At 35.0% G+C, this 57,671-nt stretch carries 54 protein-coding genes (2 of these 54 only partly in view); 53 read left to right on the top strand and 1 reads right to left on the bottom strand.

The genetic code is table 11. The annotated features are described in order from the left end of the window. From ACQKP0_RS06455 to pyrE, 47 genes are all read left to right on the top strand, one after another. Positions 1-967, top strand: partial view of an acetyl-CoA carboxylase biotin carboxylase subunit gene (locus ACQKP0_RS06455; protein ID WP_427404992.1) — the 3' portion only. It extends 374 nt beyond the left edge of the window; only the last 967 of its 1,341 coding nucleotides appear in the window; the start codon falls outside the window, past its left edge; its stop codon occupies positions 965-967. 33 nt (positions 968-1,000) lie between these two features. Beyond that, positions 1,001-1,213, top strand: a complete 213-nt coding sequence (locus ACQKP0_RS06450) for an acetyl-CoA carboxylase biotin carboxyl carrier protein subunit (protein ID WP_427404991.1) — start codon at positions 1,001-1,003, stop codon at positions 1,211-1,213. Positions 1,214-1,234: 21 nt separating this feature from the next. Then, on the top strand, positions 1,235-2,773 hold the full coding sequence (locus tag ACQKP0_RS06445; RefSeq protein ID WP_427404990.1) for an acyl-CoA carboxylase subunit beta: 1,539 nt from the start codon (positions 1,235-1,237) through the stop codon (positions 2,771-2,773). 88 nt (positions 2,774-2,861) lie between these two features. Further along, positions 2,862-3,755 (top strand): 2-dehydropantoate 2-reductase, encoded by an 894-nt coding sequence (locus ACQKP0_RS06440; RefSeq protein ID WP_427404989.1) that lies wholly within the window; start codon positions 2,862-2,864, stop codon positions 3,753-3,755. Then, a complete protein-coding gene (locus ACQKP0_RS06435) occupies positions 3,756-4,151 on the top strand; it encodes a DUF3397 domain-containing protein (protein WP_427404988.1) in 396 nt (131 codons plus the stop codon). A gap of 143 nt (positions 4,152-4,294) precedes the next feature. Continuing rightward, positions 4,295-5,911, top strand: a complete 1,617-nt coding sequence (gene bshC, locus ACQKP0_RS06430; protein ID WP_427404987.1) for a bacillithiol biosynthesis cysteine-adding enzyme BshC — start codon at positions 4,295-4,297, stop codon at positions 5,909-5,911. A gap of 431 nt (positions 5,912-6,342) precedes the next feature. Beyond that, positions 6,343-6,774 (top strand): division/cell wall cluster transcriptional repressor MraZ, encoded by a 432-nt coding sequence (gene mraZ / locus ACQKP0_RS06425; protein ID WP_427404986.1) that lies wholly within the window; start codon positions 6,343-6,345, stop codon positions 6,772-6,774. Between the two features lie 58 nt (positions 6,775-6,832). Further along, positions 6,833-7,771 carry a 16S rRNA (cytosine(1402)-N(4))-methyltransferase RsmH gene (gene rsmH, locus ACQKP0_RS06420; protein ID WP_427404985.1) on the top strand — a complete coding sequence of 313 codons (939 nt, stop codon included), beginning with the start codon at positions 6,833-6,835 and terminating at the stop codon, positions 7,769-7,771. A gap of 17 nt (positions 7,772-7,788) precedes the next feature. Then, complete coding sequence (ftsL, locus tag ACQKP0_RS06415; RefSeq protein ID WP_427404984.1) at positions 7,789-8,151, top strand: cell division protein FtsL; 363 nt, start codon at positions 7,789-7,791, stop codon at positions 8,149-8,151. Next, positions 8,148-10,370 carry a penicillin-binding protein gene (locus ACQKP0_RS06410; RefSeq protein ID WP_427404983.1) on the top strand — a complete coding sequence of 741 codons (2,223 nt, stop codon included), beginning with the start codon at positions 8,148-8,150 and terminating at the stop codon, positions 10,368-10,370. The genes ftsL and ACQKP0_RS06410 overlap by 4 nt, the downstream gene beginning before the upstream one ends. A 157-nt stretch (positions 10,371-10,527) precedes the next feature. Further along, positions 10,528-12,447: a stage V sporulation protein D gene (locus ACQKP0_RS06405; RefSeq protein ID WP_427404982.1), complete on the top strand. Its 1,920-nt coding sequence runs from the start codon at positions 10,528-10,530 to the stop codon at positions 12,445-12,447. Positions 12,448-12,848: 401 nt separating this feature from the next. Further along, the gene (locus ACQKP0_RS06400) at positions 12,849-14,306 is read left to right on the top strand and encodes a UDP-N-acetylmuramoyl-L-alanyl-D-glutamate--2,6-diaminopimelate ligase (protein WP_427404981.1); all 1,458 of its coding nucleotides are present in this window, start codon (positions 12,849-12,851) and stop codon (positions 14,304-14,306) included. A 3-nt stretch (positions 14,307-14,309) separates the two neighbouring features. Then, positions 14,310-14,759 (top strand): hypothetical protein, encoded by a 450-nt coding sequence (locus ACQKP0_RS06395; RefSeq protein WP_427404980.1) that lies wholly within the window; start codon positions 14,310-14,312, stop codon positions 14,757-14,759. A 2-nt stretch (positions 14,760-14,761) separates the two neighbouring features. Next, positions 14,762-15,736: a phospho-N-acetylmuramoyl-pentapeptide-transferase gene (gene mraY / locus ACQKP0_RS06390; protein ID WP_427404979.1), complete on the top strand. Its 975-nt coding sequence runs from the start codon at positions 14,762-14,764 to the stop codon at positions 15,734-15,736. Next, positions 15,737-17,092 carry a UDP-N-acetylmuramoyl-L-alanine--D-glutamate ligase gene (murD, locus tag ACQKP0_RS06385; protein WP_427404978.1) on the top strand — a complete coding sequence of 452 codons (1,356 nt, stop codon included), beginning with the start codon at positions 15,737-15,739 and terminating at the stop codon, positions 17,090-17,092. Between the two features lie 74 nt (positions 17,093-17,166). Then, positions 17,167-18,267: a stage V sporulation protein E gene (spoVE, locus tag ACQKP0_RS06380; protein ID WP_427404977.1), complete on the top strand. Its 1,101-nt coding sequence runs from the start codon at positions 17,167-17,169 to the stop codon at positions 18,265-18,267. 508 nt (positions 18,268-18,775) lie between these two features. Then, positions 18,776-19,867 carry an undecaprenyldiphospho-muramoylpentapeptide beta-N-acetylglucosaminyltransferase gene (gene murG, locus ACQKP0_RS06375; protein ID WP_427404976.1) on the top strand — a complete coding sequence of 364 codons (1,092 nt, stop codon included), beginning with the start codon at positions 18,776-18,778 and terminating at the stop codon, positions 19,865-19,867. Between the two features lie 203 nt (positions 19,868-20,070). Continuing rightward, the gene (locus ACQKP0_RS06370) at positions 20,071-20,856 is read left to right on the top strand and encodes a cell division protein FtsQ/DivIB (protein ID WP_427404975.1); all 786 of its coding nucleotides are present in this window, start codon (positions 20,071-20,073) and stop codon (positions 20,854-20,856) included. Further along, positions 20,831-21,547, top strand: a complete 717-nt coding sequence (locus tag ACQKP0_RS06365) for a DUF881 domain-containing protein (RefSeq protein ID WP_427404974.1) — start codon at positions 20,831-20,833, stop codon at positions 21,545-21,547. Before ACQKP0_RS06370 ends, ACQKP0_RS06365 begins: the two co-directional genes overlap by 26 nt. A 15-nt stretch (positions 21,548-21,562) precedes the next feature. Next, positions 21,563-22,273 carry a DUF881 domain-containing protein gene (locus tag ACQKP0_RS06360; RefSeq protein WP_427404973.1) on the top strand — a complete coding sequence of 237 codons (711 nt, stop codon included), beginning with the start codon at positions 21,563-21,565 and terminating at the stop codon, positions 22,271-22,273. An 88-nt stretch (positions 22,274-22,361) separates the two neighbouring features. Continuing rightward, positions 22,362-22,724: a small basic family protein gene (locus ACQKP0_RS06355; RefSeq protein ID WP_427404972.1), complete on the top strand. Its 363-nt coding sequence runs from the start codon at positions 22,362-22,364 to the stop codon at positions 22,722-22,724. A 153-nt stretch (positions 22,725-22,877) separates the two neighbouring features. Continuing rightward, positions 22,878-24,161: a cell division protein FtsA gene (gene ftsA / locus ACQKP0_RS06350; RefSeq protein ID WP_427404971.1), complete on the top strand. Its 1,284-nt coding sequence runs from the start codon at positions 22,878-22,880 to the stop codon at positions 24,159-24,161. Between the two features lie 147 nt (positions 24,162-24,308). After that, complete coding sequence (ftsZ, locus tag ACQKP0_RS06345) at positions 24,309-25,451, top strand: cell division protein FtsZ (RefSeq protein ID WP_427404970.1); 1,143 nt, start codon at positions 24,309-24,311, stop codon at positions 25,449-25,451. A 433-nt stretch (positions 25,452-25,884) separates the two neighbouring features. Continuing rightward, positions 25,885-26,811, top strand: a complete 927-nt coding sequence (gene spoIIGA / locus ACQKP0_RS06340; protein ID WP_427404969.1) for a sigma-E processing peptidase SpoIIGA — start codon at positions 25,885-25,887, stop codon at positions 26,809-26,811. Between the two features lie 125 nt (positions 26,812-26,936). After that, entirely contained in the window at positions 26,937-27,656 is a 720-nt protein-coding gene (gene sigE / locus ACQKP0_RS06335) for an RNA polymerase sporulation sigma factor SigE (protein ID WP_427404968.1), read from the top strand. A gap of 151 nt (positions 27,657-27,807) precedes the next feature. After that, complete coding sequence (gene sigG / locus ACQKP0_RS06330; protein WP_427404967.1) at positions 27,808-28,584, top strand: RNA polymerase sporulation sigma factor SigG; 777 nt, start codon at positions 27,808-27,810, stop codon at positions 28,582-28,584. A gap of 247 nt (positions 28,585-28,831) precedes the next feature. Beyond that, complete coding sequence (locus ACQKP0_RS06325; RefSeq protein WP_427404966.1) at positions 28,832-29,107, top strand: YlmC/YmxH family sporulation protein; 276 nt, start codon at positions 28,832-28,834, stop codon at positions 29,105-29,107. A gap of 305 nt (positions 29,108-29,412) precedes the next feature. After that, positions 29,413-30,234, top strand: a complete 822-nt coding sequence (gene pgeF, locus ACQKP0_RS06320) for a peptidoglycan editing factor PgeF (protein ID WP_427404965.1) — start codon at positions 29,413-29,415, stop codon at positions 30,232-30,234. Positions 30,235-30,236: 2 nt separating this feature from the next. Beyond that, on the top strand, positions 30,237-30,905 hold the full coding sequence (locus ACQKP0_RS06315) for a YggS family pyridoxal phosphate-dependent enzyme (RefSeq protein WP_427404964.1): 669 nt from the start codon (positions 30,237-30,239) through the stop codon (positions 30,903-30,905). A 32-nt stretch (positions 30,906-30,937) separates the two neighbouring features. Next, positions 30,938-31,375 carry a cell division protein SepF gene (locus tag ACQKP0_RS06310; protein WP_427404963.1) on the top strand — a complete coding sequence of 146 codons (438 nt, stop codon included), beginning with the start codon at positions 30,938-30,940 and terminating at the stop codon, positions 31,373-31,375. A gap of 5 nt (positions 31,376-31,380) precedes the next feature. After that, positions 31,381-31,641: a YggT family protein gene (locus ACQKP0_RS06305; RefSeq protein ID WP_427404962.1), complete on the top strand. Its 261-nt coding sequence runs from the start codon at positions 31,381-31,383 to the stop codon at positions 31,639-31,641. A gap of 196 nt (positions 31,642-31,837) precedes the next feature. After that, entirely contained in the window at positions 31,838-32,614 is a 777-nt protein-coding gene (locus ACQKP0_RS06300; protein ID WP_427404961.1) for an RNA-binding protein, read from the top strand. Between the two features lie 105 nt (positions 32,615-32,719). Further along, a complete protein-coding gene (locus ACQKP0_RS06295) occupies positions 32,720-33,226 on the top strand; it encodes a DivIVA domain-containing protein (RefSeq protein ID WP_427404960.1) in 507 nt (168 codons plus the stop codon). A gap of 448 nt (positions 33,227-33,674) precedes the next feature. Further along, positions 33,675-36,443: an isoleucine--tRNA ligase gene (gene ileS / locus ACQKP0_RS06290; RefSeq protein WP_427404959.1), complete on the top strand. Its 2,769-nt coding sequence runs from the start codon at positions 33,675-33,677 to the stop codon at positions 36,441-36,443. 134 nt (positions 36,444-36,577) lie between these two features. After that, positions 36,578-36,865, top strand: coding sequence for a TraR/DksA family transcriptional regulator (locus ACQKP0_RS06285; RefSeq protein WP_427404958.1), 288 nt, complete (start codon positions 36,578-36,580; stop codon positions 36,863-36,865). A gap of 120 nt (positions 36,866-36,985) precedes the next feature. Beyond that, positions 36,986-37,471 carry a signal peptidase II gene (lspA, locus tag ACQKP0_RS06280; protein WP_427404957.1) on the top strand — a complete coding sequence of 162 codons (486 nt, stop codon included), beginning with the start codon at positions 36,986-36,988 and terminating at the stop codon, positions 37,469-37,471. Next, a complete protein-coding gene (locus tag ACQKP0_RS06275; RefSeq protein ID WP_427404956.1) occupies positions 37,443-38,354 on the top strand; it encodes an RluA family pseudouridine synthase in 912 nt (303 codons plus the stop codon). The genes lspA and ACQKP0_RS06275 overlap by 29 nt, the downstream gene beginning before the upstream one ends. Positions 38,355-38,518: 164 nt before the next feature. Next, positions 38,519-39,061 (top strand): bifunctional pyr operon transcriptional regulator/uracil phosphoribosyltransferase PyrR, encoded by a 543-nt coding sequence (pyrR, locus tag ACQKP0_RS06270; RefSeq protein ID WP_427404955.1) that lies wholly within the window; start codon positions 38,519-38,521, stop codon positions 39,059-39,061. A 155-nt stretch (positions 39,062-39,216) separates the two neighbouring features. Next, entirely contained in the window at positions 39,217-40,539 is a 1,323-nt protein-coding gene (locus ACQKP0_RS06265) for a uracil-xanthine permease family protein (protein ID WP_427404954.1), read from the top strand. Between the two features lie 131 nt (positions 40,540-40,670). After that, positions 40,671-41,585, top strand: a complete 915-nt coding sequence (locus ACQKP0_RS06260; RefSeq protein WP_427404953.1) for an aspartate carbamoyltransferase catalytic subunit — start codon at positions 40,671-40,673, stop codon at positions 41,583-41,585. Continuing rightward, entirely contained in the window at positions 41,569-42,855 is a 1,287-nt protein-coding gene (locus tag ACQKP0_RS06255) for a dihydroorotase (protein WP_427404952.1), read from the top strand. Before ACQKP0_RS06260 ends, ACQKP0_RS06255 begins: the two co-directional genes overlap by 17 nt. Beyond that, positions 42,852-43,943, top strand: coding sequence for a carbamoyl phosphate synthase small subunit (locus ACQKP0_RS06250; protein ID WP_427404951.1), 1,092 nt, complete (start codon positions 42,852-42,854; stop codon positions 43,941-43,943). Before ACQKP0_RS06255 ends, ACQKP0_RS06250 begins: the two co-directional genes overlap by 4 nt. Beyond that, the gene (gene carB / locus ACQKP0_RS06245; protein ID WP_427404950.1) at positions 43,936-47,148 is read left to right on the top strand and encodes a carbamoyl-phosphate synthase large subunit; all 3,213 of its coding nucleotides are present in this window, start codon (positions 43,936-43,938) and stop codon (positions 47,146-47,148) included. The genes ACQKP0_RS06250 and carB overlap by 8 nt, the downstream gene beginning before the upstream one ends. Further along, a complete protein-coding gene (locus tag ACQKP0_RS06240) occupies positions 47,145-47,921 on the top strand; it encodes a dihydroorotate dehydrogenase electron transfer subunit (RefSeq protein ID WP_427404949.1) in 777 nt (258 codons plus the stop codon). The genes carB and ACQKP0_RS06240 overlap by 4 nt, the downstream gene beginning before the upstream one ends. After that, complete coding sequence (locus ACQKP0_RS06235; RefSeq protein WP_427404948.1) at positions 47,918-48,835, top strand: dihydroorotate dehydrogenase; 918 nt, start codon at positions 47,918-47,920, stop codon at positions 48,833-48,835. The genes ACQKP0_RS06240 and ACQKP0_RS06235 overlap by 4 nt, the downstream gene beginning before the upstream one ends. Then, positions 48,832-49,542, top strand: coding sequence for an orotidine-5'-phosphate decarboxylase (gene pyrF / locus ACQKP0_RS06230; RefSeq protein ID WP_427404947.1), 711 nt, complete (start codon positions 48,832-48,834; stop codon positions 49,540-49,542). The genes ACQKP0_RS06235 and pyrF overlap by 4 nt, the downstream gene beginning before the upstream one ends. Further along, positions 49,543-50,172, top strand: a complete 630-nt coding sequence (gene pyrE, locus ACQKP0_RS06225) for an orotate phosphoribosyltransferase (RefSeq protein WP_427404946.1) — start codon at positions 49,543-49,545, stop codon at positions 50,170-50,172. It begins immediately after the preceding gene. A 43-nt stretch (positions 50,173-50,215) separates the two neighbouring features. On the opposite strand, the gene ACQKP0_RS06220 is transcribed toward pyrE, so the two are convergent. After that, positions 50,216-51,922 (bottom strand): Rqc2 family fibronectin-binding protein, encoded by a 1,707-nt coding sequence (locus ACQKP0_RS06220; RefSeq protein WP_427404945.1) that lies wholly within the window; start codon positions 51,920-51,922, stop codon positions 50,216-50,218. Positions 51,923-52,170: 248 nt separating this feature from the next. Between ACQKP0_RS06220 and ACQKP0_RS06215 the strand changes: the two genes are divergently transcribed. The 6 genes from ACQKP0_RS06215 to coaBC form a co-directional block, all read left to right on the top strand. Then, the gene (locus ACQKP0_RS06215) at positions 52,171-54,849 is read left to right on the top strand and encodes a calcium-translocating P-type ATPase, SERCA-type (RefSeq protein ID WP_427404944.1); all 2,679 of its coding nucleotides are present in this window, start codon (positions 52,171-52,173) and stop codon (positions 54,847-54,849) included. A 138-nt stretch (positions 54,850-54,987) separates the two neighbouring features. Further along, positions 54,988-55,863, top strand: a complete 876-nt coding sequence (locus ACQKP0_RS06210) for a YicC/YloC family endoribonuclease (RefSeq protein WP_427404943.1) — start codon at positions 54,988-54,990, stop codon at positions 55,861-55,863. 58 nt (positions 55,864-55,921) lie between these two features. Beyond that, positions 55,922-56,185 carry an extracellular matrix/biofilm regulator RemA gene (gene remA / locus ACQKP0_RS06205; RefSeq protein WP_427404942.1) on the top strand — a complete coding sequence of 88 codons (264 nt, stop codon included), beginning with the start codon at positions 55,922-55,924 and terminating at the stop codon, positions 56,183-56,185. A gap of 9 nt (positions 56,186-56,194) precedes the next feature. Continuing rightward, positions 56,195-56,809, top strand: a complete 615-nt coding sequence (gmk, locus tag ACQKP0_RS06200) for a guanylate kinase (protein ID WP_427404941.1) — start codon at positions 56,195-56,197, stop codon at positions 56,807-56,809. Positions 56,810-56,811: 2 nt separating this feature from the next. Continuing rightward, positions 56,812-57,024, top strand: coding sequence for a DNA-directed RNA polymerase subunit omega (gene rpoZ, locus ACQKP0_RS06195; RefSeq protein WP_427404940.1), 213 nt, complete (start codon positions 56,812-56,814; stop codon positions 57,022-57,024). A gap of 154 nt (positions 57,025-57,178) precedes the next feature. Continuing rightward, positions 57,179-57,671 carry the beginning of a bifunctional phosphopantothenoylcysteine decarboxylase/phosphopantothenate--cysteine ligase CoaBC gene (coaBC, locus tag ACQKP0_RS06190; protein ID WP_427405026.1) on the top strand. 728 nt of this gene lie beyond the right edge of the window, so 493 of the gene's 1,221 nt are visible here — the first part of the coding sequence; the start codon lies at positions 57,179-57,181; the stop codon falls past the right edge of the window.

The raw sequence follows: 57,671 nt of genomic DNA, 5'->3' as shown, positions 1-57,671 counted from the left end.
AAATGTACCTATTGTACCCGGAAGTATCAATGGGTTGAAGAATCTTCAAGAGGCACAGGAACTAGCAAACCAAATCGGGTATCCGATCATGTTAAAAGCTAGTGGCGGCGGTGGTGGAATCGGTATGGTGCGTTGCGAAAATGAGCAAGCGCTCAATCAACACTATGAATCGACTAGAAAACGCTCGAAAGCATATTTTGGATCTGAAGATGTCTTTATTGAAAAGTGTATTGATGATGCCAGGCATATTGAGGTACAAATATTCGGAGATCAGTATGGTGAAGTGGTTCATCTATTTGAAAGAAATTGTTCCGTCCAAAGAAGAAATCAAAAAGTTATTGAAGAAGCACAGTCACCACAATTATCGAAAGAAACTCAAGAGAAAATGTATGCTGCTGCAATTAGTGCTGCACGTGCTATAGGTTATGAAAATGCTGGAACAGTAGAGTTTATAGTCGATCAAAATGAGAATTTCTACTTTCTTGAAATGAACACAAGATTGCAGGTGGAGCACCCTATAACCGAAATGCTGACTAATCTTGATTTGGTTCAATGGCAAATTCTTGTTGCCCGGGGAGAAAAATTACCTTTATCACAAAAAGAGATTACTAAACAAGGGCATGCGATTGAACTTCGAATTTATGCTGAGGATCCAAATACCTTCTATCCTTCACCTGGATTAATTTCCAAACTGTCATGGGGTGATGTTGAAGAAGTTCGTATTGACGAAGGGTATTGTGAAGGTATACAAGTAACACCTTTTTATGATCCTATGATTGCCAAGTGTGTAATATTTGAGAGGAATAGAGATGCTTGTCTTAACAAAGCGAAAGAATTTTTAGAGAAGACAACAATAGAAGGTATTAAGACAAATATTCCGTATTTAATAAAAGTATTAAAAAATAAACAATTTAAAAATGGAGATTATACGACTAATTTAGTTAATAAATTAATGGTTGAAAGCTAGAATGATCAAATTTTTTGAGTGGAGGAATATTAAATGAAAGAAATTACAGCATCAATGGCAGGGACTGTTTTAAATATTTTAGTAAGCAGTGGAGACGAAGTGACAAATGGTCAAACGGTTATTATGCTTGAATCCATGAAAATGGAGATTCCTATGGAAGCTGCAGAAGCAGGTAAAGTAACGGAAATTAAAGTGAATATTGGGGATTTTGTAAATGAGGGTGATGTATTACTGACCATCGAATAAAACAAAAAGGAGGGGAGATCAATGGTTGTATTCAATACTGAGCAAACATTAAAGGTGAGAAAAGAGCGGATAAAAAGAGGGGGACCAGAAAAGTATCATGAAAAGCTGAAATTGCAAAATAAGCTATTTGTAAGAGATCGTCTAGAGCTTTTGTTTGATCATGGTGAGTATGAAGAAGACGGAATATTTGCTAATTGCACAGCGGAGGACTTACCTGCAGATGGGGTTGTTACTGCAATTGGTAAGGTAGGAGGTCAAACGGTTTGTGTGATGGCAAATGACTCTACTGTAAAGGCTGGTTCCTGGGGTGCTCGTACAGTTGAGAAAATTATTCGTATTCAAGAAACAGCAGAAAAATTAAAGGTTCCACTTCTTTATTTGGTAGATTCAGCAGGAGCTAGAATTACCGATCAATTAGAGATGTTTCCTAATCGACGTGGAGCAGGGAGAATCTTTTATAATCAAGTGAAACTTTCAGGAATGATTCCTCAACTATGTTTACTATTTGGCCCTTCTGCTGCAGGTGGCGCATACATACCAGCTTTTTGTGATATAGTCATTATGGTTGATAAAAACGCCTCTATGTATCTTGGCTCACCAAGAATGGCAGAAAAGGTTATTGGGGAAAAAGTATCATTGGAAGAAATGGGCGGTGCTCGAATGCACTGCACGATTAGTGGTTGCGGTGATATGCTCGTAAATTCTGAACAAGAAGGAATTGAAGCAGCAATAAAATATTTATCTTACTTTCCTGCAAATTTTAAAGAAAGACCAAAATCAGTTGAAGGTTTAGAGCCCAAACCGGGACGTACGGTGGAAGAGATCATTCCGAAACATCAAAATGCCCCATTTGATATGTATGAATGTATTGATGCTTTAATCGATAAGGGGAGTTTTTTTGAAATAAAAAAATTATTTGCAACTGAGCTTATAACAGGATTAGCAAGAATTGATGGAAAAGCAGTCGGGATCATTGCAAATCAACCTAAGGCAAAAGGTGGAGTTCTATTTGTTGATTCAGCCGACAAAGCGGCAAAATTTATTCAGCTTTGTGATGCCTTTCATATCCCGTTATTGTTCTTAGCTGATGTGCCGGGATTTATGATTGGTACAAAAGTTGAAAGAGCAGGTATTATACGACATGGGGCTAAACTTATTGCTGCTATGAGTTCTGCAACCGTTCCGAAAATATCAGTAATTGTGCGAAAAGCATATGGTGCGGGGCTGTATGCCATGGCAGGTCCGGCATTTGAACCTGATTGCTGTATAGCATTACCAACTGCTCAAATAGCGGTTATGGGTCCGGAAGCTGCCGTCAATGCTGTGTATTCAAATAAAATCCAAGCAATTGAAGATCCGAAAGAAAGAATTGCTTATGTCCAAGAAAAACAAAAAGAATATCAAGAAACGATTGATATTTACAAGCTTGCTTCAGAATTAATTGTAGATGAAGTGGTTGAACCAAATGAACTAAGGAAAGTATTAATCAATCGATTCAATCTATATGAAACAAAGGAATTAGAATTTAGTCAAAGGAAGCATCCTGTTTATCCAGTATAAAAATTCGAAGGGACAGACATACATTAGTGTCTGTCCTTTCATTTTTTTGATACAATATAAGTATTATTATTAGTGAACGAGGGATTTTATGAAGATTGGAATTATAGGAGCTGGTTCGATTGGTTTACTTTTTGCGGGATATCTGGGAAAACATTTCAATGTAACTATTTTTCCACGTAGAAAAGAGCAAGCCATTAAGATTAATCAAAATGGAATCACCGTACATAATCAACACTCTAGTTTCAATACTGCTACATATGCTTCAAATATGAAAAATGAATGGAATCAGCAAAATTTAATTATTATTGCAGTTAAACAATATCATCTCGAGAATATTTTACCAGACTTAAAAAACATAGATTCACAAATCCCGCTTTTATTTTTACAAAACGGGATGATGCACCTATCAATGATTAATAACTTGGAAAGTAAAGCAATAATTATAGGTTCTATCGAACATGGTGCGTTAAAAATTAATGATACATCTGTTGAACACAATGGAATTGGTAAAACAAATATCGCAGCATTTAAAGGAAGTCTGGATAGTCTTGAGCCGATTCTCAAATTAAATCATGAGAATTTTCTATTTACTGTATGTCCAAATTACGAAGAAATTCTTATCAATAAACTATTAGTAAATGCGATGATTAATCCATTGACAGCTATCCTAAAAATAAAAAATGGAGAACTAGTTCATAATGCTCATTACAATCGAATCTTTTTGGAATTGTTTAAAGAAATAATGGTTCTGTTTCCAGAAATGGATCAAGAGAAATGTTTAAATGATATTCTTCTAATTTGTCAAAATACAGGAAACAATGAATCTTCAATGCTAAAAGATATAAAAAATAAAAAAGAAACAGAGGTAGACGCTATCATTGGCTATTTGTTAAATTGTGCAAAAGAAAAAAAGGTATACTTACCGATTACAAATACAATTTATGAAATGATTAAAGGAATGGAAAAAAGGAGGGGGGTGTAATTGAGTACTTTTTTATCTTCATTTATTGCAATATTTTTAATAATTCCTTTTCTCGGCTATTTCCTTTCATTTATACTCGTTAAACAAGTAACGAAAAATCATCGAAAAGCGGTTTCACTATCAATTGATATAACCACTTTCTTACTAATAATTTCTGTTTATTTTTTTATCAAAGCAATATGGGGTCAATCATTTCTTTGGTTGATTTTCCTAATCATGTTATTAGTTGCATTAACTTTTGTTATCGTTTATCGATACTTACGCGATGAGATTGATTATTCACGATTATTTCGCGGGTATTGGCGCTTGAATTTTTTACTGTTTTTCACAGCATATATTATTTTGCTAATATATGGATTAACTTCACGTGTTGTCGAAGCTTTAATGGGTGGATAGTCTTTGGTCCTTCTTTTTGAACAACATCTAAGAGCAAGTTTTTTTATTTTCCCCTATAATGATGATATACTCTTTGAAGAATGTAACGATGTGTGGGAAATTTTATATGCAAATTTTTGCTACGAGAAAGGAAGAATTACCTTATGGAACTGGAAAATATCATGATTCCAGCAACAAATCGCTTCGCTTCACTGTATATAGAACAAAAACAGCCTGTAAAGGATTTTTTTCATTATGACTTAACATCAACGGTCTTTGAGAAAAGATTAGAAGATTTACATAAAAGGGAATTTGCAAGAGAAGAGCTTGTTAGCTGTATTAAACAATATATGGAGCGTTTCCCAAGTTCTGAGGAAATAAAGCAATCATTAAATAAATTGAAACAAGAGGATTCTACCGTTGTCATTGGTGGTCAACAAGCAGGATTATTAACAGGTCCTTTATATACGATACATAAAATTATTTCCATCATTCATCTTGCTCGTGAACAAGAAGAAAAGCTGAAAAAACCAGTCATTCCTATTTTTTGGGTAGCGGGAGAGGATCATGATTATTTAGAAATTAATCATATTTTTGTAGAAAGTAATCGATCTTTGAAGAAAATTAGTTATGCCGAAGGACCTGTCGAAAAGAAAATGATATCCGATATCGAATTTGATAAGGATCATATGAGGAAATGGGTAAAAAAGGTGTTTGAATATCTTGGAGAAACCTCAGAAACAAACAGGATTATCCATTCTTTAGAGACTGCATTAGAACAATCTAATTCTTTAGTTGATTTTTTTACTTATATCGTTATAGACATGTTTAAGAAATATGGTTTATTAGTAATAGATTCAGCATATGAAAAACTACGTGAATTAGAAAAACCTTTCTTTCAGAAAATCATTGAAAATCAACAACTAATTACTGATTCTGTTCTTTTGCAGCAAAAACAAATCAATCATCATGATTTTTCTAACACGATAGATTTAAGTCAACAGGCAGTGAATTTGTTTTATTATGATGGAAAAGAAAGAATTTTATTGGAATTTAATTCTGATAAAAATGGATTTATAGGGAAAAGTGGGGAAGTTTTCTTTACAAAAGAAGAGTTACTGGCTTTATTAGAAACAAAACCAACTGCTTTTAGTAATAATGTGGTGACCAGACCCATTATGCAGGAATGGCTTTTTCCAACATTAGCATTTATTGCTGGACCAGGTGAAATTGCTTATTGGGGAGAGTTGAAAATTGCTTTTGAAAAGCTTGGATTTTTAATGCCTCCAATCGTTCCAAGGTTAAATATAAGCTTTGTCGATCGATTTATTGATTCAGATTTGAAGGATTTAAACATATCTGCAGAAAAGGTTATTCGCCTAGGCTTAGAGCAGGAAAAACATAAATATTGGGATTCGATAAAAGATAAAAATATAGAAAAATTGATAAATGACACAATAGTATTTTTAGAAAGTCAATATCATCAAATACTAGAAATTGCTGATAATGGTTTATTACCAATTGTTGAAAAAAACTTATCATTCCATCAAAATCAACTGGAATTTTTGCAAAGAAAAACAGATCAAATGACTCAGCAAAAACATGATACTATGCTCGAAAAAATGAATCGAACCGAGCGTTTTTTAAGGCCAAATAATGCACCACAGGAAAGAATTTGGAACATATTCTACTTTGTAAATAAATATGGTGAAGATTTTATTGGTCAGTTAATGGAATTGACTTACTCGTTTGATGGAACACATAAACTAATTCGGATTTAGGCTAGCTTTTAAAGCTAGTCTTTTTTTTGTCTAGCTCCAGCGCCTATCGGCTAGCGGATTTCTCTGTCTCCTCCCTACGATAAGTCAACATCAGGTGAAAATTGAAGTGCCAATTTTACTAGCTAGTGAACTCCTCACCGTGTTTCCTTTATCTCAGTCGAAGACTACGAAATCCATACGCTAGAGCTGCGGCGCTTACGCATTTCGATCTGGGACTTTTTATTGGTTATTATGGTAAATGTTGGGTTGTGATGTATAGGTGAATTGATTTCTTTAAATAGTTAACTAGTTAAATCGCATACCATAGAGGTTTTACTATGAATTTTTAAAATAATAAAGGTATTTTTAGTCTGTGTAGAAAATATTTAAAAAGAGGTGGTGAATGGTGGGGGAATGTGGTACATTATTTATAGAAAGTGGGGGCTTGTACTATGTTCATGGGGGAATACCAACATAACATTGATGCAAAGGGACGCTTAATTATCCCAGCAAAGTTTCGAGAACTTCTCGGTGATACATTTGTCATTACGAGAGGCTTAGATAAATGTTTATTTGGTTACCCGCTTGAAGAATGGAAACAAGTCGAAGAAAAATTAAAAGCCCTCCCATTAACAAAAAAAGATGCACGTGCATTTACCCGTTTTTTCTTTTCAGGTGCCTCCGAAAGTGAATTTGATAAACAAGGAAGGATTAATATTCCTTCTCCACTCGTCAGTTACGCACAATTACAAAAAGAATGTATTGTTTTAGGAGTTTCTAATCGAATTGAGATTTGGAGTAAAGATTTATGGGGAGACTACTTTGAAGAGTCAGAAGAATCATTTGCAGAAATTGCAGAAAACATGATTGGCTTTGATATTTAACTTTTCAAAACCACTAAAAATACTCTATTTCATATTCGTTTAGAAAGGTGATTTCAACATGTTTAAACATACTACTGTGTTATTAAAAGAAACAGTCGACGGATTAAATATTAAACCAGATGGAGTATACGTAGATTGCACACTTGGCGGTGCAGGCCATAGTATGTATTTACTCTCGCAATTATCATCTAAAGGGAAGTTATTCGCATTTGATCAGGATGAAACTGCCATTGCACATGCAAAAGAAAAGCTCAAACAATATGAGAATCAAGTTGTTTATATTAAAAGTAATTTTCGATATATAAAAGAAGAACTAAATCGTATAGGCGTCGAAAAAGTTGATGGGATATTATATGATCTTGGTGTTTCTTCGCCACAGCTGGATACTCCTGAACGTGGATTTAGTTATCATAATGATGCCCCGTTGGATATGCGTATGGATCTACAAGGTGAAATTTCCGCTTTTGAAGTCATTAATGAGTGGTCATATGAAGATTTAGTTCGTATTTTCTTTAAGTATGGTGAAGAAAAATTTTCAAAACAAATTGCAAGGAAAATTGAAGCTGCAAGGGAAAAGGCACCAATAAAAACTACTGGTGAGCTGGTTGAATTGATTAAAGAAGGTATTCCAGCACCTGCTCGACGAAAAGGTGGTCACCCTGCTAAAAGGATTTTCCAAGCGATAAGAATTGCAGTTAACGATGAATTAGGTGTTTTTGAAGATTCTCTTAAAGACGCTATAGAATTACTAAAACCAAGTGGAAGAATAAGTGTAATTACGTTCCACTCACTAGAGGATCGTATTTGTAAGGCAATTTACAAAGAAGTTAGCCAAGGTCCAGAATTACCACCAGGTTTGCCTGTTGTTCCAGAGGAATATACACCTAAACTAAAAATAATTACAAAAAAACCGATTGTACCGAGTGAATCAGAGCTTCAAGAAAATAACCGTGCGCGTTCAGCCAAGCTTAGAATTGCTGAAAAAATTAGATTATAGAAATGGAGGAAGACAACTTGAGTAATTTAGCTAGAAAGCAACAACAACCTTATATACAACCGAAAACGAATATTGAAAAACAAGCTAGAACGGTACATAAACGGAGTCAAATTACACTGGGAGAAAAGCTTTTAGCTGGATTGGCAATCGCATTTGTTTGTTTTATGGCGATTAAAGTTATTTCCACCCAAGCTGCTGTTTATCAAGTAAATAAGGATATTCAAAAATTGGAATCCTCCATACAAGATAAGAAAAAAGTAAATGCTGATTTAGAAATGCAAGTAAGTGATTTAAGCAGATATGATCGGATTAAGAAAATAGCAAAGGAACTAGGGCTAAAAATGAACGATAATAATGTTAAAGGTGTTTATGAAAAATGAAAAGAAACAAATTGAGCATGAACATAGGAGCAGCGATATTATTTCTAATATTCGGTCTGCTCTTTTTTGTCTTAGTTGTCCGTATTTTAACTATTCAGGTCACTGGTGAGGTCCAAGGAAATACGCTAGCGGAATTAGCAGAAAAACAGCATTTACGCAAAGATACAATCGATGCGAAACGAGGAACTATTTATGATAGAAATGAAGAAGTAATTGCGGAAGATACTGCTTCTTATCGATTACAAGCGATATTAAGCAAAAATATGACGGTAGACCCGAAGCATCCCCAACATGTAGTAGATCCACAGAAAACGGCTGAACAGTTAGCGAAATACATTGATATGTCAGAATCGGAAATTTATCAACGGCTAACTATTAACGACAGGCTTGGAAAAAAAGATACGAAGAGATTTTTAGTCGAGTTCGGAAAAGCCGGAACCGATGTATCGTATAAAACAAAGGAAAAAATTGAAAAACTAAAACTTCCAGGTATTCAATTTGTTCGCGAATCTAAACGATTTTATCCGAATGGAACATTCGCCTCGCATTTAGTTGGTTACGCCCAAAAGGAAGATGAAAAACCAAATACGGTTGGAAAAATGGGAATCGAACAAGTTTATGATAAGCAACTTCAAGGTACAAATGGAAAAATCCAATATGAGGGTGATGCATGGAGCTATTTAATTCCTGGTTCACAAAAAAAAGTAACAGAGCCGAAAAATGGGAAAGATATATATTTAACATTAGATAAAAAAATTGGGGTTTTCCTGGAAGACGCTATGGATCAGGTAGATAAAAAATATCACCCTAAAGATATGGTAGCTATTGTAGCTGATCCAAAAACAGGGAAAATTCTTGCAATGTCTCAAAGACCTACCTTTGACGCAATGACAAGACAAGGAATTGAAAAAGAATGGCAAAATTTAGCTGTTGATGCAGCTATTGAACCTGGTTCAACGATGAAGATGTTCACTTTAGCAACTGCTATTCAACAAGGGGTATTTAATCCTAATGACTATTATCAATCTGGCACATTTTATGTGAAAAATGATCCAGTTCCAATTAAAGACTGGTTCTACTATAAAGAATGGGGATCAATTTCTTATTTAAAAGGTGTGCAGCAATCATCAAATGTTGCCTTTGCTAAGTTGCTAGATAAAATTGGTAAAGATACGTTTCGAACCTATTTAGATCGTTTCCATTTTGGTGTTCCAACAAATATTGGATTACCGAATGAATCGGCAGGGAAAATTTTGTATAACTGGCCTAAAGAACAATATACAACGACATTTGGCCAAGGAACAACGGTTACACCCATTCAAATGATTCAAGCAGCTACTGCTATTGCGAATGGTGGAAAAATGATGAAACCATATGTAGTAGATAAAGTTGTTGATCCAAATAATAATAAAGAAGAAATAACACAACCTGAGGTCGTAGGAAAACCGATCAGTGATGCTACTGCAAAAGAGGTACGTGATTTATTAAGAACAGTTGTGACTAAGGGTACTGGAACGGTATATGATATCAAAGGGTATTCTGTAACGGGTAAGACTGGTACAGCACAAATACCAAATGATAATCGACCTGGTTATATGACAGGTTGGGATAATTATCTATTTTCATTTTTAGGGATGGCTCCTAAAGATGATCCCAAATTAATTATGTATGTTGCAGTGAAGCAGCCGCAATTAGCAGAAAATGAGAATGGTGCAAACCCAGTAAAAATGATCTTTAATCCGGTAATGAAAAACAGCCTAAAATACTTAAATATTAAACCTGCAAAAATGGAAGAAACAAAGATTGAAAAAGTACCTAATCTATCGAATAAATCCTTAGATGAAGCTAAAAGCACCATAAAAAATAATGGATATGAAATTGTTACTCTTGGGGCGGGAGATCAAGTCGTTGATCAACTTCCAAAAGCAGGCTCTTCTTTACTTAAAGGAGAAAAAATAATGCTTAAAATGAATGGAGACCCATCTGTTCCAAGTATGATAAACTGGTCCAAGAGAGATGTTCTCAAAGTAGCTGAATTACTAGAATTAAAGCTTAATATGGTCGGAACGGGTTATGTAACAAAGCAAAATATTAGCCCGACTTCCCCGGTTAAGCCTGGCGACCACCTTGTAGTAAACTTCCAATCTACAGAACAAACGATAAAACAGCAAAAGAAGAAAGATAATAATGAAAAGAATGATGGAACTCCTCAAGATTAATGATAAAGCGTTCTAAATACGAGGGTGACCCGCCAGTGTCTAACACTAATGGGTCACCCTCGTTCTATTAATACTGGTACAAGCATATATTCTAGATGTAAGTAAGCTATTTTCCCTCATTATCTGTCGGAACTAGAATATAGAGGAGGAGCATTAAGTGAAACGTGTTTCTAATGTAACGGTAAGAAAACGTTTAGTGATTACCCTATTCGTAGGAATATTAATTTTTGGTGTAATTGATCTGCGGCTGGGATATGTTCAATTAGGTTTAGGAAAGTGGTTAACGAGTGGTGCAAAGGAATTGTGGAGCAGGGAAATTCCATTCGAACCGGAAAGAGGAAAAATTGTTGATCGAAATGGTATTCCGATTGCGACCAATCAAAGTGCACCAACCGTTTTTGTTGTTCCCAGGCAAGTTGAAAACCCTGGAGAAACGGCAGAAAAGCTGGCATCTGTGTTAAATTCATCTAAAGATAAAATTTATAAGCAAATTACGAAAATATCAAGGATTGAAAGAATACCGGAAGGAAGAAAAATTTCTTCTGAAAAAGCAAAGGAAGTGCGGGATCTAAAGCTTAAAGGAGTATATATTGGTGAAGATTCAGATCGTTATTATCCGTTTGGAAGCTATCTATCGCATGTGCTCGGATTTACGGGAATTGATAATCAGGGATTAACTGGTCTTGAATTGATTTATGATAAGGAATTAAAAGGTGAAAAAGGTTCTGTACAATTTTATTCTGATGCAAAAGGAAAAAGAATGCCTGATATGTCCGATGATTATAAACCTCCGAAAGATGGGCTGGATCTAAAACTCACAATTGATACAAAAGTGGAAACGATTATTAAAAGAGAGTTAGATATTGCTGAAACGAAATACAATCCAGATGGACTCATCGCTATTGCGATGAATCCAAAAACAGGAGAAATATTAGGGATGGATAGCCGCCCAACATTTGATCCTGCAAATTTTCAAGATGTTTCTCAAGAGGTGTATAATCGTAATTTGCCTATTTGGAGTACGTATGAACCTGGTTCAACATTTAAGGTTATTACATTAGCTGCAGCATTAGAAGAGGGTAAGGTGGATTTGGATAAAGATTCTTACTATGATAAAGGCAGTATAAAAGTAGCAAATGCAAACCTGAGATGTTGGAAGCGAGGGGGGCATGGACAAGAAACATTTTTAGAAGTGGTAGAAAATTCATGTAACCCTGGATTTGTAGAATTAGGTCAACGCCTTGGCAAAGAGAAATTGTTTAAGTATATCCGTGATTTTGGTTTTGGAGAAAGGACAGGAATCGACTTAGCTGGAGAATCAAAAGGAATTTTATTTAATATGGCAAAGGTCGGTCCAGTAGAGCAGGCGACAACTGCTTTTGGCCAGGGAGTTTCTGTTACTCCGATTCAACAAATAGCCGCTGTTGCAGCCGCAGTGAACGGTGGTACATTATATGAGCCATTTGTGGCAAAGGAACTCGTGGATCCAAGAACAGGGAAAACTGTAATGGAAAAAACGCCAGTTGCAAAAAGAAAGGTCATTTCAGAAAAGACATCGAAAGAGATTAGACGTGCACTAGAAAGTGTTGTTGCAAATGGTACAGGTAAAAATGCATTCGTGGAGGGCTATCGTGTCGGTGGTAAAACAGGTACAGCACAAAAACCAAAGCCAGGTGGTGGCTATTTGGAAAATAATTATGTGCTATCTTTTATTGGTTTTGCCCCGGCAGATGATCCGCAGATTGTCGTATATTTGGCAGTTGATAATCCGAAAAATGTAGTTCAATTTGGTGGTACAATAGCTGCTCCTATAGCAGGCACCATCATTGGTGATAGTCTTAGAGCTATGGGTGTTAAACCTAGAAAGAATCAAATGGAAAAGGAAATCAGACCTTATTTGGATAAACCTACGATTAAAGTACCAGACTTAAAAGGCTTGACGAAGAAAGGATTAATGGAGCAGTTAGATAATTTAAAATTAGATGTTAGTGGAAATGGAGAGACGGTTATTAATCAAGATCCTAAGCCGGGAACAAAAGTGGAGGAAGGGTCAACTATCCGGGTATATATGAATTAAACAGTTTTTATAATCCGTTTCATCGGAATAAAACGAAAATAAGTTTTCTCATTAAAGGTATGGAGCGGCAAATATTTGCCGCTTCTTTGATGAAGGCTGTTTTTAGTAAAGATTGTTAAAAATCTTAAAGCTGATTTTAACCTGCTGCTATATCTTAAAAAGATAACCTTCAAATATCGCTCGGTTTCGGGGCATCTTTTCTAAATATAATTTTTTATCTAACATGATATGTTGGTTTATATTAAGTTTTTCTTTTGAAAAGCAAAAAAGTTTTAGAAAAGAGCTTTGATGAAAAATTATCTAATAGCTTCAAACACTTTTTTTTAGTAAAATAGAAAAGGACTATTTTTTTAAGACAATGAATTAAATTTCAAAAGCTAAAGTATTGGAAGGATTGAAAAATGAAACTACATACGTTATTGAATGTTTTACCACTCGTAAAACTTCCTAATGAAAATCCAGATATTGTTGATATCGTTCAAGATAATCGAAAGGTAACTTCAGGCTCTTTATTTATTTGTATTAAAGGGATGACAGTTGACGGACATAAGTTTGCTAAAGATGCAGAAGAAAAAGGGGCAGCAGCAATCATAGCTGAACATCCAATTGATGTATCACTTCCGGTTGTTATCGTAAAAGATACAAAGCGGGCGATGGCAATCCTTGCAGATTATTTCTATGATCAGCCAACACAGAAACTTCGATTAATTGGTATAACAGGTACGAATGGGAAAACAACAACGAGCCATTTAATTGATCAGATGTTCCGTGATGCAAATGTAAATACTGGAATAATTGGAACAATGTATATGAAAATAAGAGAACAAATCCTAGAAACAAAAAATACAACACCTGATAGCATGACACTGCAAAAAACATTTAAACAAATGGTTGATTTAAATGTAGATTGTGCTATCATGGAGGTTTCCTCACATGCTTTAGACCAAGGAAGAGTTTTGGGATGTGACTATGATATTGCTGTCTTTACGAACCTGACTCAAGATCATCTTGATTATCACCATACTATGGAGGAATATAGACGTGCAAAGAGCTTGTTATTTTCACAGCTAGGAAATACGTATAACCATGAACATCCAAAGTATGCTGTTCTTAATACAGATGATCCTGCATCTGAAAAAATAAAAAATGAAACAGCTGCACATATCATTAGTTATGGTATCGATCATGATGCTGATTTTTTTGCTTATAACATTCAAATGAGTGCTTCAGGAACGACTTTTTCGTTAAAATCTCCTGAAGGGGTACATGAGGTTCATATACAACTAATCGGGAAATTTAGTATATATAATGTATTGGCTGCAATAGCTGCAGGCTATGTCTCTAAATTACCTATTGAAATGATGATCCAATCAATAGAAAATGTAAAAGGTGTTGCAGGGAGATTTGAATTAGTAAACGGGGGACAAAGTTTTCCAATTATTGTAGATTATTGTCATACCCCAGATAGTCTTGAAAATGTTCTAAAAACAATTCAACATTTTGCAGAAAAAAGAGTCTTTGTCATAGTTGGCTGTGGTGGAGATAGAGATAAAACGAAACGTCCAATCATGGCTCAAATTGCTTGTCAGTATGGAACAGATCCAATATTTACTTCCGACAATCCTAGAAGCGAGGATCCGATCGAAATTATCCGAGATATGGAAGTGGGAGTAGAAGGCAAGGATTACCGAGTCATTGCAGATCGAAGGGAAGCTATATTTTATGGTGTAAAGAACGCAAGCAGTGGAGATGTTGTTCTTATAGCTGGTAAAGGTCATGAAACGTATCAACAAATTGGAGACTTGATCTTAGATTTTGATGATCGTGTTGTAGCTTTAGAAGCAGTAAAGGAGCGTTAAAAAATGCTATCGTTTAATGATGTACTTCTTATTTCAACAAAAACGAGAGGCTTCCATCAAGTAAACTATTCATTTGAGACTGTTTCGATATTTTCTGATTTACCACAACCGAAAGGGCTATTTTTTCCGATTCATGATGATAATCTCGGGAAAGCAATTGAAAATGGGGCAATAGCGTCAATATGGGATGAAAAGCAGTCGCTGCCTTCGTATACGCCCAACCATTTTCCTGTATTTTTTGTAAAAGATCCAATTTCAAGGCTTCTCCAATTATGTGAGGAATACATTGGAAAATCAAAACAAAAAGAGTGTGAAACAATGACTAAATTTGCATTTTATTCGCCATTACTTCTGAATAGCTTACCATTTACATATGATATAGCTGTAGAAGAAGAACAAACAAAAGTAATTGAAACAATAAAAAAATATTTAAATCAAAATAGGATGGGATAAAAATGATGGAGCAAGCTATATTCTTTACAATCTTAATGGGATTTTTAATTACTGCATTACTTTCTCCTATTTTTATTCCTTTCTTAAGAAGATTAAAATTTGGGCAAAGTATTCGTGAAGAGGGACCAAAATCCCATCAAAAGAAAACTGGAACGCCAACTATGGGCGGGATTGTCATCCTACTATCTATTGTCGTTACAACAATGGTTATGACTGGTAAAATTTCTGAGCCATCGGTAAAAACCTATTTGCTTTTATTGGTTACTATAGGTTTTGGATTACTTGGATTTTTAGACGATTTTATTAAAGTAGTTTTAAAAAGAAATTTAGGTTTAACATCAAAACAAAAACTGCTTGGACAAATTGTTATTTCAATAATTTTTTATATTATTTTCCGACAATATAATTTTTCGACAGAGATATCCATTCCTGGTATAGATTACTCGATCGACTTAGGCTGGTTCTATTTAGTATTTATCATTTTTTGGTTAGTTGGATTTTCAAATGCAGTTAATTTAACCGATGGTCTGGATGGACTAGTTTCTGGGACATCTGCAATTGCATTTGGAGCATTTGCTGTTTTAGCTTGGAATCAATCGCAGATTGATGTTGCTGTTTTCTCAGTTGCCGTAGTAGGTGCTGTTTTAGGTTTCCTTGTTTTTAATGCGCATCCAGCCAAGGTTTTTATGGGTGATACAGGATCATTAGCGCTTGGTGGTGCTATTGCTACAATCGCTATTTTAACGAAGCTAGAGATATTGCTTATAATTATAGGCGGGGTATTCGTTATTGAAACATTATCTGTTATTTTACAGGTAATATCTTTTAAAACTACAGGTAAGAGAATTTTTCGTATGAGTCCATTACACCACCATTATGAATTAGGCGGTTGGTCAGAATGGAGAGTAGTAGTAACATTTTGGACAGTAGGATTATTATGTGCGATTTTAGCTATTTATATCGAGGTGTGGTTGTAAGTGAAAAAGATTACTGATTATCAGCATAAAAAAATATTAGTATTAGGACTAGCAAAGAGCGGGGTTAGTGCGGCCTCGCTTTTACATACGTTAGGGGCATTTGTTACAGTAAACGATTTTAAACCTTTAACAGAAAATCCAGAAGCGCAAGGCTTATTGGAACAGGGGATCAAAGTAATTTGTGGAAGTCATCCGATTGAGTTACTTGATGAAGGCTTTGAATTAATCGTAAAAAACCCTGGAATACCATATACCAATCCATTAGTAGCTGGTGCGATAGAGCGTGGAATTCCAGTTATTACAGAGGTTGAGCTTGCTTATAAAATCTCTGATGCAGCTATTATTGGAATAACAGGTACAAACGGCAAGACAACAACAACAACTTTAATTTTTGAAATGCTAAAGGCGGATCAGAATTCAAAACCTTTAATTGCAGGAAATATCGGTACTGTTGCTTCGGAAGTAGCACAAATTGCCGAAAAAAATAATCAAATGGTAGTCGAACTATCTTCGTTTCAATTGATGGGAATTCAAACATTTCGACCTCATATTGCTGTGATTACAAATATATATGAGGCTCATTTAGATTATCATGGAACAAAACAAGAATATGCAAAGGCAAAAGCAAATATTACAAGAAATCAAACAGAAAATGATTATTTAATTGTAAATGGCGATCAAGATGAATTACTGGAACTAATCTCTATTTCAAAAGCCAAATTAATCTCTTTTTCAACCAATAAGCATTTAACGAACGGATGTTCTGTGATTAATGGTATGGTTACGTTTTTAGGTGAAGAAATTATTCCTAAAAGCGATATCATCCTTCCGGGTGATCATAATTTAGAAAATATTTTAGCAGCTGTGGCAGCTACAAAGCTAATGGGAATAAGCAATGATTCTATACGAAAAGTGTTAACTAGTTTCAAGGGAGTAAAGCATCGTACTCAATTTGTTGGTGAAATCGCTGGGAGAAAATTTTATAACGATTCAAAAGCTACGAATATCTTAGCTGCGCAAAGTGCTTTAAAGGCATTTTCTGAACCTGTAATTTTACTTGCTGGGGGGCTTGATCGTGGTAATGGATTTGATGAGTTAATTCCATCATTAAAAAATGTAAAGGTATTGATTACTTTTGGTCAAACAGCTGAAAAACTAGAGGAAACTGCTAGAAAAGCGGGAATAAAAACGATTATACGTGTCGATAATGTTGAAAAGGCAGTACCAGTAGCATTTGAAAAATCAAATCCTGGAGATGTCATTCTACTGTCACCTGCTTGTGCAAGTTGGGATCAATATAAAACTTTTGAAGTTCGCGGTGATATTTTTATTGATGCAGTGCATAAGTTAAAATAAGAGCAAAATCTTACATCTTGAGAATGAAACATATATATACAAGCTCTAATATTTCACTCTCGAGGTGTTGGACATTGCCAGTAAAAAAATCGAATCCTGATTTCTTGTTAATCATTGTTACTTTAACTTTATTAACAGTTGGTCTCATTATGGTCTATAGTGCAAGTGCAATATGGGCAAACTATAAATTTGATGATTCTTTCTTTTTTGTAAAGAGACAACTTTTATTTGCCGGAATTGGTGTTGCTGCTATGTTCTTCATTATGAATGTTGATTATTGGTCATGGAGATCATGGGCTAAAATGATATTAATTGTATGTTTTGTCTTACTTATTCTAGTTTTAATTCCTGGAATTGGGATGGAAAGGAATGGATCTCGGAGTTGGATTGGTATTGGGGCCTTTTCAATACAACCATCAGAATTTATTAAATTAGCAATGATTGCTTTTTTAGCAAAATTTTTATCGGAACAGCAAAAATATATCACAACATTAAAAAAGGGATTAGTCCCATCCTTATCCCTTGTATTTTTAGCCTTTGGAATGATCATGCTGCAACCTGATTTAGGGACAGGTACTGTTATGTTAGGAACATGTGTCATTATGATTTTTATTGCAGGAGCGAGAATTCTCCATTTTGTTGTTTTAGGTTTAATCGGAGTAGCTGGATTTGTTGCCTTAATTTTGTCGGCTCCTTACCGTATGGATCGAATTACTTCATTTTTAGATCCTTGGCAAGATCCACAAGGGACTGGTTTTCAAATTATTCAATCGTTATTCGCGATAGGACCAGGAGGCTTGTTTGGACTAGGTTTAGGGGAAAGCCGCCAAAAGTTCTTTTATTTGCCTGAGCCGCAAACTGATTTTATTTTTGCTATATTATCAGAAGAACTAGGTTTTATAGGAGGAACTTTTGTTTTATTATTGTTCGCTTTATTATTATGGCGCGGTATTAGAATTGCTCTTGGTGCACCCGATCTATATGGCAGTTTCTTAGCTGTAGGAATTATCTCGATGGTAGCTATTCAAGTTATGATCAATATTGGTGTTGTAACAGGGCTAATGCCGGTTACTGGAATCACATTACCTTTTTTAAGCTATGGAGGTTCTTCATTAACATTAATGCTCATGGCAATAGGTGTATTACTAAATATTAGTCGATATGCTAGATTATAATTTTAAGTAATCAATTAGTCCCTAATCTCTGTAATATTTAAACCCTTTAAAAGGGTTTTTTTACTTTTAGTACTTTAATACTACATTTTTATTACAATCATATAAATATTTTTTTACTATAAGTAAAAACATGTATAGAATATAGTATTATAAGAAAAGCGCAAGCGCCTTGCCCATCGGCGTACGGATTTCGTAGTCTTCGACTGAGATAAAGGAAACACGGCGAGGGACGAGTCGATGTTGACTTATCGTAGGGAGAAGACGGAGAAATACGCTAGCCGATAGGCGCTGGAACTAGACACAGCAGACACTTTTCATGTCTAATATCCTTAGTAAATTTTAAACTTTCTTACCTTTTAAGAAAAGCGTACGCGACTATTTAGCCCGTCCGCTCTGAGGCTCCATTGGTGGGAGGTTATTTGACCTCAAGGGGATAGGAGCCGGATGGACAAAAAGAAACGTGTTAATAGATACTTTCGTATGAAATGGAATACATAGAGGTGAAATAATGAAAATCGTTGTAAGTGGCGGTGGAACAGGCGGACATATCTATCCAGCGTTAGCCTTAATAAGAACAATTAAAGAAAATCATCCTAATACAGAATTTTTATATATTGGAACTGAAAAAGGATTAGAATCAAAACTTGTTACTATGGAAAATATTCCTTTCCATGCAATTAATATTACAGGGATAAAAAGATCATTATCCTTCGAAAATATTAAAACACTTTTTCGTTTTGTAAAAGGAGTACAAGATTGCAAAAGAATACTAAAATCATTTAAACCTGATGTTGTGATTGGGACAGGCGGATATGTTTGTGGGCCGGTAGTTTATGCTGCAGCTAAGCAAAAGATCCCTACTGTTATCCATGAGCAAAATAGTATACCGGGTTTAACAAATAAATTTTTAAGCAGGTATGTTAATAAAGTCGCCATTTGTTTTGAATCAGCAAAAGAATTTTTTCCTGAAGATAAGGTTGTTTTAACAGGAAACCCTCGTGCTACAGAGGTCATAGGCGATAAAAACCCAACTATTATTCAATCATACGGTCTAAGCGAAAATAAACCGACAGTACTTATATTTGGTGGCAGTAGAGGGGCGAGACCAATAAATGAGGCTGTGGTAAAATCATTAGCACAGTTTGCTGCAAAACCATATCAAATTATTTATGTTACAGGGGATGTTCATTATCAAGAAGTTGAAAAGGAAGTTTCCTTAATTGGTAAACCAGAAAATATTGTAGTAGTACCGTTCATCCATAATATGCCGGATGTTTTAAGGTCAGTTGATTTAGTTGTTGCTAGAGCTGGAGCTACTACACTTGCTGAATTAACAGCTTTAGGAATACCCAGCATATTAATCCCTAGTCCTTATGTAACCAATAACCACCAAGAAAAAAATGCCAGCACCTTAACGGAAAATGGAGCAGCTAGTATGCTCTTGGAAAAAAATTTATCGAGTCCTCAACTACTTAAATCAATCGATGATATTATCTTAAACCAAGAGCAGATTAATAAAATGAAAGAGGCAGCCAGTAATCTTGGTATACCAGATGCTTCTAAAAGGTTATTTAATGTTATGCAAGAATTAGCGAAATAATATAAAAAAGATACAATAATTACTGGTGTTAGAAAAAAATGTATAGAGAAATAGCGATATATTCTCTTTCAGAAAGTATTGTACTAGTATAAAATAATTGGAAAGAAGATGATGATGTCAACTACAACGGCATAAAAAAGAAAAGTGCCGTTCTTCATTTTTGTCCGTATGAGAATTTTATGAAAATGTGAGGGGGGAAACGTGTGCCTGAAGGAAAAATCGTATCTTTAGAAGATCGAATTCCAAAATTAAAAGAACAAAGAAAAAGGAAAACCAATAGACGCCTTATTTTTTTGATATCGTTGTTCTTCCTTTTAATTTTATTTGTTGTATATTTTCAATCCCCTCTAAGTCATGTAAGAAAAATTACAGTTGAAGGTAATCAAACAATTAATAAAAAATTAGTTCTAGATAAATCAGGAATCTCAACGAAGACAAATATTTGGAATATAGATAAGGAAAAAATAGCTTCAAAAATAACTAACATACCTGAAATTAAAAAAGCAAAGGTGAAAGTTCTTTTTCCAAACAATATTGTTATCAATATTAAAGAAAGGGCAACGATTGCTTATATTTCAGAAGGTACAAAACTTTTACCTGTTTTAGAAAATGGCAGTGTTTTAGATAATCAACAAGATAGTATGTTAACAAATGTTCCTATATTAACTAGTTTTAATAAGGGAAAGATATTAACTGAGATGGTTAATCAGTTGCAACAATTGCCTGATGAGATTATTAATTCAATATCAGAAATTCACTATTCCCCTAAAAAAACAGATACATACCACATTACATTGTATATGAATGATGGTTTTGAAGTTTCTGCAACGATAAGAACATTAGCGGAAAAAATCATTCACTATCCGTCGATTATTAGTCAACTTGATCCAAATGTAAAAGGAATAATCGACTTAGAGGTAGGCTCCTTCTTCAAGGCGTTTAAAGCAGGTGGAAAAGAAAAAGATGAAAAGAACAAAAATGAAAGGTAAAAACGTAATCCTTGCTCTAGTTAGTTTGGTTTTAGGTTTCATGCTAGCCTTTTCTTATAATTTAGCTAATAAAGAGAAAAAATCTAGTTCTACGTTATCGGATCCGCAATTTGCTAGAGAAAACGAATTAAGAAATGAAATTTTAAAACAACAAAAAGAAAATAGAAGATTACAAAAGGAATTGTATGATAAACAAAATAAAGTCCGTACAATGGAAAAAGATCTTTCCAAAGAAGAACAAGTTTTTTTCAATTTAGCTGAGGATGCTGAAAAGTATCGAATGTTTTTAGGAAAAGTGAAAGTACAGGGTGAAGGTGTTACCGTTACTCTTGAGGATGGAGCATATGATCCAAAAAAAGAAAATGTAAATAGTTATATTGTACATGATCACCATGTTTTTAAAGTAATTAATGAATTGTATATTGCAGGTGCAGCAGCAATAGCGATTAATGGACAAAGAATTAATCATAATTCCTATATTGTCTGTAATGGCCCAGTCATCACAGTTGATGGGATTCCTTTTCCAGAACCCTTTCAGATTACTGCGATTGGTGACCCGAATGTTTTAGCATCAGCTTTATCAATATCAGGTGGTGTTAAGGATCAGCTAGTCAATGATAATATTGTATTTACTATAGAAAAAAAGGATCAAGTTCAAATTGGGCCAATTCTAGGCGAATCTTCAGAATAGAAAAGGTGAAAAGGAGTGGGCACAAAGATTAAAATAAGCATGACGGCTATTTCAATTATTATAGGATTTATGCTGGCTATACAATTTCAAACAGTAAAAAAGCCAAAGCTTAGAGATACCCGAGACATATGGCAGCTTAGAGAAGATTTATTAAAGGAACAGGATTTGCAATCGAAATTAATTGAAGAGATTCGTTCCAACGAAGATCGGTTTGATAAGTATGAAACGAAGATGAAAGATAGTAAAGAACAAGCGTTGAAAGATACATTAAAAGAATTAAAAAAAGATGCCGGCCAAACTAAAGTAACTGGTTCAGGAATTGTTTTAAAAATAGCTCCTTTTGAAGAAGCTGTATTACTTAATAAACGTGTTCCCGAAGTTTCTCCGATCCTCTTGAACCGTCTAGTGAATGAATTAAATATGTATGGAGCAAAACAAATAGCCATTGATGGTGAAAGAATAATTAATACGACTGTTATTCGTGATATTAATGGTGAAACAAAAATTAATGGTCGTTCTATTAACTCGTATCCATTTGAAATAAAGGTAATTGCTGAAAATATAAAAGCAGCGAATAAATTATATAATCGCATTCAGGTCTCTCCCGTAATAGATGAACTATTTGTCGATAATCTAAAAGCGATCATTTCAAAGCCCAAAGAATCTATTGAAATTCCAGCATATGATTCCAGCATAATTATTCAATATATGGAACCTGTCAAATAATTATTAAATTAATGTATACACTGTAATTCCTAAGGCACCTAATATCTACCGAATTATTTACTTCGTTTTCAAGAAGGGAGAGATAAAAATGTGGCTGCCGATCTTTGGTTTACTTATAGGAGTTATCCTTGGACTATTAACCGATATTCAAGTCCCTGATGAATATGCCAACTATCTTTCCATTGCTGTTTTAGCAGCTCTTGATACACTGTTTGGTGGTATACGTGCTCATCTTCAAAATATTTATGAAACACACGTCTTCGTTTCAGGTTTCTTTTTTAATATAATTCTTGCAGCAAGTTTAGCTTTTCTAGGAGTTCATCTTGGTGTAGACTTATACTTAGCTGCAATATTTGCTTTTGGTGTAAGACTTTTTCAAAATATAGCTGTAATTAGGAGAATATTACTAGTAAAATGGTCCTTGAAAGGTAAAAATACGAAAAAAAATTAAACTTTTTAAAGGGAAATCTTCACTTTTGACGAATTATTTTATAGTATATATATCTTACAGATAATAAGTATTCTCGAATATACTATAATATTAAAAATAATAAAAATTCAACTGAATGTGACAAGTATTTTAGGCAAAGGGAGGTGCCAAAGAATGAACAACAATGATATATATGTAAGTCTTGACATCGGTACATCCACCGTAAAAGTAATTATTGGTGAAATGGTAAATGATTCACTTAATATAATCGGTGTTGGGAATGTGAAGTCTGAAGGGATCCGAAAAGGATCCATTGTTGATATTGATGAAACAGTTAATTCGATTAGAAAAGCAGTCGAGCAAGCTGAGAGAATGATTGGCATGAATATTAATCATGTTATTGTTGGAATAACAGGTAATCATGTCATGTTACAGCAGTGTCATGGCGTTGTTGCTGTATCTAGCGAAAATCGTGAGATATCTGATGAAGATGTGGCAAGAGTAATGGATGCTGCTCAAGTAATCTCCATTCCCCCAGAGCGAGAAATTATTAATGTCATTCCTAGACAATTTATTGTTGACGGATTAGATGAAATAAATGACCCGCGTGGAATGATTGGTGTTCGTTTAGAAATGGAAGGTACCATTGTTACAGGATCTAAAACAATTTTACATAACACATTGCGTTGTGTTGAACGGGCTGGTTTGGATATAACTGAAATTGTCCTTCAACCGTTGGCAGCAGGTGCTGTTGCCTTATCGAAAGATGAGAAGAATCTTGGCACTGTATTGGTAGATATCGGTGGAGGATCTACTACACTTGCTGTTTTTGAAAATGGCTTTATAAAAGAAACAAGTGTCATGCCGATAGGCGGGGAACACATTACGAAAGATTTATCTATTGTGTTAAGAACTTCCACTGAAGATGCTGAGCGCATAAAAATTAAAAATGGACATGCATACAGTATTGATGCTTTGGAAGAAGAGGTATTTAGTGTACCAATAATAGGTAGTGATCAGCATCAACAATTTAACCAATTGGAAATTTCTGATATTATAGAAGCTAGATTAGAAGAGATTTTTGATTTTGTCCTTCAGGAATTAAAGCGTATGGGCATCATGGATCTTCCTGGAGGAATTGTATTAACTGGTGGGACAGTTAATTTACCTGGAGTTATGGAATTAGCTGGTGCAGTCTTTCAAAATCGTGTAAGAATAGCTATCCCAGATTATATTGGGGTAAGAGAACCACAATATACAACTGCTGTGGGATTAATTCAATACGCATACAAGAATGCTAGATTGCAAGGACGAAATGTCAGTGCATCACCCGTTCATCTTGAACATAATGAAAACAAATCAGTTAAAAAGCCGCAACCAAAACAAAAAAACGAAAAACAACAAGACGAGAAAATTTCCACGAGAATGAAAAAATTCTTTGGCTACTTTTTTGAGTAAGGCCCTTTTCTTAAACGTTTTTGATTTAAACTTTTAAAGGAAAGTTAATTACGGAAATGGACTCACAATTTTAACTTTAGGTTTCGAATGTAGCCTTTGAGTAGAAAGATGTCTTGATGGAATATCGACGGATTAGGAGGATTTGTCATGCTGGAATTCGATACAAATTTAGATTCATTAGCAACGATAAAAGTAATTGGCGTAGGCGGTGGCGGTAATAATGCAGTGAACCGTATGATTGAACACGATGTACAAGGTGTTGAATTTATTGCAGTTAATACCGATGCACAGGCTCTTAACCTATCAAAAGCAGAAATAAAAATGCAAATTGGCGCCAAACTAACAAGAGGATTAGGCGCTGGAGCTAATCCAGAAGTAGGGAAAAAAGCAGCAGAAGAAAGTAAAGAACAAATAGAAGAAGCTCTAAGAGGAGCTGATATGGTATTCGTTACTGCAGGTATGGGTGGTGGAACAGGAACAGGTGCAGCCCCTGTCATTGCACGGATTGCCAAAGATTTGGGTGCATTAACTGTTGGTATTGTTACGAGACCATTTACATTTGAAGGGCGTAAACGTGCTACTCAAGCTGCCGGCGGTATTGCCGAAATGAAAGAAGCAGTAGATACTCTTATTGTTATTCCTAATGATCGTTTATTAGAAATTGTTGACAAAAGTACTCCAATGTTGGAGGCTTTCCGTGAAGCAGATAATGTATTACGCCAAGGTGTTCAAGGTATATCGGAACTTATTGCAGTGCCAGGCTTGATTAATCTGGATTTTGCGGATGTAAAAACAATCATGACGAATAAAGGTTCTGCATTAATGGGTATCGGTGTTGCCACAGGTGAAAATCGTGCAACAGAGGCAGCGAAGAAGGCTATTTCATCTCCACTACTTGAAACTTCTATTGATGGTGCACAAGGCGTCTTGATGAATATTAGTGGTGGCGTGAATCTAAGTCTATATGAGGTTCAAGAAGCCGCGGATATTGTAGCATCAGCTTCTGATCAAGAAGTGAATATGATTTTCGGTTCTGTCATTAATGATAATTTGAAAGATGAAATTATTGTTACTGTTATTGCAACTGGCTTTAATGAAGATGTCGCTCAACCTAAGCAAAGCAGACCATCAATTGGAACTGGACAGCAAAAAACAAATAACAATCCTTCTGTTAAACGTGAACCTAGACGGGAGGAAGTTCAAGAGCCAGTTCGTACAACGAATCACCATGCGGAAGACGCTTTAGATATCCCAACTTTTTTAAGAAATAGAAACCGCAGAAATCAATAAATTTAACTTTAACCGGATAAATTACTTATCCGGTTTTTTATTTTAATAGCTTTGTTAATGATCATTATTAATAAAATTGCGTGTAGGGTATGCGTGAAGCGATTTTTATACGGAGTATAACTAGCTTCACGCATACCCTACAGGACTTTTTCAGAAACAATAACATTGTTTAACAATGCCATTTTAATAAACTTTTTATATTTCCTCTACTAGTCCATGATTAAAATGACTAATATTATCTCTTCTCAATTAGACAAAATTCGAAAGAAACATTGAAAACTTCTATAATTTCACATACAAGAAATGACACACTTCCAATAGGTATGTACGATATAGTATAAAAAAGCGGAGGAGCCGGATCTACACATCAAACAAAGCGGAGAAATATTTCCTCGCATAATCCAAAGAAAAACCAGGAGTAGGGGGGATATTGTTGGTTGTCTATATGGACGTTATATGGCTATTAAATTTACTCGTAGATACAATGCTTCTTTGGATGACAGCCATCATTTTAAAACGTCACATTTCTTTATGGAAAGTTTTTATTGGAGGATTAATAGGATCCATGCTCATTATCATGAGTCTTACCCCATTGTCCACATATTCTGGAAACCCATTCGTAAAATTATTTTTTTCAATCGTAATGGTTTATACCGTATTTGGGTATAAGCGAATGAGATATTTTTTCATCAACTTAGCAACCTTCTATTTCGTAACGTTTTTAACCGGGGGTATTTTAATAGGAACTCATTATTTTATTCATTTTGATTTCCAATTAAAGCAATCTGTATTACTGGCGAATATTAGGGGATTTGGTGATCCTATTAGCTGGCTTTTTATTCTTTTCGGTATACCAATAGCATGGTATTTTTCGAAGCGTAGAATTGAAGCTTTTGAGATGGCAAATATTCAATTTGATAAACTAGTTGATGTAAAAGTAGAAATAAGTGGATTAGATTTGAATTTAAAAGGACTTGTTGATAGTGGAAATCAACTTTATGATCCGTTATCTAAACAACCTGTAATGATTGTATCTATAAAGACATACCTTGAACAGTTTCCAAAAGAAATAATTGAAGTAACAGAAAACTCCGATCCTTTTCTTCAAGGAAAAACCCAGTTGCCAACAGAGTGGAGTGACAGAATTCGATTCGTTCCTGCTAAAGTTGTTGGGGAAAATAACCAATTATTATTAGCCTTTAAACCAGATACTTTAATCATCCATAATGCGAATGAAAGCTGGCATGTGAAAAGAGCTCTTATTTCTTTTACCATTCAAAATTTATCAAGTGATGACTTATTTCAATGTATTGTACATCCTAAAATGTTAACAGGAATTTCAATTAAATCAGCATCTTAACTCAAAGTATGAATATTGTAAGTACTTTACTACTGCTAATTCACTGAAATTTTGCGGTATTCACAAAATATATTAGGTATTATATCTATACTCCTAATTACATTCATTTAGAAGGGGGATATGAAATGAAAAATTTTCGTATTAAATTATCCTATTACTGGTACAAAATACTTATAAAATTAAAAATTAAAACAGATGAGATCTATTATATTGGTGGAAGTGAAGCCCTGCCTCCTCCGTTGACAAAAGAAGAAGAAGAAGTTTTATTAGAAAAACTACCTAAGGGAGATATGGCAGCACGCTCGCTTTTAATTGAAAGAAATTTAAGATTAGTTGTTTATATTGCACGCAAGTTTGAAAATACAGGAATCAATATCGAAGATTTAATTAGTATTGGAACGATAGGTCTTATAAAAGCAGTAAATACTTTTAATCCAGAAAAAAAAATCAAGTTAGCTACATATGCTTCGCGATGCATCGAAAATGAAATACTAATGTATTTGCGTAGAAATAATAAAATTCGCTCTGAAGTTTCATTTGATGAACCATTAAATATAGATTGGGATGGTAATGAATTATTATTATCTGATGTGCTAGGTACGGAAGAAGACATTATTACGAAGGATCTTGAAGCAAATGTCGATAAGAAACTTTTATTCAATGCACTTCACCAATTATCTCCACGAGAAAAGCAAATAATGGAACTTCGCTTTGGTTTATTAGGTGAGGAAGAGAAAACTCAGAAGGATGTAGCGGATATGCTTGGAATTTCTCAGTCATATATCTCAAGATTAGAGAAAAGAATCATTAAAAGATTGAAAAAGGAATTTAATAAAATGGTTTAATTAGGCATTAAAAAATTTTTTCTCAGACAAACCTTTTTACATCAATTATTTTTCCAATTCTACCTCTAACTCAAATTTCATCACATGCATAATTTTCCCACCCAAGGAGATACTTATTTTTGAACAGCAGCTCCTGTAAGGAGGGAAAAACTTGAAGAGAAATAAAGTAGAAATTTGCGGGGTCGATACATCTAAGCTTCCAGTGCTTAAAAATGAAGAAATGCGGGAATTATTGAAAAAAATGCATGAAGGTGATTTATTTGCAAGAGAAAAACTTGTGAACGGTAATTTAAGGCTGGTTTTGAGTGTTATCCAGCGCTTTAACAACCGTGGAGAATATGTGGACGACCTCTTTCAGGTCGGGTGTATTGGACTTATGAAATCTATTGATAATTTTGATTTAAATCAAAATGTAAGATTTTCTACTTATGCGGTACCGATGATTATTGGAGAAATACGCAGGTATTTACGTGATAATAATCCAATCCGTGTCTCAAGATCACTTCGAGATATCGCCTATAAAGCTCTCCAAGTCCGAGAGAAACTTATGAGCAAAACTTCTCGGGAGCCAACTGCAGAAGAAATTGCAAAGGTATTGGAAGTTCCACATGAAGAAATTGTATTTGCCTTAGATGCTATCCAAGATCCGGTATCATTATTTGAGCCTATTTATAATGACGGAGGAGATCCTATTTATGTAATGGATCAACTGGGGGATGAAAAAAATCGCGACATCCAATGGGTTGAAGAAATTGCATTGCAAGAAGGGTTACGCAGGTTAAATGATCGGGAAAAATTAATCATTCGGAAGCGATTCTTTCAAGGGAAAACACAAATGGAAGTTGCTGAAGAAATTGGAATCTCACAGGCTCAAGTTTCACGATTAGAAAAAGCAGCAATAAAACAAATGAATAAGAATATCCAGTAAAAGAACTAGGTTGACCGATATGTGTGCGACATCACTTAACTTCAATTTGTATTAAGGTAGATATGAAAAACCTTATTATATTGAAGTGTAGTGTTAGACACTTTGTATATTGGTCAACTTGGTTCTTTTATATATATCAATTAATAATAATAATAAAGCCATTCTTAAAAAGGACTAATCATGCATATATATGTATTATCATAGGTTGGCCTTAGTTTAAATTGATCTAAAAAAGAGAGGGATGGCAATGGTTCGGATATCGGAATTCCAAGTTAAGGATGTTGTAAGCATTTCAGATGGACGAAAACTAGGCAACGTAGGAGATATCGAAATCAACTTAGATACAGGGAAAATTGAAAGCATTATTGTCGGCGGGTCTGGGAAAATATTAGGATTTTTCGGAAAAGAGGAAGAATTTGTTATTCCGTGGAATAACATTGTTAAAATTGGTGCAGATGTAATTTTAGTTCGATTCCGTGATCAAAATTATATGCAACAACAATTACAAGAACCTAAGCAGTAATATTTACAGCTTACCCGTATCTTACGGATAGGCTTATTTTTTATTATCTAATTATTAAAGGCTGTTTTCTTAAAGGTTGTTGCTTTTCCAAAAGCTCCAATGCTTAATTAAATTGGTTTCGTGCTCTTTTCTTCATCTAATACTTTATGCATAAGTGTAAAAACAACCGTAAAAATCCTACTGCCGATTTTTACTTTGTTACAAATAGCAACAAAGTATTAGAAAAGAGCCTTATTAAAATGAACATAACGGAAATATATGATAAACTGTTAGAAAGACTCTAACGTTAAAAATAGGAGAAAACAATGATTGAGCCATTTCAAAAAAAAGAAGAAGAATTTTTTATCATTGAAAAGTGGAATAATATAAATTCAAATATAGTTGCCGGATTCACAACAAAAAACGGTGGTAATAGCATAAATGATTATTATTCATTAAATTGTGGATTTCATGTTGGTGATGAATTGAGTGATGTGCAAAATAACCGTCAACAGCTCGCTGACAAATTAAATTTTTCTATAGATAATTGGGTGGGGGCAGAGCAAACCCACGGCATTCAAATAGAAAAAATCAATGAAATTCACAGAGGGAAAGGTTCCCTTAATTATTCAAGCAGCTTTCTTCATACTGATGGTTTATATACAGACAAAAAGAATATCCTATTGACCCTTTGTTTTGCTGATTGTGTTCCACTTTATTTTTTTGCACCTAAGTTAAACATGATTGGCATTGCCCATGCAGGATGGAAAGGTACGGTGAATGGGATTGCCAAGGAAATGATTGAAAAGTGGAAAGATGAAAAGATACCATTAACAGAAATACATGTTGTTATCGGTCCTTCGATATGTAAAGAATGTTATATTGTAGATAATCATGTAATCAGTAAAGTGAATAAATGGATTGATTCAACTACAAATTTACCTTACAAGGAAATTACAGCTGGACAATATCAATTGGATTTAAGAAAATTAAATTACACCGTACTTGTTAAGTCAGGTATATCTCCTGAAAACATATCTATTACAAAATATTGTACCAGTTGTGATCACAATGAATTTTTTTCACATCGACGTGATTCCGGTAAAACTGGAAGAATGCTTAGTTTTATAGGCTTGAAAGGAGATTGAAAATGAAAGTTGTTGAAAACCTTTCAATCATAAAAGAAAATATTGAAGCAGCATGTAAAAAATCTGATAGAAATCCGAGTGATATCCAGATTATTGCTGTTACAAAATATGTTACTGCTGAACGTGCTGAAGAGGCACTAGAGGCAGGGGTTATTCATTTAGGTGAAAACCGTGATGAGGGTCTAATTGAAAAATGGAATAGCTTAAATAATCGAGCAATATGGCATTTCATTGGATCACTGCAAACGCGCAAAGTAAAAAACATTATCGATAAAGTAACTTACATCCACTCACTTGATCGCCTCTCATTAGCAGAAGAAATAAATAAAAGAGCGGACAAGCCTGTTCTTTGTTTTGTCCAAGTGAATGTATCGGGTGAACAGTCTAAACATGGTATTAATCCGGAAGATGTGTTAAATTTTATACATAATTTAAAAGATTATAAAAATATAAAAGTGATAGGATTAATGACGATGGCTCCTTTGACAGAAGATGAAGAAATCATTCGTCAAAGCTTTCGTGGGTTAAAAGAATTACAAATGACTGTTAAAGCACTGCAACTTGACTATGCACCCTGCCATGAATTATCAATGGGAATGTCAAATGATTATACGATTGCTATTGAAGAGGGAGCGACATTTGTCAGAATTGGTACCTCATTAGTAGGTTAACTAAGCTGGACAAAATATAGGAGGTGTGAATTATGGGTATAAAAACAAAACTAAAATCATTTTTTTTATTAGATGATGAATACGAATATACCGAAGATGAAAAGATGGATAATGAGCCAGAACCTGAAAAATATGAAAAACCAACGAATCATAAACAAAATGTCGTTAGCTTGCAAAGTGTTCAAAAATCATCAAAAGTAATATTAGTCGAACCGAGAGTATATGCTGAAGCACAGGAGATTGCCGATCACCTGAAAAATCGCCGTGCGGTTGTTGTCAATCTACAGCGGATTGAACATGATCAAGCAAAAAGAATTATTGATTTTTTAAGCGGAACTGTTTATGCGATTGGTGGAGATATTCAGCGAATTGGTACAGATATATTTTTATGCACTCCAGATAATGTTGAGGTTTCAGGTAATATTACAGATTTAATTCAGAGAAATGATTTTGATTCGAGGTGGTCTTAAGTAAAATGGGCATAGTGGTGAATATTTTATTAAATGCAATAAATATTTATTCATACATCATTATTATTTATATTTTTATGTCGTGGTTTAATGCACAGCAATCATCAATAGGACAAATGTTTGCTCGTATTTGTGAACCATATTTAGAACAATTTCGTCGTTTTGTTCCTCCAATTGGAATGATTGATATCTCACCAATTGTAGCGATTCTTGTTTTACGATTAGCTAGTTCTGGATTAGTTCAGCTTTTTAAATGGACGATTTAGGTAGTGATTATAACTACCTTTTTCTATTTTAAATATAAGCTTTGTTAAACAATGTTGTTGTTTCAAATAAAACCCTGTATGGCATGCGCTCAGCTAGTTTTACTTCGTAAAGAAATCGCTTCACGCATACCATACAGGTTATTTATCAACAATAACCATTAACAAAGCATAATATTAAAAGTACTATGGGGTTTTTATGGACAATATATATCAACATTTTAGACCAGAAGAAAAGGAATTTATTGATCAAGTGATAAACTGGAGAGAGTTTGTGGAGGACAGCTATGCACCTAAGTTAACGGATTTTTTAGATCCAAGACAAATTCATATTGTCCAATCCATTATCGGTTCTGAACAAAATGTGAAGATGGGTGTGTTTGGTGGACATGCCGATTGTGAAAGGAAAAGAGTTCTTCTGTATCCTGAATATTTTTCTCCTGAAAAAGATGATTATCAAATTGTTCTTTTTGAATTAAAGTATCCAAATAAATTTGTAACGATTACACATCGCCAGGTTCTTGGTACACTTATGTCTTTAGGAATTAAGAGAGAAAAATTTGGTGATATTTTCATTCATCAAGAAAGAATCCAATTAATAATTGCAAAGGAATTACAGGAATATATCAAATTGGAGCTCGGACAAATCGGGAAAACCAGTGTACAGCTTATAGAAATGCCTTTAGATGAAGTTATTCATTCTGGTGAGATGTGGCATGAAATTCAAACAACTGTAAGCTCTTTACGATTAGATGCTGTCTTATCATCTGTTTATCATATTTCAAGACAAAAAGCACAGACACTAATACAGCATGGGCTTGTTAAAGTAAATTGGAGGACTATCGAGCAGACAGCATTTACCTGTGAAGAGGGTGATGTTATTTCTGCTAGAGGCTTCGGTAGAAGTAAAATATTGGTGATTGATGGGAAAACAAAGAAAGAAAAGTGGAGAATCCATGCGGGAGTATTGAAATAATTTGATAAAATTGCAGGAAAATCCCCACAAACTGTCGAAAAAAGTATAAAATAAAATCAGAGTGTTATTGTGGAAATCATTATATTACTTAGTGGAGGTGACAGAATGCCTTTATCGCCATTAGATATACATAATAAAGAATTCAGTAAAGGCTTTCGCGGGTATGTCGAGGATGAGGTGAATGAATTCCTTGATCAAGTCATAAAGGATTACGAATTAATCATTCGTGAAAAGAAGGACTTAGAAGAACAATTAACATCACTTAATGAAAGACTTGGTCATTTTACAAATATTGAGGAAACATTGCAAAAGTCGATTGTTGTGGCACAGGAAGCTGCAGAGGAAGTCCGAGGAAATTCCCAAAAAGAAGCAAAGCTCATTATTAGAGAAGCGGAAAAAAACGCTGATCGAATTGTTAATGAAGCTTTGTCAAAAGCGAGAAAAGTTGCCCTGGAAATTGAAGAACTGAAGAAACAATCGAAAGTATTCCGTACAAGATTTAAAATGCTAATTGAAGCTCAATTAGATTTGCTTCGAAATGACGATTGGGATAAATTAATGGAATTCGATATTGACGCTACAGAATTAAATCTTCAAGAAGAGCTTAAATAATCTTGACGAACTGAAATTATTTCACATATAATCTATTATAAAATAATATGTAATAAACGATGACAGGGACAGTACAATTGTTCAATATCTTATTATATAAAGCGAGCCAAGGATAGTGAAAGCTTGGTATAAGAGAATGGTTGGAAAATCACCCTAGAGTTCTGGATTTGAACTCCAAATGTTGAAATTACTTATTTGTATGTATTTGACATTTGGTTAGTAGAAAAAAGCGTTTCATTCTCGATACGAATGTTAGAGAGAACATCTTCTTCCTGAAGATTGTTTACTAGGGTGGTACCGCGGGAAAACCTTCTCGTCCCTTTTATAGGGATGAGAAGGTTTTTTTGTTTGAAAAGTAACTTCTATGTCAATAAAGTGAAAGACACCATCCTTGTATAAATTGAAAGTAAAATATATTTTGTTTTTTAATTAGGAGGTAAATAAAACAATGGATTATAAAGATACATTATTAATGCCGCAAACAGAATTCCCAATGAGAGGAAATCTCCCAAAAAGAGAGCCTGAAATTCAAGCAAAATGGGAAGAAATGAATATTTATAAAATGGTTCAAGAAAAAACGAAAGACAGACCATTATTCGTACTTCATGATGGACCTCCATATGCTAATGGCGATCTTCATATGGGGCATGCATTAAACAAAACACTAAAGGATTTTATCGTTCGATATAAATCGATGTCAGGCTACTGTGCTCCTTATGTACCTGGGTGGGATACACACGGATTACCGATTGAACAAGCTTTAACAAATAAAGGTGTAAAAAGAAAAGAAATGACAGTTGCAGAATTCCGCAAATTATGTGCGGAATATGCTTATGAGCAAGTTGATAATCAACGCACATCATTCAAACGTCTAGGTGTACGTGGTGATTGGGAAAATCCTTATTTAACATTAAAACCTGAATATGAGGCACAACAAATTAAAGTTTTTGGTGAGATGGCTAAGAAAGGCTATATCTATAAAGGACTTAAGCCTGTTTATTGGTCTCCTTCGAGTGAATCAGCGCTTGCTGAGGCTGAGATTGAATACAAAGACAAACGATCTGCCTCTATTTATGTGGCATTTGAAGTAAAAGATGGTAAAGATGTATTAGAGAATGGTGCAAAAATTATTATTTGGACCACAACACCATGGACAATTCCAGCAAATTTAGGAATTTCTGTCCATCCAGAATTAAAATATGTGGTTGTTGAAGTAGAAAATGAAAAGTATGTCATTGCTGAAGCACTTCTTGAAGAAGTGACAACCGTATTGGAATGGGAATCCCCAAAAGTCGTAAAAACGATCCTTGGAAAAGATTTAGAATATATTTTAGCTAAACATCCATTATATGATCGTGATTCATTGGTCATGTTAGGAGAACATGTAACGACTGATTCAGGTACTGGTTGTGTTCATACAGCACCTGGACATGGGGAAGACGATTTCCTTGTCGGGAAGAAATACGATTTAGATGTATTATCCCCTGTTGATGATAAAGGGGTTATGACTTCGGATGCACCAGGATTTGAAGGTTTGTTTTATGATAATGCAAATAAACCGATTACGGAAAAATTAGAGGAAGTTGGTGCTTTGTTAAAGTTAAACTTTATTACGCACTCATATCCTCATGATTGGCGTACAAAAAAACCTGTCATTTTCCGAGCAACAGCTCAATGGTTTGCATCTATTGATAAATTCCGTCCAGAACTTTTACAAGCTATTCAAGATGTTAATTGGGTGCCAACTTGGGGTGAAACACGACTATTTAATATGGTACGTGACCGAGGTGACTGGTGTATTTCTAGACAACGTGCTTGGGGTGTACCAATTCCAGTATTTTATGGTGAAAATGGTGAGCCGATTATTACTGATGAAACCATTCAGCATGTGTCTGATCTTTTCCGTACTCATGGTTCTAATGTCTGGTTTGAACGTGAAGCAAAAGATCTTTTACCTGAAGGCTTTACACATCCAAGTAGTCCGAACGGTAAGTTTTCAAAAGAAACAGATATAATGGATGTTTGGTTTGATTCTGGTTCATCACATCAAGCTGTTTTATTTGAGCGTGAAGACTTACAGCGTCCTGCAGATCTTTACTTAGAAGGATCAGATCAATATCGCGGCTGGTTTAACTCTTCTTTAACTACAGCTGTTGCTGTTACTGGAAAAGCTCCTTATAAAGGTGTATTAAGCCACGGCTTTGCACTTGATGGTGAAGGTAGAAAGATGAGTAAATCACTAGGAAATGTGATTGTACCGAGTAAAGTAATTAATCAGCTAGGTGCTGATATTGTTCGATTATGGGTTGCATCAGTTGATTATCAAGCGGATGTTCGTGTATCAGATCCTATCTTGAAGCAAGTATCAGAAGTATATCGAAAAATCCGAAATACTTTCCGCTTCTTGTTAGGTAATTTATCTGATTTTAATCCTGCTGCAGATAAAATTGCCTATAATGATCTACGTGAAGTTGATCAATATATGTTAGTAAAATTAAATCAGTTAATTAAACATGTTCGTGATGCATATGAAGGATATGAATTTTCAAGTATCTATCATGCAGTGAATAATTTCTGTACACTTGACTTAAGCTCATTCTATTTAGATTTTGCAAAAGATGTTTTATATATTGAGGCGAAAGATAATTATGAGCGTCGAGCAATGCAATCAGTATTATATGATTGTCTTATTTCACTGACAAAGCTGTTATCACCAATTTTGCCTCATACAGCAGATGAGGTATGGGCTTATATTCCTGAAGTTCAGGAAGTAAGTGTTCAATTAACAGATATGCCGGAATATGTAGACTTATCTAATGCTAAAGAACTTGAGGATAAATGGGGAGAATTTTTAAAGCTCCGGGATGATGTTTTAAAAGCATTAGAAGAAGCTCGAAATGAAAAAATAATTGGAAAATCATTAACAGCGAAAATTACTTTATATGTAAATGATAAAACGAAAAAATTATTAGATTCCATTTCGGAGAACATGAAGCAATTATTTATTGTTTCAGGATTCCAAATTGCTGGATCAATTGAAGATGCACCAGAAAATGCTTTAAAGTTAGAATATGCGGCTATTTTAGTTGAAAAAGCAGAAGGGGAAACATGTGAACGATGCTGGGTAGTTACAACTGAAGTTGGTACTGTGAAAGAGCATCCAACACTTTGTTCTCGATGTGCATCAGTAGTTGAAAAATCATATAAAAATGTATAAAGCTTATTTTGAAAACCCTTGAAGGTAAATCTTCGAGGGTTTTCTATTTTATGTAACTATATGAAAGAGTTACTCCACAAACATTGTGTAAAGTCGGGTAAACTATCGGTAACTCACTATAGGAGGGAATATCCATGTCGCTAAATAATGAACATCAACAGCTCTATGATTTACTTCATGTGATAAAAGCAGATTTACATTCATATGTGACAAATGATGAATTAATTAAAGATTTAATTAATGAAGAATTAAAGGATATTCATACTGCTCTTTCTAAATGGAATGATGGGGATTATGGAAAATGTGAGCGTACTGGTGAGGCTATTCCAAAGGAGTGGCTAGAAACGATTCCTACCTTGAAAACATCAGATGAATGGAATCAATTATGGGCGTTTGGCAAAATAACAATCCCTTATAGTTAAAATTCTAACTCATTACTAACTACTAAATCTTTTCTAAAGCCCCCTGTTATGCTACAATTCAAAGGAAGAAAGTGAATAATGATGGTTTATATGAAAAAAGCGGATACGGGGGTTTCCTTTGTGATTTATTACATACTAGCATTATTTGTAATGGCATTAGACCAATTGACAAAAATTCTTGTTGATAAAAACATGGAGATAGGGGAAAGTATACCAATAATTAAAAATGTCTTTTCCATTACCTCTCATCGAAATCAGGGCGCTGCTTGGGGAATATTACAAGGACAAATGTGGTTATTTTATTTAATTACACTAATAGTAGTAGGTGGAATTATTTATTATATTCAAAAGCACGCAAAAGGAAAACCGTTATTAGGAATCAGTCTTGCCTTTATGTTAGGTGGCGCAATCGGAAACTTTATAGATAGACTTGTTCGAAAAGAAGTAGTCGATTTCCTCTATGCAGAGATTATTAATTTTCCGATTTTTAATATTGCTGATGCCAGTTTAACTATTGGTGTTATACTTCTACTCATTCAAATGTTAAGAGAAGAGCGTAAGTTAAAGGAGAAAACATATGGAAATAATGGAACACACCATTCTTGATAGTGAAAATAATGAACGAATAGATAAAATTATTTCCGCACGAAATAACGAATGGTCCCGTTCACAAGTACAATTATGGATCAAAGAAGGCCATGTTCAAGTGAACGGTAAACAAGTGAAAGCTAATTACAAATGTAACATTGGCGATAAAATAATAATTGAGATACCTGAGCCTGAAAACTTGGATGTTGAGGCAGAGGAAATGAATCTTGATATTTACTATGAGGATGGAGACGTCTTAGTAGTAAATAAACCTAAAGGCATGGTAGTTCACCCTGCACCAGGTCATACTTCAGGAACTTTAGTAAATGGATTAATGGCACATTGTAAAGATTTATCAGGTATAAATGGAGTGTTAAGACCGGGGATTGTCCATCGTATAGATAAAGATACTTCTGGTTTATTGATGGTAGCTAAAAATGATTTTGCACATGAGCGCCTAGTAAATCAACTTGTTGAAAAATCAGTGACTAGAAAATACTTTGCCATTGTCCATGGGAACATTCCGCATGATCATGGAACTATTGACGCTCCAATTGGACGTGATCCGAATGATCGTCAAAGAATGACAGTTGTAGATAGTGGAAAGCATGCTGTTACTCATTTTCGCGTACTTGACCGATTTAATCAATTTACATTTGTAGAATGTGAGCTTGAAACAGGACGAACACATCAAATCCGTGTACATATGAAATATATAGGTTTTCCCCTTGTAGGAGATCCTAAATATGGACCTAAAAAAACATTATCAATTGATGGACAAGCCTTACATGCAGGTATTTTGGGCTTTGTTCATCCTCGAACAGAAAAATATTTAGAATTTGAAGCACCACTGACAGACGAGTTTATAAAGCTTCTTGATGAGCTAAAAAAGAAAGGTTGACAAAAATAAATTATAGTACTAAACTATTAGTAATTAAATAGACCTTTAATACAGTCCAGTGAGGCTGAGAAGGTATCGAAAAATAATTTATTTGGTAACGTTTCGTATACCCTCTTGCCTGCTAGGTGAGAGGGTTTTTAATTTAAATTGAGGTGGGATGGTAAATGTCTCAAAAAGCAATTGTACTTGATCAGGATGCAATTCGTAGAGCATTAACACGTATTGCTCATGAGATTATCGAGAGAAATAAAGGAATTGAAAATTGTGTATTAGTAGGTATTAAGACTAGAGGAATACATCTTGCTAAACGATTAGCTGAAAAAATTGAAAAAATAGAAGGAAAATCAATAGCTGTAGGGGAAATTGATATCACCTTGTATCGGGATGATCTTTCAAAAAAGACCAATAATGATGAACCAGAAGTAAAAGGTTCAAATATCCAAACTGACATTGCGAACCGTAAAGTAATTTTAATTGATGATGTTCTGTATACAGGACGAACAGTAAGAGCTGCTTTGGATGCACTAATTGATTTAGGTAGACCTTCTCAAATTCAGCTTGCCGTTCTAGTAGATAGAGGTCATCGTGAACTTCCGATTCGAGCTGATTTTATCGGTAAGAATATTCCTACTTCAAATGCTGAGAAAATTGTTGTTGCATTGAATGAAGTAGATGGATTAGATCAAGTTAGTATTAATGAAAAATAGATAGTACCTTTTAAAAGCAGTCCAGAGAGGCTGACAAAGGTGGAATAGGTAGTTGAAATGATAATGTTACCTCTCCATTTTTGTGCCCTCATTCTGGCTTTAGGCTATGAAGAGGGTTTTTTGTTTGGGAAAATTAGTAAGTGGAGGTAGCGAAAATGGGGAAAAATCAAAATTTAGTACTAGACATTCATGAAAAACCGAATTTTTCACAATGGATTACCTTAAGTATCCAACATCTATTTGCTATGTTTGGATCGACTGTATTAGTTCCGGTGCTGGTGGGCTTAAGTCCTGCAGTTGCACTTGCATCGAGCGGTTTAGGCACATTAGCCTATCTACTTATTACGAAAGGTAGAGTACCAGCTTATTTAGGGTCATCCTTTGCATTTATAGTACCATTAGGTATTGCAAAAGTAGCTGGCGGTCCTGGTGCAATGATGTTAGCTACGTTTATATCGGGGATTGTCTATGGAATTGTGGCATTGTCTATTAATAAGTTTGGTTATAGATGGTTAATGAGATTATTGCCGCCAGTAGTAGCAGGTCCTATTATCATGGTCATTGGACTGGGTCTTGCAGGAACAGCTGTTGGAATGTCGATGTATAAAAACTTCGGAGCTCCAGCTCAAGAATTAATTTATAGTACTAAGCATATTTTAGTAGCGCTTAGCACCGTTGCAATTACAATCATCGCTTCCACCTATTTCAAAGGCTTTTTAAAGCTTATACCTATATTATTTGGGATAGTCGGAGGATATATTATTGCTGCTTTAGCTGGTATCGTTAATTTCTCAATAGTAATGGAAGCTAAATGGTTTGAAATTCCTAATTTAACATTGCCTTTTGTAAGCTACGATCCATCTTTTTCATGGTCTATCGTACTTTTAATCGTACCAGTAGCAATTGTTACCTTAGCAGAACATATTGGGCATCAGCTGGTTTTAAGTAAGGTTGTTAATCGAGATTTAGTTGCTGATCCAGGCTTAGACCGTTCAATTCTAGGCGATGGAGTATCGATCATTATTGCTTCCTTGATAGGAGGACCTCCTACTACAACGTATGGAGAGAATATTGGAGTATTAGCCATTACACGTGCCTATAGTGTGTATGTCATTGGTGGAGCTGGTGTGTTTGCACTCTGCTTCAGCTTCATTGGAAAGGTCAGTGCATTTCTTAACTCAATCCCTCAAGCAGTAATGGGTGGAGTGTCAATCATCTTATTCGGTATTATTGCATCAAGCGGATTAAGAATGCTTGTTGAGCATAAAGTTGATTTTGGTGACAATCGTAATCTACTAATCTCCTCAGTTATTTTGGTTATTGGAATAGGGGGAGCATTTATAAAATTTACACCTGAATTTGAACTTTCAGGTATGGCTTTAGCAGCAATTATTGGTGTCATCTTAAATCTGGTATTACCAGGTCGTCCAAAAGACGATTCTGAACTCGATCTTTTTGGAGAGGTCGAAAAAGAATAAAATGAATATCACCTTTTAATAGAAGTCCAGAGAGACTTACAAGGGTGTTAGTGTAATGTGGATTAAAACTCACATTTATTTAAACACCCTACATCGAAGTAGGGTGTTTTTTTTCGGGGAGGATGAAGAAAATGAGCCATTTACTAACAATGTCAGATCTTAAGAAAAACGAAATAATGGAGATTTTACAGGACGCTGAACAATTTTCGCGAGGAAGCATTTGGACATCACCTCAGAAAATATATGCTACCAATCTTTTCTTTGAGCCGAGTACAAGAACAAAATGCAGCTTTGAAATAGCTGAGAGAAAGTTAGGATTCGAGGTTATACCTTTTGAAGTAAGTACTTCAAGTTGGCAGAAAGGTGAATCTCTTTATGACACTGTTAAAACGTTAGAGTCTATTGGAGTAAATATAGCCGTCATACGTCATGAACTTAATCATTTCTATGAAGAGTTAATTCCAAATATTAAGATCCCGATCATTAATGGCGGAGATGGCTGTGGTCAACATCCTACTCAATCACTATTAGATTTATTTACTATCAAACAGGAATTTGGAAGTTTCGAAGAATTAAATATTGCTATTATCGGTGATGTATCTCATAGTCGTGTTGCTCGGTCAAATATGGAGGCATTAAAAATGCTCGGAGCAAATGTAGTATTTTCAGGACCGCCTGAATGGTTTGATGAATCATTTTCTTTAGGAAAATATGTACCAATTGACCAAGCAATTGAACAATCGGATGTTGTGATGCTTTTAAGAATACAGCATGAACGACATCAAGGGGATATGCTATTTACAGCGGAGCAATATCATGCTCAATTTGGTTTAACTATTGAACGTGAAAAAAGGATGAAAAAAGGGAGTATTATTATGCATCCTGCTCCAATTAATCGTGGTGTTGAAATAGCAGATTCATTAGTTGAAAGTGAAAAATCTAGAATTTTTAAGCAAATGGAGAATGGTGTATATATTCGAATGGCTGTTCTCAAAAGAGCGATAGAAAATACATTAAGGGGCTGTTTACATGAACTACATTATTAAAAACGGAAAAATTTTAGATAAAGATGGAAATTTGATAAAAGCAGATATAAGAATTCAAGATGGAGTTATCCATGAAATTGGCGTGAATATACAAAATACTGGAGAAAAAGAACTTGATGTAAGAGGGCATTTAATTACACCTGGCTTTCTCGATTTACATATTCATTTAAGGGAACCTGGAGGAGAACATAAAGAAACGATTGAAACAGGAACTTTAGCTGCAGCTAAGGGTGGATTTACAACAGTTGCATGCATGCCTAATACGAAGCCGGTGCCGGATACACCAGAGCAAATGCAATGGCTAATGAACCGAATAAAGGAAACTGCATATGTAAGAGTTTTGCCATATGCAGCAATTACAATAAATCAAGCTGGAAATGAATTAACGAATTTTGCTGGCTTAAAAGATGCAGGTGCTTTTGCCTTCACAGATGATGGAGTAGGAGTACAAACAGCTGGAATGATGTATGAAGCAATGAAGCGGGCAGCAGAGCTGAATATGGCAGTTGTTGCACACTGTGAAGATAATTCACTAATCTATGGTGGGGCTGTACATGAAGGTGAGTTCTCAAAAAAACATGGAATTTCAGGAATTCCATCAATCTGTGAATCTGTTCATATTGCCAGAGATGTTTTACTCGCAGAGGCTGCAGGCTGTCATTATCATGTTTGTCACATTAGTACAAAAGAATCTGTTCGTGTGGTAAGGGATGCAAAAAAAGCTGGAATTAAAGTGACGGCTGAGGTTACTCCGCATCACTTATTATTATGTGAAGAGGACATTCCAAGCTTGGATACAAATTATAAAATGAATCCACCATTACGTGGAAAAGAAGATCGTGATGCATTAATAGAAGGGTTATTAGATGGCACCATTGATTTTATAGCAACTGACCATGCTCCGCATACGAGTGAAGAAAAAGCAAAAGGGATGGGTGCTGCACCATTTGGAATTGTTGGCCTTGAAACAGCCTTCCCACTGCTTTATACACATTGTGTAGAGAAAGGAATTTTTACACTAAAACAATTAGTTGATTGGTTAACAATAGCTCCTGCAAACGCATTTGGTCTTTCTCTTGGGAAATTAGAAGTAGGAAGTACTGCAGATATTACCGTAATTGATTTACAAATGACAGAAAAAATTAATCCTGAACAATTTAAATCAAAAGGGAGAAATACACCATTTACGAATTGGCAATGTCAAGGCTGGCCAGTAGCAACTATGGTTGGTGGAGAATGGAAATGGATGAATGGAGGGGCAATTCAATGATAAGACAATTGATTTTAGAAGATGGAACAATCATGACTGGTAAAGCATTTGGGAGTGAGATTGAAACAATCGGCGAGGTTGTTTTCACAACCGGGATGACAGGCTATCAAGAAACAATTACTGATCCATCTTTCTGTGGTCAGATTGTCACTCTTACATATCCACTCATCGGAAATTATGGGATTAATCGCGATGATTTTGAATCTATTCAACCTGCAATTAAAGGATTGATTGTGAAAGAAGCAGCGGATTTCCCGTCAAACTGGCGAAATGAAATGACGTTAGATGAATTTTTGAAATTGAAAAATATTCCTGGAATTTCAGGATTAGATACGCGAAAATTAACGAGGATCATTCGCCGCTTTGGAACTTTAAAAGGCGCTATATGTAACGGCTCTGTAAATCCAGAAGAAATAATTAAACGATTAAAATCAGAAACTATGCCAACAAATCAAGTAGAACAAGTATCTACACAAAAGCCTTACCCAAGCCCAGGGCGAGGACATCATGTTGTATTAGTAGATTTCGGTTCAAAGCACGGAATATTAAGAGAGTTAAATAAAAGGGGCTGCGATGTAACGGTTGTCCCATATAATACGAAAGCATCTGACATTCTCGCTTTAAAACCAGATGGTATTATGCTTTCTAATGGACCTGGAGATCCAAAAGATGTCCCAGATGCCATTCAAATGATTCGAGAAATATTAGGTGAAATACCATTATTCGGAATCTGTTTAGGGCATCAATTATTTGCATTAGCTAGCGGGGCTGACACATATAAATTAAAATTCGGTCACCGTGGATCTAATCATCCGGTAAAGGATTTACGGACAGGAAAAGTGTTCTTTACATCCCAAAACCATGGCTATGCAGTTGAAGAAGAATCAATCGATACGAATATGATTCGAGTGACACAAAGAAATGTAAATGATGGAACGATTGAAGGTCTTGCACACATAATCCATCCGGCATTTACAGTCCAATATCATCCTGAAGCATCACCTGGTCCTGAAGATACAAATTTCTTATTTGATCAATTTTTAACAAGTATTGAACAATGGAAAGGATTGGTGAAACAAAATGGCTAAACGAAAAGATATTAAAAGTATTCTTGTCATCGGTTCAGGACCGATAATCATCGGTCAAGCAGCGGAATTCGATTATGCGGGTACTCAAGCATGTCTGGCATTGAAAGAAGAAGGGTATCGAGTTATTCTCGTAAATTCCAATCCTGCAACAATTATGACAGATACAGAAATTGCAGATGTTGTTTATATCGAGCCAATCACATTAGAATTTGTTAGCAGAATCATTCGCAAGGAAAGACCTGATGCGATTTTGCCAACATTAGGTGGGCAAACAGGTCTAAATATGGCAATGGAACTATCAAATGCTGGAATTTTGGAAGAATGTAATGTCGAAGTTTTAGGAACGAAGCTTTCTGCGATAAAACAAGCAGAGGATCGTGATGAGTTTCGGAGTTTAATGCAGAAATTAAATGAACCTGTACCAGAAAGTGAAATTATTCATTCCCTTGATGAAGCAATAGAGTTCGTTAATAAAATTGGCTACCCAGTCATTGTGCGACCTGCCTATACTTTAGGAGGTACTGGCGGCGGAATCTGTGAAAATCTTGAGGAATTAACTGAAATTGTAACATCTGGATTGAAGAACAGTCCTGTTCACCAATGTTTACTTGAGAAAAGTATTGCCGGATATAAGGAAATAGAATATGAAGTAATGCGCGACGCTAATGATAATGCAATTGTTGTCTGCAACATGGAGAATATTGACCCAGTAGGTATTCATACTGGTGATTCGATCGTCGTAGCACCAAGTCAAACATTAAGCGACAGAGAATATCATTTGCTGCGTAATGTATCTTTAAAGATTATTCGTGCATTAGGAATTGAAGGTGGATGTAATGTTCAGCTAGCTCTCGACCCATATAGCTTTAATTACTATATCATTGAGGTTAATCCGAGGGTCAGCCGATCATCTGCATTAGCTTCAAAAGCAACAGGATATCCGATTGCTAAGCTTGCTGCCAAAATTGCGGTAGGACTTACTTTAGATGAAATGATGAATCCAGTTACAGGAAAAACCTATGCATGCTTTGAACCGGCGTTGGACTATGTTGTAACAAAAATCCCACGTTTTCCATTTGATAAATTTGAATCGGCAAATCGTCGTTTAGGTACTCAAATGAAAGCAACTGGTGAAGTAATGGCGATCGGCAGAACATTTGAGGAATCATTATTAAAAGCCGTACGCTCATTGGAAAGTAGTGTATACCACCTTGAATTGAATAAAGCAGAAGAATTCAGCGATGACATAATTGAAAAAAGAATTCGTAAAGCTGGTGATGAACGGATCTTTTATGTAAGCGAAGCGATTCGAAGAGGGGTAACAATAGAAATTATTCATGAATGGAGTAAAATTGATCTCTTCTATCTTCATAAAATCAAAAAAATTATTCAATTAGAAGCTTTCTTATTGGGTCATCCATTTGATAAAGAAATAGCACAGCAAGCGAAGGAAATTGGTTTTTCAGATAATAAACTTGCTAAGCTTTGGAATACTGATGAGAAAAAAGTGTATGATTGGAGAAAAGAACATCAACTAATCCCTGTATATAAAATGGTTGACACATGTGCCGCGGAATTTGAATCTGAAACACCATATTATTATGGAACGTATGAAGAGGAAAATGAATCAATTGTCACAAATAAGAAAAGTGTTATTGTGCTTGGGTCCGGCCCAATTCGTATCGGTCAAGGAGTAGAGTTCGACTATGCCACTGTTCATTCTGTTTGGGCGATACAGGAAGCTGGGTATGAAGCAATCATCATAAATAGCAATCCTGAAACAGTATCTACCGATTTTAGTATATCTGATAAATTGTATTTTGAGCCTTTGACGATTGAAGATGTCATGCATATCATTGATTTAGAAAATCCTGAAGGTGTTGTTGTCCAGTTTGGCGGACAAACAGCAATCAATTTAGCATCACAATTGGTTGAAAGAGGCGTGAAAATTCTCGGTACATCATTAGAAAGCTTGGATCGTGCAGAAAATCGCGATAAATTTGAACAGGCGTTAGAAGAATTAAATATTCGTCAGCCTCTTGGAAAGACTGCCTTTTCAGTTGAAGAAGCAGTTAAAATTGCCGGAGAAATTGGCTATCCAGTTCTTGTTCGACCTTCATATGTACTTGGAGGGCGTGCGATGGAAATTGTTTATCATGAACAAGAATTATATCATTACATGAAAACAGCGGTTCAGGTAAATCCAGAGCATCCAGTACTAGTTGACCGCTATTTAGTTGGAAAAGAAATTGAAGTAGATGCGATTTGTGACGGCGAACAAATTCTTATACCAGGTATTATGGAGCATATTGAACGTGCTGGTGTCCATTCTGGAGATTCAATCGCCCTCTATCCTCCACAAAATATATCTGAAGCAATGAAAGCAAAGATTGTAGATTACACAACAAAATTAGCTAAAGGATTAAATATCATTGGATTGTTAAATATTCAATATGTCATTTCTAATGATGAACTTTATGTAATAGAAGTGAATCCGCGTTCCAGTCGAACAGTTCCATTTCTGAGCAAAATCACCAATGTGCCGATGGCTAATTTAGCAACTAAGGTTATTATAGGACATACATTAAATGAATTAGGGTATGGTACGGGACTTGTGGATGAGAAGCGCGGAGTATATGTAAAGGTACCTGTATTCTCATTTGCAAAGCTTAGAGGCGTCGATATTACATTAGGACCTGAAATGAAATCAACAGGTGAAGTAATGGGTAAAGATTTGACACTGGAAAAAGCCCTTTATAAAGGTTTAGTTGCATCAGGAATGAAGATACAAAACTATGGTACTGTATTATTTACTGTATCTGATAAAGATAAGCAGGAATCTATTCAACTTGCGAAACGATTTGAAGCGATAGGATTTAGATTAATGGCGACTAGCGGTACAGCTGATCAATTAAAAATAAATGGTCTACATGTTGAGATCGTTGACAAAATTGGTTCTGAAGGGGTTACCCTATTAGATGTCATTCGAAATGGAAATGTACAAATGGTTATTAACACTTTAACAAAAGGGAAGCAGCCGGAAAGAGATGGGTTCCGTATTCGTCGTGAAGCTGTCGAAAATAATATCCCTTGCTTAACATCTCTGGATACAGCTGCAGCTATTCTTGATGTCTTAGAATCTATGACATTTTCTTCTGAAGCAATGCCAGCAACTGAACAAAAGAAAGAAGCGGTCCAATTATGATCAAACAAGAAAAGATGAAAGTTATTTCACACCAGTTAATCGCTGAAAATATTTATGAACTCACATTAGAAGGTTCATTAGTCAATGAAATGAATCAGCCAGGACAATTTGTCCATCTTCGTGTAGCTGATGCTGCTGAACCTTTATTGCGCAGACCGATCAGCATCGCAGAGATTGATAAAGAAAACAGGCAATTTACAATGATTTACCGTGCAGAGGGAAAAGGGACAAAATTGCTTTCCCATAAAAAACAAGGTGAAACAATAGATGTTCTAGGACCATTAGGAAATGGTTTTCCAGTTGAAAGAAAAAAAGGTGAGAAAGCTGTCTTAGTAGGTGGAGGAATTGGAGTTCCTCCTCTCTATGAATTATCCAAACGACTTGTTCGTCAAGGTGTAGAAGTTATTCATATTTTAGGACATGAGACGGAGAGTAAAGTGTTTTATGTTGAGCAGTTCAAAAGTCTAGGAAAAACCTATATCGCAACTGTTGATGGCTCTTTAGGAACGAAAGGGTTTGTTACGGATGTTATGGATCAGGAGAATCTTGCATTTGATTGCCTTTTTGCATGTGGACCAATGCCTATGTTAAAAGCATTGGAAAATAACTATTCATCAATTGAGGGATATATTTCATTAGAAAAAAGGATGGGATGTGGGATAGGTGCCTGTTTAGCATGTGTCTGTCAGCTTTCCGATGACCCATCTGGAACGAAATATCGAAAGGTTTGTAGTGATGGACCTGTTTTTAGAATGGGAGAGGTGATCTTATGAACCGGATAAATGTTGAGCTGCCAGGACTTTCGTTGAAAAATCCAGTAATTCCTGCTTCAGGCTGTTTTGGGTTCGGGAAAGAATACAGTCAGTTTTATGATTTAAGTCTGCTTGGTTCTATTATGATAAAAGCAACAACATTTGAAGCAAGATATGGAAATCCAACCCCACGTGTAGCGGAAACACCTGCTGGAATGCTGAATGCGATTGGATTGCAAAATCCAGGACTTCAATCAGTATTAGAAAATGAATTGCCTTGGTTAGAGCAATTTGATCTTCCTATCATTGCAAATGTGGCGGGTTCACAAACGGAAGATTATGTTGCGGTAGCGCAAAGCATTTCGAAGGCACCAAATGTTCATGCGCTTGAATTAAATATTTCCTGTCCGAATGTAAAAACGGGAGGAATTGCTTTTGGAACTATTCCTGAGATAGCGAAGGAATTAACGAAGAAGGTAAAGGAAGTATCAGAAGTACCTGTTTATGTAAAGTTATCACCCAATGTTTCTAATATAGTAGATATGGCGAAAGCAGTAGAAGCTGCTGGTGCAGATGGATTAACCATGATTAATACTTTAGTCGGGATGAATATTGATATTCGTACAGGTAAGCCTATTTTAGCCAATCGTACAGGTGGATTATCAGGCCCAGCGATCAAACCTATTGCGATTCGAATGATTTATGAAGTTAGTCAGGAAGTAAACATTCCAATTATTGGAATGGGTGGAATTCAATCTGTAGAAGACATTATTGAGTTTTTCTATGCAGGCGCTAGTGCAATTGCTGTCGGAACAGCGAACTTTATTGATCCTTTTATTTGTCCTAAACTAATTGATGAACTACCAAATAAACTAGATGAATTAGGGATTTCTCATATTTCGGAAATAATAGGAAGGAGTTGGAAACAACTATGATTAACACACCAATTATTGCATTAGATTTTCCAGATTACGACTCCACTATGGAATTTTTAAAACAATTTAATTCAGAATCACTTTATGTCAAGGTTGGAATGGAATTATTTTATCAATCAGGTCCAGCTTTAATTGATCAATTAAAAACATTTGGACATAAAATATTTCTTGATTTAAAACTTCATGATATTCCAAATACGGTTGGGCAGGCGATGAAAGGTCTGGCTGCCCTTGAAGTGGACATGGTGAATGTACATGCTGCAGGCGGCTTAAAAATGATGGAGGCTGCACTTGAGGGATTAGAAGCTGGTACAAAAAGTGGAAAGGAACGGCCATTATTAATTGCTGTCACACAATTGACAAGTACGTCAGAAGAACAAATGCAAAAAGAGCAATTAATTCATCATTCATTAATGGAGTCTGTCATTCACTATGCCAAGCTTACCTATCAAGCAGGTCTAGATGGTGTGGTTTGTTCGGCACTTGAGGCAGATCAAATCCGTAAAAACACTAGTAATCGATTTATACGTGTTACACCCGGAATTCGTTTAGAGGGTGATGCAGCAAATGATCAAATTCGTGTGGTAACTCCACAAAAAGCACGAAATATTGGTTCATCAGCTATTGTTGTAGGAAGATCGATTACAAAATCAGAGACACCTTTACAGACCTACTTACAGATTAAACAATTATGGGAGGAAAATTAAATGACAAATTCAAATACGATTGCAGAACAACTTTTATCCATCGGTGCTGTTCATTTGAAACCAAATGAACCATTTACATGGACATCTGGCATCCATTCCCCAATCTATTGTGATAATCGTTTAACACTTTCTTACCCAGAAATAAGAAAAGACATTGCAAAAGGATTAGTAGGTTTAATTAAAGAACATTTTAAAGATGTCGAAATTATTGCAGGTACTGCAACTGCTGGAATTCCTCATGCGGCATGGGTAAGTGATTTGATGGACCTCCCAATGTGTTATGTACGTTCAAAAGCAAAAGGGCATGGAAAAGGGAATCAAATTGAAGGTAAAGTATCTAGTGGCAAAAAAGTAGTTGTTGTTGAAGACTTAATTTCAACAGGTGGAAGTGTCATTACTGCTGTTGAAGCTTTAAGACAAGCTGGCTGTGAAGTATTAGGTGTCGTTTCTATCTTTACGTATGAACTTGAAGATGGAAAAAAACAACTAAAAAGTCATGGAATTTCTTCATTTTCTTTAGCTACATATTCAACACTAATAGAGTCCGCTCTCAAAAATAAAGTTATTGAAGAAATAGATCTTGCGACTTTAAGAGAATGGCGTGAAAACCCAACTGAATGGAATAAGTAAATGAATGAGGGACTATCCAAATATAGCGGATAGTCCCTTTTTATTATTGCTTCATTTCTAATACTTTGTCGGCATTCGGTGTAACAAAAATGGTTTGCTGCTGTTCATAGATGACGAATCCAGGCTTGGCTCCATTAGGTTTTTTTACATATCTTACTTTTGTATAATCTACTGGAACTGAAGAGGATTCTTTTGCTTTACTATAATAGGCAGCAAGATTGGCTGCTTCTAAAATGGTTGTTTCACTAGGGTTTTTGCTGCGAATGACGACATGGGAACCTGGGATATCCTTTGTATGTAACCAAATTTCATCCCTTGCAGCTACTTTATTCGTTAAATAATCATTTTGTTTATTGTTTTTTCCTACTAAAATATCAGTCCCATCAGAGGAAGTGTACGTCTCTAGCGTAATTTTTTGTATCTTAGTCTTAGAGCCTCGCTTTTGTTTCATTCGTATATAGCCTTCTTCAGCTAATTCAATACGAATTTCTTCAATGTCTTTCGGAGATGCGGATTCCAATTGCTGTAGCAGATTTTCAAAATATTGAACTTCTAAAGCTGCCTTTTCAATTTGTTCTTGCACGACAATAATAGCCGTTTTTGCCTTCTGATATTTTGAAAAATACCCTTGAGCATTCCCCGAAGGTGTTTTTCTAGGATCTAGAGGAATGGTGATCTCACCCGCATTTTCATCATAATAATTGATTACTTTTATTTCATCCATACCTTTTTTAACTAGATGGAGATTTGCAGTTAATAGTTCTCCAAATAGTTGAAAGCGATCTGCATTTTGAGCCTCAGCTAAGGTTGCTTTTAATTTTTCAATTTTAACCTCATTTTTTTCTTTTTCATTTTTAATAAATCTTTCTAAATCATGCCCCTGTTGCTTAACACGATCTCTTTCTGCTTTTCCGAAATAAAAACGATCAAGCATCTCACTTAATGTAGAAAATGATTTTTCTTCACCTTGTAAATAAGTAATTGGAAGTATATAAAATACTTCTTTACCATTTGCTTGAATAATTGAAGGAGAATAGTTATGCTTAATTATTTCATTCACTACACTTATAAATGCTTCAGGCAAAGTGATTTTATTCGCTAAGCCAGACAGGTGAACAATTTCCTTTGCAAAAAGTGGTGATAGTCCTGCAAAATGTTCTACCAGTTGTTTGTCAATTTTTCCACTGTTAAAATCAAGTTTCCTTAAAATATCTTCTTCAGATAATTGTAAGGGATTCAATTTATCTTGTTTTGGAGGGAAGATATATTGATGTCCAGGCAGGATTGTACGATAACTATTAATAGCAGAAGGGACATGTTTTATACTGTCTAGTATCATATTTTTTTCTTTATCGACTAATATAATATTACTATGGCGCCCCATAATTTCTACATATAGCTGTTTATAAGAAATATCACCAATTTCATTTCGACCTTTTATTTCGAAAACAATGACGCGATCCAGGTCCGCTTGATATATATCTTCAATAAAATATCCTTCAAGATGTTTCCTTAACAACATACAAAACATAGATGGTTCTGGAGGATTTTCATGTTGTTCATTCGTCAGCTGGATCCTTGCATAACTAGGGTGAGCAGAAATAAGTAGTTTATGATTTTCACCATTTGCACGTGTAACAATAATGATCTCATTTTTATAAGGCTGATGAATTTTATTTATCCTTCCGCCTTTTATTGTATCGGCAAGTTCTTTCGTCATTGCCCTTGTAAATAAACCGTCAAAAGACATAATTAACATACCTCACTTGAAAAATTTCGTTTCATAATGTCCAGCTGCGGCTCCTAGCCCCTCGAGGTCAAATGTTCTCCAACCATTGAAGTCAAAGGGCAGACTTCAATGGTTGGAGAACATTTGCTTGTCGGGTCTGAACAGTCGCCTCCGCTTTTCTAATAATTATATCATTTTTTGGGACGAGTCTGAATATCTTGCTAATAGTAGGACAACTATGGTTTCGGTAAGGGGAGAGTGTATTGTGAATGATGTTCCATGAAATGAAAGAAAAAGATGTGGAAAAGGTATTGAATACAAATATTGAACAAGGGCTGTCTGCAAGTGATGTAGAAAAGAAAAGAAAGCAATTTGGCTGGAATGAACTGCAAGAAGGAGAAAAACAATCGGCATTCATGCTTTTTATCAGTCAATTTAAAGACTTTATGGTATTGGTGCTATTAGCAGCTACATTAATATCGGGCCTTTTAGGGGAATACATGGATGCAATTGTAATTATTGCTATTGTATTTGTTAATGGTTTTCTAGGTTTTTTTCAAGAAAGAAAAGCAGAAAAATCATTAAATGCTCTTAAGGAATTATCTGCGCCGCAAGTGATAGTCCTTCGTGACGGAGAGTGGCAAAAGATTTTATCGAAAGAGGTAGTTGTTGGAGATATAATCAAGTTTTCTAGTGGGGATCGAATTGGAGCCGATGTCAGATTAGTTCAAACGGTTAACCTCGAGATTGAAGAATCTGCATTAACAGGTGAATCAGTTCCTGCTGTAAAGTCTACCAATACAGTAACTGATAAAAAAGCCAGTTTAGGGGATTTAGAGAACATGGCTTTTATGGGAACAATGGTGACTCGAGGAAATGGTATGGGGATAGTTACAGGAATTGGTATGAATACTGCAATGGGAAAAATTGCAGATATGATTCAAAATGCCGAAACATTGATTACACCGTTACAACGAAGGTTAGAACAACTTGGGAAAATCTTAATCACAATTGCCCTTTTATTAACTGTACTAGTCGTCATTGCAGGTGTTGTTCATGGTCATGATATGTTTACTATGTTTTTGGCCGGTGTTTCTTTAGCGGTAGCAGCTATTCCAGAAGGACTTCCTGCCATTGTTACGATTGCATTATCACTAGGTGTCCAACGAATGATACGAAAAAATGCAATCGTTCGAAAACTACCTGCTGTAGAAACTTTAGGTTGTGCATCGGTTATTTGCTCAGATAAAACAGGAACTCTCACACAAAATAAAATGACGGTCACTCATTTATGGAGTGGAGGAACTACTTGGACACTATCTGGTACGGGATATCAACCTGAAGGCAGCTTTTATTTAGATTCACAGAAGATTAATCCTCAGAATGAGAAAAGCTTGTTTCAACTTCTAACATTCGGTTTACTTTGTAATCATGCTGAATTGAAATTTCGGGAAGATGAATTTGTAATTGATGGTGACCCTACAGAAGGAGCATTACTTGTTTCAGCAATGAAAGCTGGACTAGATAGGGAGACATTATTAGGTCAATTTACTATAGAAAAAGAATTTCCATTCGATTCAACTAGAAAAATGATGAGTATAGTTGTAAAAGATAAACATGGTAAAAGATTTGTCATTACTAAAGGTGCTCCGGATGTATTAATTAGTTTGAGCGAATCAGTTCTATGGAATGGAAGGCAACAATATTTACAAAGTGAATTACAAAACACTATCCAAACGTCAGTAGAAACTTTAGCATCAATGGCATTACGTACTATTGCAATTGCTTTCAAGCCAATCAAGGAACAAACGATTATTATGCATGAATCTGAGGCTGAAAAAGGGCTAACATTTATTGGTATACAAGGGATGATTGATCCTCCGCGCCAAGAAGTAAAACAGGCAATAAAGGAATGTCGTGAGGCAGGCATAAAAACCGTGATGATTACTGGTGATCATGTAATAACAGCTAAAGCGATTGCTAAACAATTAGGTATTCTAAGAGGAAATGGAAAAGTTATTGAAGGAACAGAATTAAATGAACTTTCTATTGAGGACCTTGAAAAAGTAGTGGAGGATGTAGCTGTTTTTGCTAGGGTTTCACCTGAACATAAATTAAAAATTGTAAAATCACTACAAAATTGTGGTCATATTGTAGCAATGACGGGCGATGGAGTAAATGATGCTCCTGCGATAAAATCTGCCGATATTGGTATTGCTATGGGGATTACAGGAACAGATGTAGCGAAGGAAGCATCTTCTCTAATTCTTTTGGATGATAATTTTGCCACTATTAAAGCAGCTATATATGAAGGTAGAAATATTTATGAAAACATACGTAAATTTGTTCGATATTTACTTGCATCGAATGTCGGTGAAATTTTAGTTATGTTATTTGCTATGCTTTTATCCCTTCCATTACCACTTGTGCCAATACAAATATTATGGGTAAATCTTGTAACTGATGGATTGCCAGCTATGGCGTTAGGGCTAGATCAACCAGAAGAAGATGTAATGAAACGAAAACCACGTCAACAGACGGAAGGTATTTTTGCTAGGAGACTAGGCTGGAAAGTTATTTCGAGAGGCTTTTTAATCGGATTTGTTACCTTAATTGCTTTCCTTACAATTTATCGGAACAATCCGGATCGATTAGCTTATGCTCAGACGGTAGCATTTGCAACGCTTGTGTTAACTCAGTTAATTCATGTTTTTGATTGCCGTAGTGAAATATCCATTTTTTCTCGAAATCCTTTTGGGAATATGTACCTAGTATGGTCAGTTGTTTCGTCTATATTATTAATGTTAGTAGTCATTTATGTTCCAGCATTTCAACCAATTTTCCACACGATTCCGATTATTCCGAGAGATTGGTTGCTTATAATTGGTATGAGCTCCATTCCAACTTTTTTACTAGCAGGTTCACTTTTTATAAGAAAAAAAGTGTAAAATATGGTATAATACAAAAGGTAATAGGGTTATACTCTATTACCTTTCTTTTTTCAGGAAATCGTCTATAATATTGGTGGTACATGCTATCCAATGTTTACATATTAATTTCCAAATAGATAAAGGGATGTGATATTGTTGGTATATAGCATGACAGGGTATGGAAGTAGTAAAAAAGAGTCCTCACTATTTGGAGTAACTGTAGAAATTAAATCAGTTAATCATCGATTTTGTGAAATAAACATACGTATGCCAAGGCAATTAATGAAAATAGATGATAAAATAAGAAAGAAAATAAGCGAATACATTAAAAGAGGACGAATAGAGGTTTTTGTTATAATTGAGGGAGAAGAATTAACAAGAAGAAGTCTGCATATTGACTGGAATTTACTTGATGATTATTATCAGTTTATAGACAAATTAAAAACAAAATATGATCTTCAGGAACCAATTCATTTAAAGGACTTATTAACAAATGAAAATCTCTTAGAAATTGTAGAAAAAGAGGATGAAAATGAGGAAATTAATGATCTAGTTTTGGATGCAGTTGAAGAAGCAGTCCAAAATCTATTGTCTATGCGAAAAGTAGAAGGGAAAGAGCTTTTACAGGATCTTTCTAATCAGTTGAATCGTTTTAGTCAATTACTTGAAGAGATAAAAAAATTTGCTCCATTTGTTATAGAACAATATCAAACACGGTTGGTTAGTCGGATAAAGGAATATACAGAAGACTTATTTGATGAAGCAAGAGTGCTCACAGAAGTTGGGATTTTTGCAGATAAAGCAGACATCAATGAAGAGATAACCAGATTAGAGAGCCATCTTTCCCAATTCAAAAATACGATATTGATTGATGAACCTATTGGAAGAAAGCTTGATTTCATGATTCAGGAAATGAATCGAGAGATCAATACAATTGGATCGAAAGCAAATCATTCCCAAATTGCAACTTATGTAGTTGAGTTAAAAACAACATTGGAAAAAATGCGTGAACAAGTACAAAATATTGAATAACGATTAATTATTTTATTTCGATTCAAAAATAGACTATTTGTGCATCTGGGGGATAATAATGTCTATAAAGCTTATAAACATTGGTTTTGGTAATATAGTTTCGGCAAATCGAATTATTTCTATTGTAAGTCCAGAGTCTGCTCCAATTAAGCGTTTAATTCAGGATGCCAGGGATCGTGGTAACTTAATCGATGCTACCTATGGTCGACGTACTCGAGCAGTAATTATCATGGATAATGACCATGTTATACTATCTGCTGTACAACCTGAAACAGTAGCACATCGTCTTGGAAATAAGGACGATAATGGAGAAGAAGGGTAGGATTTTTTAATGAAAGAAAAAGGGTTATTGATTGTTCTCTCTGGACCTTCCGGTGTAGGTAAGGGTACAGTAAGAAAGGCTATTTTTTCGCAAGGTAATACTAAATTTGAATATTCTATCTCAATGACTACTCGTAAACCTAGAGAAGGTGAAGTAGATGGGGTGGACTATTTTTTTAAATCTAGAGAAGAGTTTGAGGCACTAATTAAACAAGACAAATTATTAGAGTATGCCGAATATGTTGGTAATTATTATGGTACTCCAATTGATTATGTAAAAGATACTTTGGATTCGGGAAAAGATGTTTTCTTAGAAATTGAAGTACAAGGAGCAAAGCAAGTAAGGGAGAAATTCCCAGAGGGACTGTTTATTTTTCTAGCTCCGCCAAGTCTTTCAGAATTACAATCCCGTATTGTGACAAGAGGAACAGAATCAGACGATTTAATCAATAATCGTATGAAAGAAGCAAGAAAAGAAATCGAACTTATGAGCTTATATGACTATGTAGTTGAAAACGACAAAGTGGAGGCAGCTTGTGAACGAATTAATTCAATCGTTCAAGCAGAACATTGCCGTACTAAGCGTGTTGCACCACGATATATCAAAATGCTGGAGGTTGAATAAAAATGCTATATCCTTCTATTGACAAATTACTTAAAATTATTGATTCAAAATATTCCTTAGTTTCCGTGGCTGCTAAACGTGCGAGAAATCTTCAAGAGGATGGGAAAGAAACTCTTGATCATTTTGTTTCAAAAAAATATGTAGGTAAAGCACTTGAAGAAATTTATGCAAAAACACTTGTTATTAATAAAAATGATGAGAAAGATCATTTATAATACTAAGGCTGTTTTCGCCTTACCATAAAACAACCTATTTGTTTAGGTTGTTTTTTCTTTTAACTTAGGAGAAAATTATTCATAATAAAATTAAAATCCTAGTTGAATTTTCTCAGAAAAGAGAAAGTATTCGCAATACATAAATGGGGGATTTATTGTGGAAGGTAAGAAAATATTATTATGTGTAACAGGCGGAATTGCCGTATATAAAGCTGCAGCATTAACCAGCAAATTAACTCAGGCTGGAGCAAATGTAAAAATTATCATGAGTGCTTCTGCTTGTGAATTTGTTACACCTCTAACATTTCAAGCGCTTTCAAGGAATGACGTTTATACAGATACATTTGATGAAAAAAATTCTAAGGTTATCGCACATATAGATTTAGCAGACTGGGCAGATCTTGTACTAATTGCTCCAGCAACTGCAAATATAATTGGTAAGTTAGCAAATGGAATTGCTGATGATATGATTACAACGACATTACTTGCAACAACTGCACCTGTTTGGGTTGCACCAGCAATGAATGTACATATGTATGACCATCCAGCAGTCAAACGAAACTTAAAAACTTTATCCGAATTTGGATATAAGTTTGTCGAGCCGAGTGAAGGTTATTTAGCCTGTGGCTATGTTGGAAAAGGAAGAT

The sequence above is a fragment of the Heyndrickxia sp. NPDC080065 genome, from assembly GCF_050281185.1.
Lineage (GTDB): Bacteria > Bacillota > Bacilli > Bacillales > Bacillaceae_C > Heyndrickxia.
This window is presented reverse-complemented; position numbering and strand designations above follow the sequence as displayed.

What these genes read in the sequence shown, in the direction of transcription:
- ACQKP0_RS06285 (WP_427404958.1), top strand. Translation starts at nt 36,578, where the DNA reads ATGTCGCTAAATAATGAACATCAACAGCTCTATGATTTACTTCATGTG.
- ACQKP0_RS06440 (WP_427404989.1), top strand. Translation starts at nt 2,862, where the DNA reads ATGAAGATTGGAATTATAGGAGCTGGTTCGATTGGTTTACTTTTTGCG.
- pgeF (WP_427404965.1), top strand. Translation starts at nt 29,413, where the DNA reads ATGATTGAGCCATTTCAAAAAAAAGAAGAAGAATTTTTTATCATTGAA.
- ACQKP0_RS06240 (WP_427404949.1), top strand. Translation starts at nt 47,145, where the DNA reads ATGATCAAACAAGAAAAGATGAAAGTTATTTCACACCAGTTAATCGCT.
- mraY (WP_427404979.1), top strand. Translation starts at nt 14,762, where the DNA reads ATGATGGAGCAAGCTATATTCTTTACAATCTTAATGGGATTTTTAATT.
- pyrF (WP_427404947.1), top strand. Translation starts at nt 48,832, where the DNA reads ATGATTAACACACCAATTATTGCATTAGATTTTCCAGATTACGACTCC.
- ACQKP0_RS06275 (WP_427404956.1), top strand. Translation starts at nt 37,443, where the DNA reads ATGGAAATAATGGAACACACCATTCTTGATAGTGAAAATAATGAACGA.
- ACQKP0_RS06325 (WP_427404966.1), top strand. Translation starts at nt 28,832, where the DNA reads ATGGTTCGGATATCGGAATTCCAAGTTAAGGATGTTGTAAGCATTTCA.
- ACQKP0_RS06315 (WP_427404964.1), top strand. Translation starts at nt 30,237, where the DNA reads ATGAAAGTTGTTGAAAACCTTTCAATCATAAAAGAAAATATTGAAGCA.
- ftsZ (WP_427404970.1), top strand. Translation starts at nt 24,309, where the DNA reads ATGCTGGAATTCGATACAAATTTAGATTCATTAGCAACGATAAAAGTA.
- ACQKP0_RS06310 (WP_427404963.1), top strand. Translation starts at nt 30,938, where the DNA reads ATGGGTATAAAAACAAAACTAAAATCATTTTTTTTATTAGATGATGAA.
- sigE (WP_427404968.1), top strand. Translation starts at nt 26,937, where the DNA reads ATGAAAAATTTTCGTATTAAATTATCCTATTACTGGTACAAAATACTT.
- ACQKP0_RS06305 (WP_427404962.1), top strand. Translation starts at nt 31,381, where the DNA reads ATGGGCATAGTGGTGAATATTTTATTAAATGCAATAAATATTTATTCA.
- rsmH (WP_427404985.1), top strand. Translation starts at nt 6,833, where the DNA reads ATGTTTAAACATACTACTGTGTTATTAAAAGAAACAGTCGACGGATTA.
- ACQKP0_RS06255 (WP_427404952.1), top strand. Translation starts at nt 41,569, where the DNA reads ATGAACTACATTATTAAAAACGGAAAAATTTTAGATAAAGATGGAAAT.
- ACQKP0_RS06355 (WP_427404972.1), top strand. Translation starts at nt 22,362, where the DNA reads ATGTGGCTGCCGATCTTTGGTTTACTTATAGGAGTTATCCTTGGACTA.
- ACQKP0_RS06410 (WP_427404983.1), top strand. Translation starts at nt 8,148, where the DNA reads ATGAAAAGAAACAAATTGAGCATGAACATAGGAGCAGCGATATTATTT.
- bshC (WP_427404987.1), top strand. Translation starts at nt 4,295, where the DNA reads ATGGAACTGGAAAATATCATGATTCCAGCAACAAATCGCTTCGCTTCA.
- ACQKP0_RS06215 (WP_427404944.1), top strand. Translation starts at nt 52,171, where the DNA reads ATGATGTTCCATGAAATGAAAGAAAAAGATGTGGAAAAGGTATTGAAT.
- ACQKP0_RS06365 (WP_427404974.1), top strand. Translation starts at nt 20,831, where the DNA reads ATGAAAAGAACAAAAATGAAAGGTAAAAACGTAATCCTTGCTCTAGTT.
- ACQKP0_RS06235 (WP_427404948.1), top strand. Translation starts at nt 47,918, where the DNA reads ATGAACCGGATAAATGTTGAGCTGCCAGGACTTTCGTTGAAAAATCCA.
- ACQKP0_RS06450 (WP_427404991.1), top strand. Translation starts at nt 1,001, where the DNA reads ATGAAAGAAATTACAGCATCAATGGCAGGGACTGTTTTAAATATTTTA.
- pyrE (WP_427404946.1), top strand. Translation starts at nt 49,543, where the DNA reads ATGACAAATTCAAATACGATTGCAGAACAACTTTTATCCATCGGTGCT.
- rpoZ (WP_427404940.1), top strand. Translation starts at nt 56,812, where the DNA reads ATGCTATATCCTTCTATTGACAAATTACTTAAAATTATTGATTCAAAA.
- ACQKP0_RS06445 (WP_427404990.1), top strand. Translation starts at nt 1,235, where the DNA reads ATGGTTGTATTCAATACTGAGCAAACATTAAAGGTGAGAAAAGAGCGG.
- ftsA (WP_427404971.1), top strand. Translation starts at nt 22,878, where the DNA reads ATGAACAACAATGATATATATGTAAGTCTTGACATCGGTACATCCACC.
- carB (WP_427404950.1), top strand. Translation starts at nt 43,936, where the DNA reads ATGGCTAAACGAAAAGATATTAAAAGTATTCTTGTCATCGGTTCAGGA.
- gmk (WP_427404941.1), top strand. Translation starts at nt 56,195, where the DNA reads ATGAAAGAAAAAGGGTTATTGATTGTTCTCTCTGGACCTTCCGGTGTA.
- mraZ (WP_427404986.1), top strand. Translation starts at nt 6,343, where the DNA reads ATGTTCATGGGGGAATACCAACATAACATTGATGCAAAGGGACGCTTA.
- ACQKP0_RS06295 (WP_427404960.1), top strand. Translation starts at nt 32,720, where the DNA reads ATGCCTTTATCGCCATTAGATATACATAATAAAGAATTCAGTAAAGGC.
- ileS (WP_427404959.1), top strand. Translation starts at nt 33,675, where the DNA reads ATGGATTATAAAGATACATTATTAATGCCGCAAACAGAATTCCCAATG.
- ACQKP0_RS06265 (WP_427404954.1), top strand. Translation starts at nt 39,217, where the DNA reads ATGGGGAAAAATCAAAATTTAGTACTAGACATTCATGAAAAACCGAAT.
- remA (WP_427404942.1), top strand. Translation starts at nt 55,922, where the DNA reads ATGTCTATAAAGCTTATAAACATTGGTTTTGGTAATATAGTTTCGGCA.
- ACQKP0_RS06300 (WP_427404961.1), top strand. Translation starts at nt 31,838, where the DNA reads ATGGACAATATATATCAACATTTTAGACCAGAAGAAAAGGAATTTATT.
- ACQKP0_RS06220 (WP_427404945.1), bottom strand. Translation starts at nt 51,922, where the DNA reads ATGTCTTTTGACGGTTTATTTACAAGGGCAATGACGAAAGAACTTGCC.
- ACQKP0_RS06395 (WP_427404980.1), top strand. Translation starts at nt 14,310, where the DNA reads ATGCTATCGTTTAATGATGTACTTCTTATTTCAACAAAAACGAGAGGC.
- pyrR (WP_427404955.1), top strand. Translation starts at nt 38,519, where the DNA reads ATGTCTCAAAAAGCAATTGTACTTGATCAGGATGCAATTCGTAGAGCA.
- murG (WP_427404976.1), top strand. Translation starts at nt 18,776, where the DNA reads ATGAAAATCGTTGTAAGTGGCGGTGGAACAGGCGGACATATCTATCCA.
- ACQKP0_RS06400 (WP_427404981.1), top strand. Translation starts at nt 12,849, where the DNA reads ATGAAACTACATACGTTATTGAATGTTTTACCACTCGTAAAACTTCCT.
- ACQKP0_RS06250 (WP_427404951.1), top strand. Translation starts at nt 42,852, where the DNA reads ATGATAAGACAATTGATTTTAGAAGATGGAACAATCATGACTGGTAAA.
- ACQKP0_RS06260 (WP_427404953.1), top strand. Translation starts at nt 40,671, where the DNA reads ATGAGCCATTTACTAACAATGTCAGATCTTAAGAAAAACGAAATAATG.